Below are 57,671 nucleotides of genomic sequence, written 5' to 3' on the forward strand. Positions count from 1 at the left end.
AATTTATAAGCCTGTGCTTGTTTGCTTGCTTCTGATTTTCCTTCGGAAAATCGCCGCACACAAACTCCGCACTATCATTATACGAGACCGTTGTAAACCATTTGACAAAACATCACGGAATGAACAATATTGAATATATCAAAGAAGCACGAAAAGGTATCATTGCTAAATATCATTTGAATAAACTAGCAAACTTGAATAACGAAATTAAGTTTGGCGGACTCGATTTAGAATTAGACCAACTTCTAGCTTTAGCATCTGAATTATTGGACGAAAAAAAACAAGAAGAAAAGGACGAGTTAAACGAAATTAAAAAAGCAAAAAATGCGATTAACTTATGATTTTGGAATTTAATGAAAGTATTTATTCGAAAATATCTCAAATAACTGGATTGAATTTCAAAGCACAAATTAAAGGTTGCGGAATTGAACTTCAAAAAATTTACGTGATAAGGGATTTAGAAACAGATATTGAAAAGTATTTATTAATTGCTGATAATGAATTAATATATTTTAAAAATACATCTGATTTTATTGAACAATTTTCAATCTTCATTAAGGCAAGTATAGCTTCTTTAGAAAATGAATTTGAAACTATCCAGAATTTTAATGGACATAAAAATCCCAATTCGGACTTTGAAAATTATGATAGAATAGGTCATAATAAATACAAACAAAGTAAGCTATTGGATAAAATTAATACGTTTAGGAAATAAAAAACGGTTGGCAACAATGTATAACCGCAATTACGGCGGATTCGACTACGTCCGAATCCACTCGGAATTGCTAAAGCCTGTGTCAAACCGAAAATAATCGCTAACTTAACCCGTAACTGACGTTTATACGAGACCGTTACCCAACATTTACCAAAAATGCTACAACAGATTAACATTCAATTTATTGACAAAATAAAAAAGCCCATAGAAGGCAACCGAATTTTGAATGGGATAATGAATGTTTTAGTAATTATTCTTTTTCCAGTAATTTTGATTGTTGGAATTATAATAATGGTGTTTGTTGGAATATTTGCTTTTTTTCAAAGACTCTTTTCTAAACCCGAAACTGAATTGGAATTAGAAACCCTATCACCTGATATTGAGCGATGGAATATTTTGACAAACTTTAGCGGAATAAATATCTATCAAAAATATGTTAGTGAAATCCGATTTGGACCAGCATATCTGAATTTGAAAAGTGAACCTAAAATTAAATTTTTAGAGAACAAGTTGTTTGGAGATTGGTTCTTTACTTATTCTAATGGAATTTTACTTCAACAATGGAATTCGACTGAAAAGCCAAATACAAATCTGATTTTTATCGGAATTGACAATCGTGAAGTACAAGTTTTGGAAAAAAATATTCCTTCTGTAAACTGGAAAATTGTAGAAACAAAAGATAAAACCTTGGAATTGAATTGTGATACTGGAAAAGAGGTTTTGACTTATAAAATAGAAATAAAAAACGTTGGGTAACAACGTGCATAAAAAAATGCTAAATTAGTGCTTAAATAAAGTCAGTTGCTTTTTTGTAACGTCTGATTTTCCTGCGGAAAATCCTCGCATACAAAAACGCAACTTTTCATACACAAACACGTTGCCATTCATTGTGACCCGTCCTGAATAAAGACTACATAATTTTAAACATTATATACAAAAACAACAAAGTAATTAGACGGTATTCAGAACCTTTTAAACTAAAAATTCTTGATGAACTTAGTAAAGGTAAACACACAAAGAGCGAACTTTGTAAACTCTACTCTATTGCGTCTACAACGGTTAATGAGTGGACTAAAAAATATAATCGTAAAGACTTAATGAACACCAGAATAAAAGTGGAAACAATAGACGAAATACCACGTGTATTTAAGTTTAAGCAGTTCAAAAGAAAATTAAGCAGCCAAAACAACTCCTAATTAAAAAGGATTTAGGTGCTTTAGTGTTAGACTCCTACCTAGAAGTAGTTACAGAACAATTTGGTTATAAATCTGTAACCATATTTTCAGGACTAGACACTTATATAAAACATAGCTAGCAACTGCCAAACCAAAAGTTCGTTTGTTTTACAAACATTGCAAAATCTGTAATTTGATATTTTAAAAGAAAAAAATGTAAATTTATCTCTAATAACCATTTAAAATAATTGTTTTTAACAAACAGAAAAGCAAGAAAAGGTCAACCAATTTCAATACAACACAATTTTTATTAGTCTGTATTTTATTTATTAAATTCATTGCTTAAAGCAAGTAAAAAAACATATACAAAACTCTGTGTAATCTTTATAAACATTAACAATTATGAAAAAATATTTGGAGGCAAGCCCCGAATCTGGAAAAAAATTTTATCTGGATTACCTCAATAAAGGAAAAATTGTAATGTTAAACTTATTAAAATTTAACGATATAGCAGATTATACAAATATAGAAGAACTAAAACCTAAATCGGAAATTTCGGGAGAAGAAGCCTATAACTTGTATATAGAAAATACACTACCCGAATTGAAAAATATTGGGTGTAAAATAATTTATTATGGTAAAAGCACAAATTTTTTAATAGGACCAGATTTTGAAAAATGGGATGCAGTTTTATTATTGGAACACCAGTCAATTGAAAAGTTCATGACGTTTTCACAAAGTAAAGCTTATTTAAATAATGTAGGGCATAGAATGGCAGGATTAGCAGATTCCAGACTTTTACCCACAACAGAAACACAAAAACAATTAAAAAAGTTATAAGATTAAATGCTGGAATATTAACTACAAAACTCTCAGAAACAAAGTCGTTTTATAAGGAAAACTTAAGGTGTAAAATCAAATTCGAAAACGAATTTTATATTTTACTAAAAACACCTAACCAAAAAGATATATTAAGTTTTCTTTTACCAAATCATCCATCGCAACATCCTTTTTTTCATAAACCTTTTCAAGGAGAAGGAATATACCTAACTATTAAAGTTGACAATGTCGATAAATTATATAAAGAAATAAAAAATAAGGGAGTTGAAATAAAGGTGGATAAAAGAGATGAACCTTGGGGGGGGAAGACATTTTGCTATTGCAAACCCAAATGGAGTTGGAATTGATATTGTAAATTATACTCAACCACTAAGGAACTAGAAAAAATACTTATAGTACTAGCTGTAAGTGAATAATTATTTTCACCTACTTTTGTACATATTTTTAGTATACTGTTCACTTGTTAATTTAAGTACCAAACCACCCAAACACCCGTAACAGATAGCATTGCGAGTCAATACGAAATGAGAGTAAATAAAGAAGAAATTATAAATCGAATTAGTGAAACATATTCAAAATTAACTTTTGAATGTCAACAAAAACTAGCAAACAAATCTAAAGTTTTAGTTCTACCAAAAGGAGAAACACTTGTACGTCAAGGACAATATTCTGATAAAACATTTTTTATTTTTAATGGCTGTGCAAGGGCTTACTATTTGAAAGATGGAAAAGATATTTCAGACTGGTTTGCTTTTGAAAATGATTTTATTAGCTCTATAAATAGCTTTTTTCTCAATATTCCAAGTCCACATTTTATAGAATTACTAGAAAACACGGTACTTTTGGAGATATCAAGAAAAGATATAGAAAAATTATCTGATGATTTTCATGATTTTGAACGTTTAAGTAAAATAGTAGTTACAAAAACAATGCTACAACAACATGAAAGAATTTCGTCCATGCAATTCCATAAAGCAGAACAGAAATACGCCAATATATTATCCATTCGACCAGATATTACTCAAAGAGTACCACTAACACATATCGCTTCTTATATTGGAATTACCCTCGAAACACTAAGCAGAATAAGGAATTTAAAAAACCGAACTTGATATAAATCAAATGACAACTTAGTTATTAAGTTGATTTTTGTAAAAAAAAAAAAATGAAACGAATACATTATTACGCTGCAATTATAACTTCAATTTTTGTTGGATTACACTTATTTAATCATTTTTACAGCCTTTTTGGTTCAAATGCTCATATTGAATTAATGCATATCCTAAGAATTATTTATAGAAATGTAATTGCCGAAATTATATTACTTTTCGCGATTGTAATTCAAATTATTTCGGGAATAAAATTATTTATACAAAAAAGGAAAACTTTATCAGGTTTTTTTGAAAGATTACAGATTTGGACTGGACTTTACCTTGCATTTTTCTTCTTAATTCATTTAGGAGCAGTTTTATCTGGCAGATTAATTCTTAATCTAGATACTAACTTTTATTTTGGTGTTGCAGGACTAAATGTATTTCCATTAAATTTGTTTTTTATTCCATATTACAGTCTTGCAATAATTTCTTTTTTCGGACATATATCGGCTGTTCATTCAAAAAAAATAAAAAGTAGAGTACTTGGAATAGAACCCATTAAGCAATCTTATGGCATTCTAATAATAGGAATAATATCTACTCTTATTATACTATACGGATTGACAAATAGATTTGATGGAGTAGAAATACCAAAAGAATACGATATAATGATAGGGCAATAAAAAACAAACACCCAGTAAAGGCTATAAATAATTGCTTATTCTGGACTACTTTTCTATAAATCCTAAATATTTTTTGGTTAAATGAGTAATTAATTGTTAAGTTAAAACTAAACAACATCATTTCCATTATACAAATTCCGTTAGCAAACATTTTGCCCCTCCCGACTAAAAGCTACATAATTTATAAGGGAACACTATAGTCATGTTTTATAACCCCCATAACAAATGTACTATGCGCACTACCAACGTTTTTAATTGAACCTAACTCATTAAGAACAAAATCTTGATAATGTTTCATATCTCTAACCATCACTTTTAATCTAAAATCATAATCTCCCGAAATATTATAGCATTCACATACATATTTAGAAAACATAATCTCTTGCACAAATTGATGACCTATTTCTTTAGTATGCTCCTTTAGCGTAATGTCACAAAAAACAATAAGTCCCTTTCCTACTTTTTCAGCTTCCACCAATGCTACATATTTTTTGATTACTCCAGTCTTTTCCAAACGTTTGATTCTTTCATAAACAGGAGTTGAAGACAGATTCACCTTTATTGCAATTTCTTTTGTGGTTAATTTTCCGTTTTGCTGAAGTAGCTCTAGTAACCTTAAATCAATTGGATCTAAATTCTGCATAGTCAAATTTTCTTTTTACTAATTAAATAAGCACAAATAAAAGACATTTTATCTACAAATACCTAGCATAAAGATAATTACTCTTATTTTATAACAAAAAATAATTAATACATCTATTATTGTAATATTTGCAAGTAATAAAATCCAAATAAAAAAATAAAAACAGTCATCTAAAAACCTTCAAAATAATAGAAAAGAACGATATGAAAAACACTCAAGCCTCCATCATGAACAATATAAAATTCAAAATAAAAAGCACGTATTTCGATGAGCAATACATACCGTCAACAAGCACACGTATCACAACCAACTTTGCCAACTTAGCAAGAGGAAAAGGTCGTCAAGAAAACGTACGTAATACAATTAACATGATAAATAATCGATTCAACACATTAGCAAATTGGGATAATCCCAACAACACTAGATATTCGGTTAAATTAGAAATTATTTCCGTGGACTTAGAAGTCGATGGTAGTGGTACAACATTTCCGTTAATAGAAGTTTTAAAAACGCATATTATAGACCATGAAGCAGATAAACAAATTGAAGGCATTGTTGGAAATAATTTTTCCTCATACGTACGAGATTATGATTTTAACGTGCTGCTTTTAGAACATAACAAAGGGAAAGACAACTTTAGCACTCCAGGTAATTTTGGTGATTTACATGGTACACTTTTTAAATCTTTTGTAAGCTCGAATATTTACAAAAAACACTTCAACAAACCTCCTGTTATATGCTTAAGCATATCCCACAACAAGACGTATTATCGTACAGGAAACTATCACACGATATTGGGCTTTGAATACCAACCCAACAAATCCTCTTTAACAGTGCAATACTTTAAAAAAATGGGGTTACAGGTTCGTTATTTTATGCCACTAAATAGTGTTGCTCCATTAGCATTTTATTTCTTTGGCGATTTACTAACCGATTATACAAATCTTGAATTAATTAGTACCATTAGTACAATGGAAACATTCCAAAAAATTTATAGACCAGAAATTTATAATGCCAATTCCATAGCTGGACAATATTACAAACCTAGTTTAAAAAATCAGGACCATTCAATAACCAAAATAATATACGACAGAGAAGAACGAACCCAACTGGGAATAGAACAAGGTAAATTTGCAGAAAAACATTTTATTAAACCTTACAAAAGTACCTTACAACAATGGTGTACTAATTTCACTCTTTAATAAAAACTACAAATTAAAATTATCTTGACATGAAAAAATTACTACCAATCTCGACTGTTGGAAGTTTACCAAAACCCACTTGGCTTTCCACACCTCAAAAATTATGGTCTCCTTGGAAATTAGAAGGTGATCAACTTATTGAAGGAAAACAAGATGCCTTGCGCCTTTGTTTACACGAACAACAATTGGCTGGGGTTGATATAATAAGTGATGGCGAGCAAACACGGCAACACTTTGTTACAACTTTTATCGAACATTTAAATGGTGTAGACTTTAAAAACCGTAAAACGGTAAGAATTCGTAACCGATATGATGCAAGTGTCCCAATGGTGATAGGCGAAATTACGCGCCAAAAATCAATTTTTGTTGATGACGCCAAATTTTTACGCAAACAAACCAATAAACCTATAAAATGGGCATTACCAGGACCAATGACGATGGTCGACACTTTATACGATAACTATTATAAAAGTCGAGAAAAACTAGCATGGGAATTTGCCAAAGTTCTCAACGAAGAAGCAAAAGCACTTCAAGATGCAGGGGTAGACATTATCCAATTTGATGAACCAGCTTTTAACGTTTTTTTTAACGAGGTAAACGATTGGGGTATGGCAACATTAGAAAGAGCTATAGATGGTTTAAACTGTGAAACTGCGATACATATTTGCTACGGTTATGGAATAAAAGCAAATAATGATTGGAAAAAAACACTAGGATCAGAGTGGCGCCAATATGAAGAAATTTTTCCAAAAATTCAAAACTCTAATATAAATATGGTGTCATTAGAGTGCCATAACTCGCGTGTACCTTTTAATTTAATGGAACTAATTCGCGGTAAAAAAATAATGGTAGGAGCAATTGATGTCGCAAATAACAGAATCGAAACTCCTGATGAAGTAGCAAACACCCTTCGTAAAGCTCTTGAATTTGTAGAAATCCAAAACCTTTATCCTAGTACAAATTGTGGTATGGCTCCTTTACCACGAAACTTAGCAAGAGGTAAGTTAAGCGCTTTAAGCGCTGGGGCAAACATTATACGCAAAGAACTTGGAGTTTAGTTATTACCCATGCATTATCAAATCAGTTTTTATATTTAAAACTTAAGATAGCATATTAATAACTCTGTAAGTCACAAAAAACTTGAGGCAAGCCTCAAGTTTTTTACTTTTAAAATAGCACTTGTTAATAAAAAATAAAGTTTATTAAATTTTAACTATTATAAACACTTTTACAGGTAATTTAAAACTAGAGTCTTAAAAATGCGACTAGTACCACTAGTAAAAAAGCATAAATACATTTTAGGCGGCCTAACATAGTATATCTAGCAAACCACAACTATTCATTTACCCTTATTCTTATTTCTAAACGAAAGTATTATGGAGTGACTGGTATTAAAAACTACTCTTTTACTAACCTATTAAAGCAAATTTTACGTCTTACAACTTTATACCAATAAATAACAAAACTGCCCTCTAACACTATTCTAGCTTCTAGATAACCTTAGTCTACATTAAAAAAAAATCGGCCTCTTTTAAAGGTATTGCCTTAAAAAATAAAACTCCAAGTCAATACTCTAAAACCTATATCCCCCTATTTTAAAAGTAAAATTAGTTCTTTGAACCCTTTTTCTTGAGCATAATCTAAAGCTGATTTTCCTTGAAAATCCTTAATCGTTTTATCTGCCTGATGCTCTAACAGTAATTTTACGCTTTCAATTTTATTGTATTGCGTCGCAAACGACAACGCTGTAGTTCCGTTAATATTTACTTCATTTACATCCGCGCCATGTTCAATTAAATAATTAGCAAATCCTATATTGCCTTTAAAACTTACTCCAATTAAAGCCGTATTACCCGAGGCGTCTTTGGCATTTATGGGTGCATTATGCGCTATTAATAATTTGGTTGCCGCTTCGTTATCAAAGTAAGTTGCCAGAATTAATGGTGTAAACCCACGTTCGTCCTTGGCTTCTGCTAATTTAGGGTTAGTATCCAACAAGGCCTTTAAAACGCTGGTTTGTCTGTTTTTTATACTCTCAAAAAGACTATCTATGTTTTCCATGTTTTTAATTGTATTATACCTGTTTTTCTATTTATGTTAATTAGTTACGCTGTGTCAGTTCGAGTGGTTTTTTTATTAAAAAATTGTATCGAGAACCAGTAAAACTCGTATTTAAGTTATAGCGCCTACTCGTTTTTTAAAGCATAACATTAAAATGCAAAACGGGATTATTTTTATTTCAATGCAATAAAAAAGGAATGAATTTTTAAATCCATTCCTCTTTTCTGTTATGTAAGTTATTGTTATTTAATATCGAAACGATCTGCATTCATCACTTTAGTCCAAGCGGCTACAAAATCTTTAACAAACCGTTCTTTGTTATCATCTTGCGCATATACTTCGGCATAAGCTCGTAAAATGGCATTAGAACCAAATACTAAATCTAGGCGTGTTGCTGTATATTTTACAGCACCTGTATTACGGTTTTTAATTTCGTAAATACCATTATCCAATGGCTTCCACTCATAAATCATATCGGTAAGGTTCACAAAGAAATCATTTGTTAATGCGCCTACTTGCTCTGTAAACACACCGTGTTTTGTACCACCATAATTGGCTCCCATAACACGCATACCTCCAACTAAAACAGTCATTTCGGCAGCCGTTAAACCTAATAGTTGTGTACGATCTAACATAATTTCTTCTGGACTAACTGTATATTGTTTTTGTTGGTAATTTCTGTAACCATCTACCAACGGTTCCATAGATTCAAAAGAATCTACATCGGTCATCTCTTGCGTAGCATCTCCTCTACCTGGAGCAAAAGGCACAGTCATGCTCATGCCTGCATTTCTAATGGCACGCTCAACACCTACATTACCGGCTAGAACAATAGTATCGGCAACACTAATTCCAAATTCGGCTGCAATAGGTTCTAAAACAGCTAATACCTTTTGTAGTTTTGCTGGCTCATTACCTTCCCAGTTTTTTTGAGGCTCTAAACGGATACGCGCTCCATTGGCACCACCTCTTAAATCACTGCCTCTAAATGTTCTTGCACTATCCCAAGCCGCAGTAACTAATTCTGAAATGCTTAAATCTGTTGCTGCAATTTTAGCTTTTACGGCCTCAACATCATACTTATAATTACCTTTTGGAATTGGATCTTGCCAAATTAATTCTTCTTGAGGTACATCTGGACCAAACCAACGGTCTCTAGGTCCCATATCACGATGTGTTAATTTAAACCAAGCACGAGCAAAAGTATCTGAAAAGTACTCAAAATCATTCATAAACTTTAATGAAATTTCTCTGTAAATAGGGTCCATTTTCATGGCCATATCTGCATCGGTCATCATTGGGTTTAATCTTGTGGTTAAATCTTCAACATCTACCGGTTTATCTTCTTCTTTAATACTAACTGGCTCCCATTGATCGGCTCCCGCAGGACTTTTTCTAGATTCCCACTCGTGGTTAAATAACATTTCGAAAAAGCCATTATCCCATTTTGTTGGATGCGTTGTCCAAGCACCTTCTAAACCACTTGTTACAGTATATCTGCCTTTACCTGTTTTGGTTGGATTTGCCCATCCTAAACCTTGTGCTTCAACACCTGCAGCTTCTGGCTCCGGACCTAAAATACTAGCATCGCCATTACCGTGTGTTTTACCTACGGTATGTCCACCGGCTGTTAAGGCAACAGTTTCTTCATCGTTCATGGCCATACGCTTAAAGGTTTCTCGTATCTGTAAAGCCGTTTTTAATGGGTCTTGCTTACCATTTACGCCTTCTGGGTTTACATAAATTAGTCCCATTTGTACGGCTGCTAGAGGATTTTCCATGGTATCTGGAGCATCTACATTGGTATAACGCTCATCACTAGGCGCTAACCACTCTTTTTCTGCACCCCAATACACATCTTTTTCTGGGCTCCAAATATCTTCACGACCAAAAGCAAAGCCGTAGGTTTTTAAGCCCATACTCTCGTAAGCAATAGTTCCTGCTAGGATAATTAAATCTGCCCAACTTACACTATTGCCGTATTTCTTTTTAATTGGCCAAAGCAAACGTTTGGCTTTATCTAAACTTACGTTATCTGGCCAAGAGTTAAGCGGTGCAAAACGAATGTTACCTGTGCCTCCGCCACCACGCCCGTCGGCTAATCTGTATGACCCTGCAGAATGCCACGCCATTCTAATCATTAAGCCTCCATAATGTCCCCAATCTGCTGGCCACCAATCTTGACTATCGGTCATAAAATCATGAAGATCTTTTTTAAGCCCTTCAACATCTAAGCTTTTTAAGGCTTCTTGATAATTAAAATCTTTTCCTAAGATATTTGTTTTAGTATCGTGCTGATGTAGAATATCTAAATTCAAACTATTTGGCCACCAATCTGTTACCGTTTTTTCGGTTGTAGTAATCGCTCCTTGCATAAAAGGACATTTATCAATATCTCCTGTATTATTATGATCCATATTTATATTTATATTAATTTATACTACAATGTTAACTATTAAATCCTTTAAAAAATCATAAATAAAATTGATTGTTTTTATTTTAACATAACAAATATTTATGGTTTTAAGATTTAATTACCCCCTAAATTTAGGTAAACTTAATGTAGAGAACAAAAAAAACTGCTTCAAAAAACGAAGCAGTTTTTACACAATCTTAATAAATCCCTTATAAATTAAGATTTTGGTAATAATACCGAATCAATAACATGAATAACACCATTAGATTGATTAACATTTGCTATAGTAACCATAGCAGAATTGCCGTTTTCATCGGTTATATAAACATCTTTGTTTTTTAACCAAGCCGTAATGGTACCGCCACTTACAGTTTTAATTACTGCTTTACCATTTCCTTTTTTAATTAGTTCTAAAACAGCTTTAGCATTCCATTTTCCGGCAACAACATGGTAAGTTAATATACCTTGTAACATGGCTTTATTTTCTGGTTTTACTAAAGTTTCAACAGTGCCTTCTGGTAATTTTGCAAAAGCTGCATTTGTTGGAGCAAATACGGTAAACGGCCCTTCGCTAGATAAGGTTTCTACTAAATCGGCTGCCTTTACTGCTGCAACCAAAGTAGTATGGTCTTTAGAGTTAACTGCATTTTCTATTATATTTTTACTCGGATACATTTCTGCACCACCAACCATTACGGTTTGTTCTTTCATCATTTTATCTTTCTTCATCATTTTTTCTTGAGCGAATCCTGATATTGAAGTAAAAATAACTACGGCTAATACTGTAGATTTAAATAATTTTGAGGTTTTCATAATATTACTTTTGTTTTAAAATTTGATTATTATTTATTTACAGTTACACTAACGAGGTTTAGTACTATGCGGTTTTTAAATAGTAATGATTTTAACAGTACCTTAACGATTGCATTTCGTTAAAAACCGATTTAAAAGCAAGAAACACGCACATTTTTAGAGGATTAAAAAATTATAAAACAAATAGTTTAAACATCTATTTATTCTTAATTTTACGACACTAATAAAAAAACAAATAATCATGGCAACAGTAACCTTAAAAGGAAACCCAATAAACACATCAAGTAATTTACCAGAAGTTGGAGCAAAAGCACCCGATTTTTTACTAACTACAACCGATTTAGCCGTACATAGTTTAACAAATTATAAAGGCAGCAAATTGGTTTTAAACATTTTTCCTAGTATTGATACAGGTACTTGTGCACAATCGGTTAGAACATTTAACAAGGAAGCAAGCGAACTAGAAAACACTAAAGTATTATGTATTTCTCGCGATTTACCTTTTGCTCAAGGTCGTTTTTGTGGTGCCGAAGGTTTAGATAATGTTATAAACTTATCTGACTTTAAAGATGGCAGCTTTGGTAAAGCCTACGGTTTAAATATTGTTGATGGCCCTTTAGAAGGTTTACATTCGCGCTGCGTCGTTGTACTTGATGAAAACGGTACTGTAAAATACACGGAGCAGGTTGGAGAAATTGTAGACGAACCAAATTACAAAGCTGCCCTAGAAGCGCTACAAGATGCCTAAAAAAGAATCATTTTTAGTAAACCGATTAAAAAGCGTAGGCTATGCATTTAAAGGTGCTATCCTACTTTTAAAAACCGAGGCGAGTATAAAAATCCAGTTCGTAATTGCTATAATAGTTACTATTTTTGGATTTTATTACAACATTTCATCAACAGAATGGATTGTTCAAGTATTAGCCATAGGTTTGGTTATGAGTGTTGAAGGTGTAAATACTGCTATTGAAGAAATTGCAAATTTTATTCATCCAGAACGACATAACAAAATTGGTTTAATAAAAGATATTGCTGCAGGGGCTGTTTTTATAGCCTCTGTTTTTTCTAGCATTATTGGACTTATTATATACATTCCTAAAATATTTTAAGGGCAATTTAAAAGTGCTCTTTGTCTTCTTAACGCACGTTTAAAAAAAATTACAGGCCTTGCTTAGCAATTTTTAAAAATAAAGTTTCGTTAACGTTAGTAATTTGTATTTTTGTTCAGTTATAAAATGCAATCCAAATTTTTGAAATCGCACACCATTAATGGCTAAAAGCAAACCAAAGACAAAAAAAGAACCTAGAAAAAAATTAAAAGCACCTAGTTTTAAATTGTCTAGTCAACAAAAGTTGGTTTTAGGGAGTTTTCTTGTAATTGTAGGGCTATTGCTTTTTATAGCTTTTGTATCCTTTTTATTTACAGGAGAAATAGACCAAAGTGCACTATCCGATTTTACCTCTAGAGAAGTAAAAACACAAAACTGGTTAAGTAAATCTGGTGCTTGGTTAAGCGACTTTTTTATACAACGCGGTTTTGGAGTAGCGTCGTTTATATTTTCTGGATTAATATTTTTATCGGGTGTTTATGTTTTAATGAATATTGCAACTACCAAACTAAGAAGACACTGGTTTTGGGGTATGCTTATAATTATTTGGTTGTCTATTCTTTTTGGATTCTTTGGTAATAAAAACGATATTTTAGGTGGTGTAGTTGGTTTTGAAATTAATAGCTTCCTACAAGACTATATTGGTAAAATTGGTACTGCACTACTACTTTTATTTGGGTTAATTACCTATTTAGCCATTCGATTTAAAGTAACTTTCGAGAGTATTACAAATCTATTTAAATCGGCCAAAAAAGATATTAAAGATGAGCTTCAAGACATGAAAGACGATGTTGTTGTGCCGTTTGACAATAGTTTATCTGATGAAGCCGAAGCTATAAAAACAGCGCACGAATTAGCTTTAGAAACCAAAAAACAAGAACCTAAACCTTTAGTTACCGAACCTAAACCTGTGGTTACTAAACCAAAAATAGAAACGGCGCCTTTAGAAGTAAAACTACCAGAACCCGAAATTGAAGAAGAACCGGAAGCCCTAGAAATTAAGGTTGAAGAGGTTGTTGAAGAAGGTTCTGAAAATGATAATTTAGCTAACAAGCTTGTTGAAGACTTTGGGCAGTTCGACCCAACTTTAGAGTTATCAAAATACCAATACCCACCGCTAGATTTATTAAAAAAGTACGATACCGAAGGGATTACCATTAATCAAGAAGAGCTTGAGGAAAACAAAAACAAAATTGTTGATACGCTAAACAATTATAAAATTGGTATTTCTAGTATTAAAGCAACCATAGGACCAACAGTTACATTATATGAAATTGTACCCGAAGCGGGAATTCGTATTTCTAAAATTAAAAATTTAGAAGATGATATTGCCCTGTCCCTTTCGGCATTAGGAATTCGTATTATTGCTCCAATTCCTGGAAAAGGGACTATTGGTATTGAGGTGCCAAACAAAAATTCGACTATCGTTTCTATGCGTTCTGTTATTGCTTCAAAGAAATTTCAAGCCTCAGAAATGCACTTACCAATTGCTTTAGGTAAAACCATTAGTAACGAAACTTTTGTAGTCGATTTAGCTAAAATGCCTCACTTGCTTATGGCTGGTGCTACGGGTCAAGGTAAATCGGTAGGTTTAAATGCCGTTTTAACCTCGTTACTTTATAAAAAACATCCTGCCGAAGTTAAGTTTGTTTTAGTCGACCCTAAAAAAGTAGAGCTTACACTCTTTAATAAAATTGAACGTCATTATTTAGCAAAACTTCCAGACGAAGCCGATGCTATTATTACAGATAATACTAAAGTTATCCATACGCTAAACTCCTTATGTATAGAGATGGATAACCGTTACGAAATGCTAAAAAACGCACTTTGTAGAAACATAGCAGAGTACAATGCTAAGTTTAAAGCAAGAAAACTAAACCCTAACGATGGGCACCAATACCTACCATACATTGTATTGGTGGTTGATGAGTTTGCCGATTTAATTATGACCGCTGGTAAAGAAGTAGAAACACCAGTTGCCCGTTTAGCCCAATTAGCGCGTGCCATTGGTATTCACTTAATTATAGCAACACAACGTCCTTCGGTTAATGTAATTACGGGTATTATTAAAGCGAATTTCCCTGCGCGTATTGCCTTTAGAGTATCTAGTAAAATCGATTCGCGAACTATTTTGGATGCTGGAGGAGCCGACCAACTTATTGGTCGTGGAGATATGCTTTATACACAAGGAAACGACATGATAAGGATACAATGTGCCTTTGTGGACACCCCAGAAGTTGAAAAAATAGTAGACTTTATTGGTGCGCAAAAAGCCTATCCAGATGCTTATTTACTGCCAGAGTATGTTGGCGAAGAAAGTGGCACAAGTCTTGATATAGATATATCAGACAGAGACAAACTATTTAAAGATGCTGCTGTAGTTATTGTAACCGCACAACAAGGTTCGGCCTCGTTATTACAACGTAAATTAAAATTAGGTTACAATAGAGCAGGTAGAATTATAGACCAGTTAGAAGCAGCAGGAATAGTAGGTCCTTTTGAGGGTAGTAAGGCAAGACAGGTATTAATAACCGATTTAATTGCATTAGACCAACATTTAGAAAACGAAATATAATTAAGTTCCTTTTCGCATACGCGGAATTAAAAAATTAAAATTTTCAATGAAGAAATTATTAACTGTATTATTTATTACACTTTCATTAAACACCTTTGCTCAAAACAAGGCTAAAACATTATTAAATGAAGTTTCAGAAAAAGTAAAAAGCTATGATAATATTGCTTTAGATTTTAAATACACCTTAGAAAATATTTCAGAAAACATAAAACAAGAAACCAAAGGCGATGTAATTATGCAAGGTGAAAAATACCGATTAAACATACTGGGTATTACAAGACTGTTTGATGGTAAAAGCATGTATAGCATTAGTACTGAAGATGAAGAAGTAACCATAACATCAAACATCGATGAGGAAAATGATGCTATTACACCAAGCAAGATGCTATCTTTTTATGAAGATGGTTATACGTATACTTTAGATATCGTTCAAAATATAAACGGCAGAAAAATACAATACGTTAAGCTTTTACCAATCGACTCTAACTCCGAAATTAAGAGCATTCTTTTAGGTATTGATGCACAAACAAAACACATCTATAACCTCATACAAATTGGCGATAACGGAACAAAAACAACACTTACTGTTAATTCTTTTAAAACTAATGAGCCATTATCAAAAACCTTATTTACCTTTGATGCTAATAAATATCAAGATTATTACATTAATAAATTAGATTAGGCCAAACGAGTGAAAATTCTAGATCGCTACATAATAACCACATATCTTAAAACTTTTTTCAGCGTGTTTATCATACTCATGCTGATTTTTGTTTTGCAAACCATTTGGCTTTACATAAAAGAGCTAGCCGGTAAAGATTTAGATATTATAATCATTTTTAAGTTTTTGGCTTATTTTATGCCAAAACTTATCCCTTTAGTTTTACCGCTTACCATCCTTTTAGCGTCCATTATGGTGTTTGGTAATTTTGCAGAAAACTACGAGTTTGCAGCTATGAAATCTACAGGAATTTCACTCCAACGAGCCATGTCTGGATTAAGTATATTTATTGTAGGCTTGGGTATTGTAACCTTTTTCTTTTCAAATAACGTTATTCCTTGGGCAGAGCTTAACTCTTACAACCTAAGAAAAAACATTGCCAAACTTAAACCTTCTATGGCTATTGCAGAAGGTCAATTTAATACCATAGAGTCTACACCGTATAACATAAAAGTAGAAAAGAAAAGTGGCGATAGAAATCAATATTTAGAAGATGTCACCATACATCTTAAAGGAAATGATGGCAGATCGAATACAACTGTAATTACAGCAAAAACAGGTGAACTTGCCAGTAAAGAAGACTCTAATGTTTTAAAACTTATTTTAAAAGACGGTTATTTGTACCAAGATGTAACTCCAAAAAAGAGAGTCGATAAAAATAAAAAACCATTTATTAAAAGTAAGTTTGAGACCAAAATTATAAATATCGATTTATCTAATATGAATGATGTCGATTTTAATGAACAATCGCAAACCGACAAATACAACATGTTAAATGTTAACGGTTTAAATAAAACCATAGATTCTTTAGTAACAAAATATAAAGAGGAATACGAAGCATTTTCAAAAAACCTGATAATAAAAACAGGGATTACTCATAAAATGCCAACTAGAAAATTGAGCAAGGATTCTACAAACTATATTGGTCCAGTACTAGATTTATTTGACACAGAACAAAAAATACAATTGGTAGATGTGGCATCTAGATACCTAATTAGCTCCAAACAATTTATTAACACTAGAGATGCCTCAATGAAAGTATCTAAAGCATGGCTTAACAGACACGTTATTTCGCTTCACGAAAAATTTGCTTTAGGTTTTGCCTGCGTTATTTTATTTTTTGTCGGAGCTCCTTTAGGTGCTCTAATTAGAAAAGGAGGTATTGGCTTACCTTTAGTTATTGCTATACTGCTATTTTTAACCTATCATTTTATAGGAATTTTCGCTATTAACAGTGCTAAATCTGGAGACTTTAATCCCATTTTAGCACCTTGGTTTTCCACTTTACTTATGTTCCCTCTAGGTGTTTATTTAACTAAAAGAGCAACGGCCGACAAAAGTTTAGTTGATTTTGGAAGTATTAGCGAACCCCTAAAAAAACTACTTAAAATTAAAGAGAAAGATGCTGTAGATTTTAAATTCTTGCAAAACTACAATAATGACCAGCTCGTTAGCACCATTACTAGTTCTAATAATTTAAATCAGGATGAAACTGTAAAACTTAAAGCCCTAGACTTGTTAAACTCTAGAGGTTTAAACACTGCAGATTTAAGAGCCAATAATCTAGCTATCGATGAAAGTTACGACACTACCGAAGCTACAAGCACAAATTATAAAGAACATTCTAAATTCGCTTTAGTGCTTTACATTATTGGAGTTGCCTTACTAATCCTGTTCTTTGTATTTAAAAACAATAAATTAATGCCATTGGCAACAGCTTCTATACAACTTAGTATTATTTCGTTGGCATTGTTTGTGGTATATTATATTAAATCGATAATTAATAGCTATCAATTTTATAATAGAATTCACAAAAAAGAAAATAAACCTAGTATCCTTCTCTTAATACTTTGTTTGCCTTTATACTTAATAATACATGTATTATTAAGAGAAAAAATGAAAACCGACTTAAAGACTAATTTATTAGAGTCTTTAAAATAAGCCATATCTTTGCATTATGAGGGTTACTACTATGACACAAAAAGTAAAAAAAGAGTTTAAGCTAAATACTATACACGAAGCTATAGACGACATAAGAAACGGCAAAGTTATTATTGTTGTCGATGATGAAAATCGTGAAAATGAAGGTGATTTTTTGGCTGCTGCCGATAAGGTAACGCCAGAAATGATAAACTTTATGGCCACTCATGGTAGAGGTCTTATTTGTGCGCCTTTAACCGAAAACAGGTGTAAAGAGCTGGAATTAGGTATGATGGTTCGTAACAATACCGACCCTATGGAAACGGCTTTTACAGTATCGGTAGATTTAAGAGGACATGGTGTTACCACAGGTATTTCGGCTAGCGATCGTGCAAAAACTGTACAGGCCTTAACTAACGAAGACACTAAGCCTTTCGAGTTGGCTAGACCAGGACATATTTTCCCTTTAGTAGCTAAAGAAGGTGGTGTATTAAGACGTACAGGACATACCGAAGCAGCAATAGATTTTGCTAGATTAGCGGGTTTAAATCCTGCAGGTGTAATTGTTGAAATTATGAATGAAGATGGTTCTATGGCTCGTTTACCAGAACTGTTTAAAGTTGCTAAAAAACTAGATTTAAAAATTGTTTCTATTGAAGATTTAGTAGCCTATAGAATGCAACATGATTCTTTAATTGATAAAAAAGAAGATTTTCAAATTGAAACTCGCTTTGGAAGTTTTAGATTAAGAGCATACAAGCAGACCACAAATAGTCAAGTTCACATAGCTTTAACAAAAGGCCAATGGAAGGATAATGAAGAGGTGCTTACTAGAATTAACTCTACCTTATTTAATAATGATATTTTAGGAACCTTAACCAATAATGCCGACCAGCAGTTGGATGACATGTTTAAGGTTATTAATGATGCTGGTAAAGGCGCTATACTGTTTATTAATCAAGAAATTCAATCGATGAATATATTGAGTCGATTATCTTTTTTAAAGGAACATCAAACACCAAATGAAGTAGCTAGAGCTCCAAAAATTAATATGGACAATAGAGATTTTGGTATTGGTGCCCAAATACTGCACGACTTAAACATACATAAACTTAAATTAATCTCGAACACCAAACAAACAAAACGTGTTGGTTTAATAGGTTATGGTTTGGAGATTGTGGATTATGTTAATTACTAGACCCTATAAGGTTTTAAGTTAGACTTAAAATAAAAAGGAGCATAAAGTTAAATACTTTGTGCTCCTTTTACTTTTTTTCAACTTATTGTAAATCATAAACAAATCTAATACCTTCGTAATATTCAATAGAAGCTCCGGAGTCATCTGTAAAGACGGGTATTTCAGAATTAAAAATTAGTTGAGAACCTGAAATAGTTCCCTGAATACTTTCTCCATTTATTACATATGTTCTAGTACTTTCTGTTTCTGACCATATGAGATCTGCATTAAAACTTTCTATTTGAAAGCAAGCAGCTTCAACCGTATTTCCATCTGCTCCAAGATAAATTGCTAAAGTGTTTGCCGCTGAAAAAAGCCCAGTATTATCACTTTCAAATGTCAGGGTTTGATTAAATGTACAATCCAATTCCGAAAACAAATCATTCGACTCTGTTCCGTCTTTGTTAAAATCATAAACATTTTCTGTAGATATAGAAGTTACTTTCCAAACCTCAACGGTAGTTACTTTCTCATCTTCATCATCACTGCAATTAAACGCTAGTAATGCGAGAAAAATTATAGTTAAACTTCTTAATTTGATGTTGATTGTTTTTGTTTTCATACTACTGATTATTTTAAATTTATTTAAGACTACTTTTAATTTTTATTCTATTTTACATTCAGATTTATACTACTTTATAATAATTTTTTCTGTTATCATCGAACTGTTATAATGTATATTTATCAAATAGATACCTACAGGTAAACCATTTACCACTACCCTATTTGTATTATTAACAGAGAGCACTTTTTTTCCAAGTAAATTATATATATACACAGTATCGATTGGGTGCGAGGATTTTATATTGATAATATCTGATGCAGGGTTAGGGTATATTTTAAAATCCGATTCAAACTCTAAATTATTTGAAGATAAAGCAATTTGCTCCATATCACCATTAATAAAACCTTCGGAAAGAAGCATACTATTAACACGCAATTCTTGCACATTAACTTCACCAATTGTGTAAACCATTTGGATGCCATCAGCACTTGCTAATCCTCCTCCAGAATCTATACTAAATTTGTCTATGGCTTGAGAATTTCCCAAATAGGAAATTAATAGACTTAATATTATAACTTTTGTTTTCATGATTTTTATTTTTTTAGTCTGTTTTTAATTATTAATACGTGTATACAATTTTTACACCTTTAATTTTCTTTGCCCCAAAAGCGTCCCAATTTCTACAATATACTCGAACAAAATACCCGCCATTATTGTTATCTACAACATGATTGAGTGCTGTCGTTTCTTCGATAATATCAGTCGAATTTCCAGTCGTTTCAATAATATCTGAAACTAAAGCAAAACCAGGTTCAAAACTTTCTTTAATTAATTGTATTGCAAGTTGAGCCTCCGAATTATCAATGTAATACACAGTAAAAGCATCTATATGTGCGCCATGAGGTAATTGTACTGGAGCCTGTAATACGCATACTGATGTAGCCCCATTGGTATTAGTTATTTCTGCTCCACCCGGACCTATTGAATTAAAAAAAGAACACACCTCATTATTGGGGTAAAACACTGCTGCTGGAACACTTAGTACATGCTGCTTTTTAGCAACATTTAAAGCATAAGGCACAGCCTTAAACTCAGTGGTTCCCATATCAACTAAACCATCTCCTTTATCAATTAAAACATTTAGAAAATGAGTATCTATGCCCCACTCTATACTTGTAAAATCTGGGCTTCCAGTATTTAATGTTCCTTCTCCAATATTGATAACTATAATGCCTTTATCATCGGTAGTTGGTTCGTGAATTTCAGAATACACATTGGTTTGCGCAGCACTTTTTAATATATTAAACTGCACCTCTATTTGTGTGTTGGCTATTAAATTACCACTTCCGTCTGTTATAATAGCCTTATAATTAATACCTTTTTGAGCAAAAGTCATGGTTGTTAAAAACATGATGAGTAACGTCATTTTTGTTTTCATAATTAAATCGTTTGAAATTATTTAGTTTGAAATAGTTTTTCTGCATCTGAGTAACCTACACCACTAAAACTAATTGGTGTAAAGGACAGTGTTCCCATGGCTTCATCTGCTAATTTATCTTCTTCAAAACGAATTTTCATGTGTGATACCTCCGCAGTTCCTGAAGCATTTAGGTTCGATAAATCTAAGGTGCCGCTAATTTTACTTTCTGAAACACGCTTGCCTCCTTTTACTTTAAGTTGATACATGGCGCTCATAGTTCCGCCACCTTTTTTTGGTGTTTTAAGAATGGCTGTAGCTTCTTCTAATAAATTGGTATCGCCATCATAAAAAAGCTGCACACTTTCCTTACCTTTTTCTAATTGTTTTGTAAACGTAATAATAGCTGTGCGCTTTTGCGTTTTTTTATGCCGGCTTACAATACCCGAGGCTTTGGTATAACTCCAAGCTTCACCGTTTATGTTACAGAGAAATGTCCCTTGCTGTTTTTTAATGGTTTCACGCGGCGTTTCTTTTTTAACGACCTCTGCCTCTGGCGTTTTATTTTCAACCGTTGTTTTTGTTTCATTTTTACAAGACAAAACAAGTATGGAGAGTAGTAAAATGACTTTGTATACTTTCATGGGTTTAGATTAAAGTTTTTATACCATTAAATTTATAACTAACTTAAATTAAGATTTTCGCAGTAATATCTATATAAATTCAAAACCGAAATTATTTATATGTACCACACATACATGGATAATTAAAATTTGGACCAATCCCATTAAACACTTTTAAATACGTTTTAAAAGGATTACTCCCGTTTTCTATAAAAGTTGAATCTTCGATACGTATTTCTCCTATTGTTCCTCGACCACTATCTCCAGCGTTAATATTGAGCCCTTGAGCATTATTTTCATGAGCACTTGGAAAATAGGTATTATTTACATTGTAGGTAATTGGTGTAATTGCCCAAAATCGTACTTGATCAATACTACTTAAATTAGCTTCATCATAGTTTCCTAAAACTATGGCTTGGGTTATTTGCTCTAAAGTAAAAGCACGTACATTAGGATCTCCAGGATAGGTTGCTTCACACATTTTTTGTGCAGCCTGCCATCCATGTTTTCCATTATATTGAAATCTTGCATTAGAGCTTATTGAACTTCTTCCTAAAATATAAGGTTCAGGAAGTGTAATAATTCTTTCTGCAATTTGAGCATGTTTAGCATAAGGCACTGCCATAAACTCGGTGGCATCAAAATTAATAGTGCCACCGCTATAAGTAATGCTTGTTTGTAAAAAGTGAGGGTATTTACCCCATTCAATAGTGCTAAAGTCTCCTATACTTGGAGTGGTGTCTGTACCTATGTTTAGTATTACTAGTCCGTTAGCATCGGTGGTGTAATTATGGTCTTCTTGATATACCACAGCACCCGATGTTGTGTTTTGATGAATGCTAAATTGTACCGTCATGTAAGTATTGCTTAGCACATTGTCATTAGCATCTTTTAAAATGGCTTTATAGTTAAAGCCTTGTTGGGCACTTACTAATTGAGTAATTGCTACAAAACATAGCATGATTAATCCTTTTACAATGGTTTTGATTTTTAGCTTAATCGTAAACATAATTTTTTCTATTTTTTAATTAATAATTACCTTTTTTATAATTGTTTTACTACCATATTCTATTTTAGCCAAATACAAACCTGACTCTAATTGGCTTACATCAATTTTTGTTTGGTTTTTGCTTAAAAACAGTCGTTTTCCTTGAAGATTAAAAAACGTTACATAATTTACTGGCGAAGTACTATTAATAGTTATAAAATTTGAAGCTGGATTTGGATATACTGATATAGTAGGCTCGGTTTCTTTGGGTTTATTGGTAGTAAGTGTAATATCAAAAGCTCTAGATGCGCTCCAAAAAGTATCTATACGTGTGAAACCTTGCCAGGAATCGGTTTCGCTTTTCCAAGATTGGTATATTAATGATTTTTCATTATTATTAGCATCGAAAGTGCGTAATATTCTAGATGCATTTTTCCATATGCTATTAGTATTATCCCATTCTTGCCTTATGAATTCTGTTTGGTTTCCTAAGTCGTAAACGAAAAGATATCGTTCTTGATTTCTATAACTTTCATTTATATGAATTTGATAAACTTGATTTTCCAATTGTTGTAAAGCATTGTAGTTAAAAATTGTTTGCAACGTTGCAAAATCATTGAAAGCACCGTCTTGTTGATTGAAACCAATGTTCTCTATCTTTTCAATTTCATTAAAGTCTGTGTAGGTATACTTTATTTTCCCTACACTTTGCCAAACATCAACATCGGGATAATAGATTTGTTCTATCTCCTCTTGAAGGGTGTAAAAAGTAAGTCCGTAATCGTATAAGAATCTTTTTTCTGGCACCAAATCATTACCACCATTTCTATTCTCAAAGGTTTTAGAGCTTAGTGTATTGCCGTTGTAAGTGCTAATTTCTCTTCTAAAAACAGTCCATATTCCATCAATTTTTATGGTATACTGGAAACGAATTTCATTGCCCATACCATCGTAAACATAGGTATCTCTTGATGCATCGACCCAAGCTCCAGCTCTCCAATTTTGTTGTATACTTTCTGTAATATTATTTGATGCATCATAATTCTTATTACGCTGATAATAATTAACCCAATTATTGCCACTGGCATGTAACCGCAATAGATTTGTTTCTTTATTACCCTCGTAGTCATACGCATAAAGTTCTCGGGTTTGGTGCAGCCAATCGCCATTAAACCATGAGTAAATATGCGTTGAGTCTTTTCTAAATTCGGTTTGCGCATTACTGTTTAGAGAACCCAATATAAATGCCAATACAAAAAATGTGTAATGATGTTTCATAGCGTTATTTTATAGCTGTTAATTTTAATTGTAAATACCTTTTCTAAATGTTTAGTATTTGGAAAACTATTTGCTTTGGGAGAGAATGGTTATTACCTAGTAAAGTCTAAATTTTATTTAGCACTTTTAATTTAGGCAAAGTGTTACGCTATTAATTTTTTCAAATGTAAACCTAACTGGAATTAAGGAATATCACATATGTAACAATTGATACCACAAATGTAACAGGCTATTGATAACAAGAAACTCAAGAGGTTTTTATTTAGTTAAACAAATAACCCAAGACCATTTTTAAAATTTTTTGAATTTGCATTTAAGGGAAATAATGTGATGTATTAAAATGCTAATTGGATACAGTTTATTTTAATCTAGTTAATTGGCTTGTATTTTTTATTAAGTATTTAACACACTTACAAGCATAAAAAAATCCTATTAAAAACTTTAGTGATTAAAGTTTTAATAGGATTTTTACAAGTTTTAAGGCTTAAAGTATTTATAGATAACTTTATTTTAAAACTAATTTATAAAGCACTAAATATTTTCTTTTATTGCTTTTACCATTTTAGAAGCACGCTCCTTAACCTCTACCTCGGTCCATGACAATTTTATTAAACAAGATATGTTTCTGCCAATATAATGATCTGATTTTGCGAAGGTTTTTGTTTTAAGGTAGCTTAAACCTTGTTTAACCTCTTTAGAGATTGGAAATAGCGATTTTAAGTCTTTTAAATGGTTCCATTCGCGAATGTAATGCCAGTTATTGTCGTAATAATTCCAACATACATCGACACCTTCTGTCTTAAAAGCTTGAATAACTTTTCTGGTGGTTTCTAGATCTGGTAAGAAAAAGCTTAAGAAGGCACAACTTTCTACGCCGCCTTCTGGTACGGTTCTAAAAGTAACTTCTGGAATTTGAGATAAAGCATCTCTTAATATATTGAAATTCTTTTTTTGAAGTTCTAAAAATTCTGGTAAACGTTTTACTTGGGCTAATCCTACTGCTGCATGAAGCTCTGAAATACGAAAGTTATAGCCTAAAAAAGGGTGTGTTTCGGCTCCTCTATCGTTTCCTACATGATCGTGACCATGATCGCTGTAATGGTCGGCATTTAAGTAATAGTCCTTGTTGTTGGTTATTACGGCTCCGCCTTCGCCACAGGTTATGGTTTTTACAAAATCGAATGAGAAACAGCCTAAATCGCCAATACTTCCTAGTGGCTTGCCTTTATAGGTGCCGCCAATGGCTTGACATGCATCTTCGATTAATAATATATTATGTTTTTTTGCAATGGCTTGCAATGCATCCATATTTGCCATACTACCACACATTTGTACCACCATGATGGCTTTTGTATTTGGTGTTATGGCTTGCTCTACGGCTTCTGGGTTTAATCCTAAGGTATCGTCTATATCGACCAAAACAGGTATTGCTCCAAGCATCATTATAGCCTCGAAACTGGCTACAAAGGTAAAGGTTGGCATGATTACCTCGTGTCCCGCTCCTACTCCTGCCGATGCTAAGGCTACCGATACGGCAGCTGTACCCGATGATACTAATTGTACGTGTTTGGACTGAAATGTGTTTTGAAGTTGGGTTTCTAGCTCTTTTGCTTTCCAGTGGCCATTACGCATACCATCGAAACCGTAGCGCATAAGTACGCCGTTATCTAATACATCGTTTACTTGTTTTCTTTCTAAATCTCCAAATAATTCAAATCCTGGCATATTCTATTTTATTTTATGTTGATTGGGACCTTGCCTTTGCGTTAGGGATTGTAGCGGCATCCTTTTTTTGCTGCCATATATGGCAAAAAAAGATATAGCGTAAAGCCCGACCCTTGTGGTAACGCCCAAATTATTTATATGTTTATTACGGCTTCTTTGATTGGTTTTCTAACTTTTTTTAGGGTTGAAAACATGTCGTCTTCTGCCCGATACCCGATGGGTAAAAGTAATACGGATTTTAGTCCTTTTTGGTTTAATTTAAGGGTTTGGTCGTATTTGGCTGGTATAAAGCCTTCCATGGGGCAGGAATCTATTTCTTCCATGGCGCAAACGGTGAGCAAGTTTCCTAGCGCAATGTATGCTTGGTTTTTGGACCACTCTTGACGTTCTTGCTGCGATTTACCTTGCATCATGCTTGCTAAACCTTCGCGGTAGGGTTTTAATATGTTTTCGGGCGTGTTACGAATGTTTTTTATGTTTTGGTAATAGTTGGAAACATCGATTTCCTCTATATTATCTTGGATGCAAATGACCAATAAATGCGAGGCATCTAGCACTTGTTTTTGATTGTATGTGTGCGCTACTAGCGGCTCTCTGACTGTTTTACTCTCGATTACAACTAGTTTTATGGTTTGTAGACCAAATGATGTTGCGGTTAAATTGAAGGCTTCTGTTATGATATTTAATTTGGCCTTGGTGAGTTTTTTAGTGGCGTCGAATTTTTTTGTTGCATAGCGCCACTTTAGCTGTTGTATGGTATCCATTAATGTGTAATCTATTTTTGCAAAAATAGGGTTTGCTTTTCTATTTATTATAATAATAGCATGCAAAATATACACATTTTGAAGCACTTAAAATTTATTATAAAAAAAGTTTAGATTTTATTTGAATACAAGTAAAAAGGCTCTTATATTTGCACCCGCATTCAGGGAATACCTGATGAGGCACTCAAGGAGAATTGGCAGAGTGGTCGAATGCGGCAGTCTTGAAAACTGTTGAGGGTCACACCTCCGGGGGTTCGAATCCCTCATTCTCCGCAATGTCAATTGACAATCAGTTAGTTGTGAGTTTGACACCCAATATTACACCCAATTCTATTAGAATTGGGTGTTTTTTTTGATGTAAATAATTATCTCGTTTCTTTCAATTTGGATGTAACTCTAGTTAAGATAAAAGTTTCTCCAGCTTTTCTTTTGAATCTTTCCAATTAGGTAGTTTTTTATCTAAAAGATTATAGAATTTATTACTATGGTTATGATGTGCTAAATGACATATCTCGTGTACGATTACATAATCTATACATTCTTTTGGAGACTTAATTAAATCTAAATTTAAACTAATTGTTCCATCTTTAAAGCAACTTCCCCATCGGTTATTAAACCATTTATAGTTTAATGAAGTATCTTTTTCTGATAGTTCTTTAGCTAATTCTAATCTATTTTCAAAAAGATTTTGAAAATGTATAATAGCTTTAGATTTGTACCACTCTTTCAGTTCTTTTTCAATAGCTTTTTTATTATTTTTATCTTTTGTGTTAATTAAGATATAGCCTCCTTTTAGCTTGACTGAATTAGTATTTGATTCATTTATTTTTAATCTATAATTTTTACCTAGATACAAATGGCTTTCTCCACTTTCATATAGCTTTTCTTTTGCTCTAGGTTCAAATAACATAAAGAATTCTTTTTGCTTATCTATCCATTGAGCTTTAGACTTTACTTTTTCAGTTACTTTTTCATAAGGCGTTTCTATTGGTGCTGTGACAACCGTTGAACCATCTGGATACACCTTAATACCTAGCGTCTTCCTTTCATTTCGCTTTAAGCAAAAATCAATTCTAGAATTACCGTATGGAATACTTTTTAACTCCATGACTTATTTATACTTTTCAATGGCTATTTTTATACATTCTTCAATAAGGTAATCTATCTTACCCCAATCTGTATCTAAATCGAATTTTTGATGTAAATCATAAATAGCATCACCTAACTCTATATTGATTTTCCCTGTAATATCTTCGTTTTTATGCCAGTCAATTATCTTTTTTTCATTTAGATAAATATGTTCTTTCACTATATTATCAATAGCTAAACTTATTTCAATATGGAATGGTGTTTTTAATAATTCAACATCTTCAAAAACCGAGCAGCTATAATTATAAAAAGCTATAGCCACCGTGTTATCTGCTAATTCTTCTGGAGCATCTTTAGAGCGACCATTAAAAAATTCATCTTGGTATTCTTTAGTTTTTTTTAAGTATTCAGCTTCGTCTATACGTCTTTGATGGTAGGCTGCAATAGTTTCTTTAATAAGGTCTGCCAGTTTTCTATAATAAATAGGGTCTTCCTGCATCTTTATATTGATAGCCTTAACTGTTCTACTAGCAATATGATCTGCTTGAGCAGCTTTCCCTTTAATATTTTCTACCTGTGCATCACGTTCTTCTTTGTTAAATATATCAACCAGCTCTGTGATTTTCATCACTTCGCCATCAGTTGTAATATGCTTATTAATAAGTTTCTGAATTTGTGGTTCAAACTCTTTATATGCAATATCATCATTGTAACGTCTAGTAACATCTACACGTAATTTCAAAAAGAACTTTGCATCTCGCTTGTAGTTGTCTATCTTCTTTTTATCTGTATTGGTAACAAAATCTACTGAAGAAAGTGCTAGTTTTAAAAGTCTTGCGAACTGAGACACTTTAGTATAAAACTTGTTTCTTACGTCTTCAGGCGACAAGTGTTCTTCATATGCAGTTGTTTCTAAATGTTTTCCTTTTAAAGTTTTAAAAATATCCCACAATTCTGAGTGTGCCTGCGGTAGTTTGGCAATCTCATCTTTAATATTGGTTAGTGTGCCTTCTAAGTCTTCTTCTTCAAATCCATCTAAATTTGAATAGGTACTTAAAGCAGTATCCAAATTTTCAAGATTACCATAATAATCTACAATATAACCATAATCTTTACCAGGATAAACACGATTTACACGTGCTATGGCTTGTAGTAATGTGTGTTCTTTAAGCGAACGGCATAAATATAAAACGGTATTGTTTGGTGCATCAAAACCAGTTAAAAGCTTTGCAACAACTATTAGTATTTCTGGTTTATCACGTTTTTTAAACTGATTGATGATACTTTTTTCGTATTTCTTTAGATCACCATACTTATCTATCATCGCATTGAGATAGGTGTCTTCTCTTCTTTTGTCTTCGTTTTCATTAAAATAACCATCTTCTGTTCCTTCTCTTTGGTCAGATTGCGTTACTACAACCTCAGAATCCACCATTCCGATTTCATCTAAAAATTCTTTGTATTTTAAAGCTGCTTTTATGGTTGGTGCTACTAATTGTGCTTTTGGTTTATAATTGTCATTATGTGTTTGAAAAAATGCTGTATAATGCTCGCTAATGTCTAATGCTCTGCACATAATAACTTCATCTGCTTTATTCAATTCATTTACAGTATTGAATTTTTGTTTCAACTTTGCACGCCCACGTTCTGAAAGATTATTACGCTCTACTAGTTTTTCAAAGTAGGTATTTAAAGGAGCTTCATTTAACATTATATGTGTATGTCTTCCTTCATATAATAATGGTACTACAGCACCATCTTCAACAGCATTTTTTACGGTATATGCTTTGCCTATATAGCCTCCAAATTTATTAGCAGTACTTTTTTCTTTTTTCATTAAGGGTGTACCTGTAAAAGCTAGAAAACAAGCATTAGGAAATACACGTTGCATACTTACGTTAAACGTACCGTATTGCGTTCTGTGTCCTTCATCAATTAACACAAAAATATCTGATGAAGTAAACGGTTTCTTGTTGTTTTTTACCGCTGCTTCAAACTTGTTGATAATGGTTGTTATAATTGCGTCATTACTATCTTCTAATAACTCCGTAAGGTGTGCACCTGTCTTAGCTTGACGTACTTCTTTTTTACATTTTTTAAAAGTATCTGAAATCTGATCATCAAGGTCAACTCGGTCTGTAACTAAAATTATTTTAGGGTTTGAAATATGAGGATTTGACGCTAACATTTGCGCAAGCATTACCATAGTCAATGATTTTCCACTTCCTTGCGTATGCCAAATAACGCCTCCTTGACGTTTACCAGTTTTATCAAATTTAGTGACACGATTAATAGTGTTGTTAACGGCAAAATATTGTTGATATCGTGCTACTTTTTTAGTACCATCATCATAGAGTGTGAAGTTTAAAATTAAGTCTAGTAAACGTTCTGGACGACATAAATTATAGAGTAATTTATCTTGTTCTGTAAACAAACGTTCTTCTGTGTCTATGCTATCAAAAGTTTTTCGTATATATTCAGTACGTTCTTCAAAAACCATATTCTTTTGGTCTTCATCTAAAGATTTGTTTTTAAGTTTTTTTAACTTAGACCAATATGCTTTTTCGGCTTCTCCAGATGTAAATTGTTCTGTCCATTTTGCCCAAAATTCTTTACTTGTATCTGTAGTTGCATATTTACCTTGGTTGGTTGCGACACTTAATAACAAACTAGAATACACGTATAAAGACCGAATACCTTTACTGCCAAAATTTCTAATATGCTGTTCTATTGCTAAGTCTACTGGAGGTTTTGTGCCACCTAAAGAAGGGCTTTTACATTCTATAATAACAGAAGGAATTCCATTAATAAACAACACTAAATCTGGTCTGTAGGTATCTGTTCTAGCGGTTCTTAATACAGGAAACTCTTCGGTTACGTGATACACGTTGTTCTCAGGTTTTTTCCAGTCTATAAAATTTATATTATGGCTTTTTTTATCGCCATCAATACTTTGCTCAAAAGCTTTACCTAAAGTAATTAAATCGTAAAAGGCTTTGTTTGCGTTGATAAAACCATCTTGTATAGGTAGATCTTTTACTGCTAAAACAGCTGAGTTAATGTTAGCATCTGAAAAGGCATATTGCTTACCACGACGATTAATTTTATTGATCTTCTGTAATTGTTTGCGTAACACTTCTGTAAATAAAACTTGTGCCTTTCCGCCCCTCCATTGTTCTGCTTGCTTTGGAGATACATAGTTATACCCCATATTAATGAGTAGTTGCAATGCTGGTATTTGAGAAACATTATCTTCTATATATGATGGTGTACTCATAGTATATTTTTTACATTATTGTTAATAACTTTGTTTGTATTACAAATTTTTGTAATTTTGCAATGTCATTACCCAAAGGGTAAAGGACTTGGCTTAGCACTTGTTGCATCAGTCGTATTGCCTTAAGATACGTACCTCGCTTACGAAGTGAGGTTTTTTTTTGTCTTTAATTTTTGTAATCATTATACCAATTATTAAATCTTGGTTTTTCTAATTCATCTACTTTAAACGCTGTAACTAGCTGTAAATTAGTGGTTATTTCTCTAATAATTACCACATAATCTTTTTCGTGTAACCAATAGTATTGTTGGTTTTTACCATTAGCATGTACACGCTCAAAATAACGAACTCTAGCATCTTCTTTAAAATGAATTACTGGCTTTATCCAGTGAATTTTATTCGTTCTTTCAGGGTCAAAATATCGTTTTTTAGAATGCTTACTTTCTCTAGTGCAAATATGCTCAAAACCAACAGGTTTTCCTTTAAACAAAGGATGTCTTGACTTCCTTTTATCATAAGCTACTTGTATCTTGTTGATAAAAATAGGTTCGTCTATCATATCTTTTTTAAACACACCATAGAGTTTATACATTTGTTCCTTATCTGGTCCATCTAGGTCTAAATATTCAAATAAATCTTCTACAAGGTCTAACTCGTGTTCTTCCTCAAAATAATTCATTACTGTTTGTTTTGAGTTTGAATTTGAAAATCGAAAATATTAAACTTCTCTTCAAACGGAGCTGTACCATCGTCTAACTGATAACCAGATTTTTGTTCTAAATACGCTACAATATCTTTTTTTACCTGTGATGATGTTGCTAGTAAATGCAAGCCTCTTGCTTTATAGGTTATGGCACCAATAAAAAAATCGGCTAATTGCAAAAATTCATTTTCGTCTGAGCGGATGTGCTGAAAAAAATTAAAAGGAGAATCTCTATTGTATTTTTGCCTGTATTCTTCATTTAAACGCTTGTCTAACTTGGTTAAGCGTTCTTTACCTCTGGTATCTTTAATGTCTAAAACTACCTTATGTGGATTTTCTAAATAGTTTACCCAAGGGTTTCTCAGTAACAAAAAAACAAGTGTGTAGTAAAACGAGTTGTGGTCGCCTCTATTGAATTTAGAATGGTCTAGTTGTGCTTTGTTTTTTACCAAAATGGCTCTAAATTCTATATTATTTTCAAAAAAGAAATCTATAATCGCTTTATAAAATGGTAAACGATTGTTAGAGAGTTTATTCCATTTAATTTCTGTAGGCGCTTTATATTTTAATTTAATTTTTTTAAGCTCATTTTTATACAAAACATAATCTTTAGATGCTATTTTGGTATAACCAATACACATTAATGGGTGTATGTCATTTTCTAAATGACAGCTTTCATCTATATAAATGTTATGTTGGTATGCTGTTGTCATATTAATCTATTTTACTCGCTTTTTACCCGTTAATAATTGCTGCATTAAACCTTTTTTCTGTTCTTTCAATTTCAATAAATAGGCTTTCTTTTCTTCAATTTCTACATCAGCTAAACCAATAATTTTTGAAATTTCTTTTTGTTCTTCTATAGATGAAGGAGCATTGAATCTCACAATTTTAAAATCTTTGAATTTACACATCCAAGTATCACTAACCATTCCTTGTGAATTTCTGTAAAACTTATGTATCATATCATCTAATTTAAATAGATGACTAAAAAAGACTGAATCACAATTTTCTTTAGGTTTTAATATAGTATAAGCAGGACTTACAATACCTTCAAGTTGTGATAATGCACTTCTACCTTGCCACATACGCATCGTATTGTATCCAATATCTCCATTACAAATTCGCTTATATTTAGATTTATTAGAATTTGAAGTATCTTTTTTATTAGAATCATCTTGAGGATAAACACCTTCTTTACCAACTGATAGCAATGGTAAATTATCTAAACCTGTTTCTTTTCGTTCCGTAAAATAACTTCCTAATTTATCTTCCTTCCACTCCTCACTAAACCCAGACAATCTTTTTTTACCAGACAACAACGCTTGCATTAACCCTTTTTTACGCAATTGTAATTTTTCAATAAGGTTTTGGGTAGTTTCTATGGCTTCATCCCATTGCGAGAGGATTTCTGCTATTTTTTTTTGTTCTTTTAGAGGGGGGAGAGGTATTTTATAAGTAAATAGTTCTTTCAAAGTTATGCTAACTTGATTAGCATTACCTCTGACTATAGTTTCAATAAAATTGAGATATTTTTTTAATTTAAAATTATGATAAATGTAGTTTTGATTAACTTTCTCTTTTATTCCCCTTAGAATTACTGCATTTTGATTGAGAAGTGCACCTTGATGTTTTTTTTGAACTTTTATTACTTTACCAACCATCGAGTCATACATTGGTGGTTTGGAGCCAACAGTAGTAAAAACCAAATCACCCTCCATTAATTCCCATTTTTTATATTCTCCACTTTCATTACTAACATAAATAGGGTTATCGTCCTTTATAGTATGCGCATTGGTATCTGAAATCCTTATTACTCTGGAGCCTTTATTAGTGTAATTAATTGATTTAAATGCATAGCCTTTTGTATAAGATGTAATATCCCCTAGATTTACAAGTTTCCATGTATTCGGTATTGAAGTCTTAGTTTTTGTTGCTCTCATTCTAATATCCCATTTCTTTCAAATAAACCTCCATCTGTGATTCTACCTCGCTTAATTTCGCTTTCAAGGCAACTATTTCTTTTTGAGTCTCGACAATATCGACAGGCTCTTCTTCTACAAACGTATCAACATATCTAGGGATATTAAGATTGTAGTCGTTCTCTTGTATTTCTTCTAATGTAGCAATATGGCTGTATTTATCTACTGTTTTCCATTCGGCAAAGGTGTTGTAGATTTTATCTACATCTTCCTCGCGTAATCTGTTTTGGTTTTTACCGTTTTCAAATTCGTTACTGGCATCTATAAATAAGATATCTGTATTGTTTCCTTTATTTTTGTCAAAAATTAAAATAGAAGCAGGAATACCTGTACCAAAAAATAAATTTGCAGGTAAACTAACCACTGCTTTTAAAAGGTTTTCATCAATCAATTGCTTACGTATTTTACCCTCACTACTTCCTCTAAATAACACGCCGTGTGGTAAAATAACACCTGCTTTTCCGTGTTCGTTTAAGGTTTCTATCATATGGGTAATAAATGCATAATCACCTTTGCTTTTAGGTGGTACACCTCTATGAAAACGGCTGTATCTATCAGAAGAAGCATCTTCTGCCCCCCATTTATCTAAAGAAAACGGTGGATTTGCTACTACAATATCAAATTTCATTAAAGCATCATTCTCAACCAATTTTGGAGAGTTCAAGGTGTCTCCCCATTCTATAGTGGCATTATCCATTTCGTGCAAGAACATATTCATACGTGCCAATGCATAAGTAGAACCATTTACTTCTTGCCCATTAAGCGAAACATTAGTACTGCCAACCTCTTTTGCTACTTTAAGTAACAGCGAACCAGAACCACAAGTTGGGTCGCAAATACGGTCTCCAGCTTTTGGTTCTACCAATTTTGCTAATAATTGAGATACTTGTGATGCTGTATAAAATTCTCCTGCTTTTTTACCTGCGCCAGCAGCAAAGTTTCCAATCAAATACTCATAAGCGTCTCCAATAACATCATTACCAACAAGGTTAGATGGTCTTAGGTCTAATGCTTTGAAATCATTTAGTAAATGCTGTAAACGTCTGTTTCTATCCGTTGTTTCTCCCAGATTTGCTTCACTATTATAATCGATGTTTCTAAACACCTTTTCTAATTTGCTTCTATTGGCTTCTTCTAAGGCTTCTAGTCCAATATTAATAATGTCTCCTAAATTGCTTTCGTTACGTTTTTCATATAGATAATCAAAAGACGATTTTTCAGGCAACGAAAAACGCTCGTGTTTTAAAGCACGTTCTATTCGCATTTTATCTCCATTATACTTTTTCTCGTATTCTTCTTTTTTCTCTTTGTTTACATCACTTATGTATTTAATAAAGAGCATTGTAAGTATGTAGTCTTTGTATTGCCCTGCATCTACTGTACCTCTAAAGGTATCGCAGGCTTTCCATACTTTATTGTTAATGTCACTTTGTGTTAGTTTACTCATTTTTTATTTTTTTAAAGGAGCGATAGCTTCCTATCGCTCCTTATTAGTTTTATTTTATCTTGATTTTTTCAAATTATAATTACCAGTCGCTTTACTTTTATCATATGCATTTTCAATATAATATGAAGGATTTTGCAAAAATCCTTCTTCATCTATTAAAGCAATGTAAGAGCCATTCAATTGGTCAAAAGATTGACAGGTTGGACAAGAATATTTATCATCTGTATCTAAATTATACCTATTACTATTAATGATGCTATAGAGTTTTGAATCGTCTATATATCTAGTTGAACAACCATCAGCGTTCTGATTACTACTAACGAGCCAATCGTAACTGCCATTGTGTTTCATAATTACACCAACAAGTCCATTAGTTCTAGAGGTTGTAGATTGTCTTTTGTATTCTTTAAGAGAATACTCAATTTCCCAATCAATCCAATTACTGTCTTTTATGTTTGGAGATATAATTACTATCGTAACTGATGTGCCAAAGATTTTATCTTTCAAGCTGTTCTTAATTCTATCAACGGTTTCACCAGACATATCAGGAGATTCTGCAGTCTCTCCCGAATAATACCTTGCATCATCACCTAATTTTTCAATGATGGCATCCCTTAAATCTTGAGCTTCGCTATGCTTGTATGAAATAAATGTTTCTCTAGCCATAATTATTTTTTTAAGGTTTTTAATAATTCCTTTAAAATCTTGACGGCTCTTGCGAAAGTGGTTTTCTCATCCGCTAACTCTTTAAGTATTGGCATTACGACATCTGGATTATCGTAATACTCCTTTGGAGCTTTTGAAATAACATCATAAATACTTTTGGAAGCTGAACCTGTTAATCCTATTGGAATACACATACATCCATTTTGATGCGCAATTTCAAATTCATCCATCATACCGCTAGCTTCAACAATCTCTTCATCTACTAGCTTATTTCCAAAAACAAAAATTGATATTCCACATTGTGAAATCATCTTTTGCCTATAGTCCGACCACAACTCTTTTAGGTTTTTAGAACCAGTTTCAAATTGTGGAAATGGCTTTAAGATTAGTTGACTTTCGGAGTATTTATTAGGTTTGCTTTGTATGGTTTCTAACGCACCATTAATTACGGAACTTCCAATACCCCAACCAAAACCATTAACTATCTTATAGTTATTCTCAATTACTGCTTTAGATAAATTATGCACAAAACCGATAGCATCATGCTTATTATGAGGTTCGTATGTTTCTGCACTTCCTGATATGAAAATTGTTCTTTTCTTATATCTAGCTTCTATTTCTTCTAGAATACCTGTTATATCACTATAACTATCTACAAGTAAAGTTTTAATTCCGTACCTTTTTAAATCGTTAATTGTAAGTGATTGCCTTCTGTTATTGTAATCTAAAGCTGCTTGGTCAGAATTAAGAGAATCCCCTAATTCGTGTCTTTTTACAAAACAGTAATGTGTTCTTTTATTTTTACTAAATCTAAAATTCAAACGACTTAAAACATAATCAAGATTTGGGTCAGTAAAACTGAAACCAATGAATAAAAATGTTTTTGTAATTAATTCACCACTTAAAGCATTTAAAAATGGCTCGTGGGTTTGGTAATATTGTTCGTATTGCTCTTTAGTTAAAATTGCTTCATCTGGATGATTAACATCACCGTGCATTTTATATACTACTAAGTCTCTTTTGGGTTTTGTGGTAAGTAACTGATTATTCATGTACTTAACATCTACTACCTTATTCTCTTTTAAATAGGATTTCTCAATCAACTTATCATAGTTGGTCGTCCAAATAGATGAAACTGGAAGTCTCGAAATAACTCTGTGATTTTCCGTTTCATCAGTGTCTTCTGTAAATTCATCTAATATTTTTTGATTTAGCTTAGATCTATTTTGATTTTCGTTGACGTGATACTGAGCTATAGAAACTAAATCTTTTTCTTGATTAATATCTAAACCTAAATCCTGAGCAATTTCACTCATTAATTCAGGCCAATTTACGTAACCAGCAGGTATTGATAGTCCTGCTCCAGCAAAGATGGATGCAACACCTTCATTAAGTTTTTTTACATAATCATTTATAAACACCTCAATTTCAGGTGAAAATTGTTTTTTTACTTTGTCTTTTCCAGACGTGTTTTTTGCATTGTTTTTATGCATTTTCTAATAATTTAAAATACACTCAATATCTCGGAGTAGAGCGTGTGAATCCGAGTCTATACATATCGCAATTTGGATATGTCATAAGATTGGTATACTTTTGTTTTTCCAAGAACATTGTTTTTATCAGTTCGGTTGACAAACCACTGAGAGCAAACAATACCAATCTAAAGTCTTCAAGGCGACTAGCTTTAAAGGCTTTTTTTTGTCTTACAGTTTAATTTTATTTGTTATTAATTCGTTTAAAATTCCCTTTTTCAGCGCTTTTTTCTTTTCTAATAGTTGATTTGTTAATGCTATTTCTTCTTCAAGAAGATCTAGTACATCAATAACTTTTTGTTGTTCTTCTAAACTCGGTAATGGTATTTCAAAATCTAAAACATCGTTTTTGGCAATAGATGTTATAGAAGATCCCACACCAAGTAATTCTAACTCGTATCTTTTTCGTTCAGAATTAAGTACAGCAGCCAAATAGCGACTGTCAATCAATGTTGCATCTGCTCTAATAATGTAAAATAATGAGCTAGGAACAACTTTGCCAAATGACTCATTGTAACTCCAGGCAAAAATTCGTTGTCCTTTTCCAGTAAGAATCACATCATTAGGTTGTAGTAAAAATTTTGTATCTTTACCTGTAATTTTGATGAAACTATCATCAAATAGCGTTGGATTTAAGAAATTATCAAAATGGCCAGTAGTAAGATATTTGGTATCTCCATTCTTGCTTTTTTTCTTATAAAGTCCAAATTGAACTTCTGCTATTTGATTAATGTTTGTCATAAAATTTCTTTGTAATCGTTTTCTAATTTGACACAAAGGTAGTGATATTTATAATTAAAAAACAAGTATTTTTCTTTGTAATTGATTTCTAATTTATGAAAAAAATATAATTTACTGATTTTAAGTAGGTTGTGTTGTGTTTTTTTTCAGTGTAATTCAATAATAAAATATTTATCTTTTAAATACATCTAGAGAATTAGTTTTTCCGTTTTAAAAATCAGTTGATTTTTATTTAATTTAACTAGCAAAAATCAACTGATTTTTAAAATGAGCCTAAGCGGCAGGCGTCACGTACTGTTTATCTTTTTATATAAAAGTGCATTTATATAAAAAAGAAAGTTCTAAGTATATAAAACTACAAAAGTATAAAGCTATAAATATCTATTTATAGCTTTATACTTTGTTCTATGTTTTAATCAAAAATTCACATTTTAAAACCCCTGTTTTTTTTATTCATTCGTTTTTCTTGTTGTTCGTAAGATAAAAGTTTCTCAATACCTCTTAAAGATAGTTTTCTATCTATTTCAGAGCCTTTTTTTCTTACTCCTTTAGCATCAATAAAAGAAATACCACGACCTATTTTAGTTTGTATATTTTTATTTTTAAGGATAAAAACAACATCTTCAATACTATCTGAAATATCTATTGCAGAAAAAATAGCTTCCTTAAGGTCTGTAGTATGTTTGTTATTAGGAATAAACTCTTGATTCATTTTTAATGCTTCAAGCTTTCTACCAACTTTTCGTAAGTTATATTCTTTTTCGATTACTCTAGAAAAATCTTGACTTTTATAATGTGTATAGCTATTTGAGATCGCTAAATTATTATCCCCAATCCTTGTACTCACTATATGAATATGTTCTTTATCTGTGTTTTTTTCATGTAGATAAACTGCAAACAGATTGTCTTGAAAACCTATTTTTAAAGCATATCTATTGGCAATATCAATCCAATCTTGATTGTTTAGCTTGCCTTTATCTTCTGGAGCTGCTCTAATTTTTATATGAAACGTTTTATTAGTACATCTATCATTCTGTGTTTCTTTTTCTTTCATTTGATTATAAATATCATTTGCATTACCAAAACATTTATTGGTAGTTAAAACTTCTCCACCTTTTTCACAGTACAATAAAGCGTTTTTGGTAAAAGAAATACTTTGTAGCTTTGTTATCATCTTCCTTTTTCTAAGTCCTCTAATTGTTTTTCTAAAGCTTCTTTTTTTAGTTGAGTATTGTATTGTTTACTTAGTTTATGCATATACCGTAATAATACCGTGTCTTTTTGCTGAATATCATTTAGTATTGAAGCAATGTTTTTAGATGTTTTATTATTTTTAGAATAAGCATCTAAAAAAAAATACTCGTAGAACAACTTATATTCGTCTCTTTCGGTTTTAAGTTCACTGTTTTCATTTAGATAACTTGGTATGTACTTAAACCCAGAAAAAGCTATTAAAATAAAAGTGATAATTGAAAGCAAAAGTTTAGATGTAAACGGAGTGTCTTTACCAAACAGATAATATTCTTTTTTTTGATTAATTATGTTTGGTTCATTACTTAATGATTTTATAGATTCTTCTATTTTTATGATACTAAGAAATGCACTTGTTTGATTTATATTTAACTTATGTTGCTTCATAAGTATTTGTTTTTGTGATTCTATGAATTCTCCAAAAATTTTGTTGTCAATTTTATCTTCTCTTATAGTGTTAATATTACTTTCTAGAGTATCTAATTTGTCACATACGTTTTGCATTAAATACAATACTTTTTTATTTTCTTCCATGTTAGTTAAGTTTAGATTTTATATCAATAATGTGTTTTTTTAACTCTTCAATATCACTTATTATTAAATCTTCATCTGTTAATTTTAACTTGATTCCAGAATTTAATTTACGAGAGATTTGATTTAAATTATTACCTATTTTAAAAAGTTGTAATATGTAATTTTTGGTTTCTAATTGTTTTTGTTTTACTTCTAAAATTGGTTTCCCTAGTTTCTCAAGTACACATTGTCGGATGTAGAAAGAGGCTTTCACTTGTAATAATTCACATTGATTATTTAGTAGAATTTTATCGTTAAAATCTAAATAGAATACCATTCTAGTCTTATTTTGATTATTCATTATTTTATATTTTTTTAGTTTGTTTTTTTTCTATGAGCATTTTTATGCGAATAGCAAGGTTTGGTTAATGTGCACTTTTCGTGAACATTAGCCACACCTTGCAAATAACTGACCGCATTAATTTCGATTCACTAAATAGTGATTTAAGTCATTGTAATTTTTATAATGGATTCTGCTGTCTATAATTTTACCATTTGCATTTTCTATTAAAAAATCGGTAGCTATATTTCCTGCTTCATCGTTATCCATAAATAATTTTATTACAGAATATTCATTTAATAAACCCATTGTTTTCTTTACTAAAGAAGTAGAGTTAAGTATGATAAAGTTTTCTTTCGGAATTTCATTTTTTATAGAAAAATATGAGAGCAGATCAGACCAAGATTCAAATATTGAAACAACGTTAGAATTATTATTTATGGTTGTAATTTCTTTTTTACCTAAGCAACCTTTAAAAAATTCATTTCTAATTTCTAATCCACCAACATTATTCATAAATCCAATTCCGTAGTTTTCTTTTCCATTAGAAAAAGAGTAATGAACTTGAAAACAAAATTGTTTTGCAAATTGTAAATTGATTTTCCTGCTGCTTAAATAATCCAATAAATTTTGATTCGTTAATTCGGTTACTTTTTTAATAGAGTAGGTTGGTTCTGGTTCAATGATAACTTGTTTTTTTTGCTGGTGAAAAGAAAAAGAACCTTCGGATAAAATAACTAAGGCTTCTCTGATTGAACAATTATTGTAATTTGTTACAAAATCAATGATGGTTCCTCCAATACCAGAACTATGGTCAAAGAATACGTTCTTAGTAGTATTAACTTTAAAAGATGGTGTTTTCTCTTCTTTAAAAGGAGAATAAAACCAAACATCTTTTGTATTGGTTTTGCCTGTTCTAAATCCTTGTTTTTTTAGGTAAGAAGCTAGGTCTATTTGTTTTGCTTTTTTACAATTCATTTTTGTTTGTATTATGCGTATGAAGAATATCTAAAAGTTGATGATTTGATGACGATACTCTTGAATCTCTTTACAGTAAAGGGAAAGTTGCGTCATCAACTTGTCATCAGGTCATCAGATTTTTTTAAACATGTCATCATTTTTTTTATTGATGACGCTTTGATGACGGTTTTGATGACGGCTTAGGCCCTTATTATTATTGATCTAAGAGTATATATAGGCTAGTCCGTCATCAAATCATCAAAGTTTTTACCTAAAAAACTTTTTTTGATGGTGAAATACCTTCCTTTTGTGTCTACAAGTATGATTTCTCCATCACTAAGAATAACAAATTTTTGATAGTTAAAAGAGTTGTTTTTTCGCTCAATTTTCCACTCTTTTTTTAATAACGCACGAAGTTGTGTTAAATCCGTTTTAACTCTTGTTTTTGTAAGCGCATTTAATAAATCCATCAAACTAAAGTGTACTTCTTCTAACTCAAATTTCTCCATAACACTTAAAAGAAGGTGTGCTATTTCTTTTTCCACTCTATTTCTATTATTGTTTACTAGTTTTTTAAGCGCAGGAGTATAAATTTGTTGTGCAGTAAACCACATTCTAGTTTTTCTTTCACTAGCAAATTTTCTATTTTTAATAAAATGTAGAAAGGCTGGAATTTCATCAATTAACTTATCTAGAAAATTAACATCTTCTTGTTTGATTACAGGAACTTTAATTACCCAAAATCTAATCTCATCAGAATCAATTTTAATGAATGAATTTTCTTTGTTGCTACACATAATAAACTTACCAAAAAAGTCTACTTCAAATCGTTCTTTACCCTTAGCCTCAATCTTATTTTTATTTGATGTGGAGAGATATTTTATTTTTTCCGTTATTTCCTCTTTTTGAAGAAAAGCTTCGTCTAAACCAAGTATTAGTTTGTTTCCCCAATCCAAGTTGAAATTGCTGTTTAAGGAGTGACTATCCAAGTAGCTCATATTCTGTCCAAATACTTCTTTTAAATATTTTAAAAATGAACTTTTACCTGTAGAACGTTCTTTACTAACCAAACATAGAACAGGGAGTATTTGTGTTGGAACCTCATATAAAAGCTTAAAATAATCTAGCCCAAGTTCAAACTGTGAACCAAAAATGTGATTAAAAAACTTAATAGTGTTTTTAACACCACCTTCTTTTGGTGTATGGTTTAACGGAGAATAGGTATTGTAAAACCCATAAAATTCTTTAGAAAAATCAAAATGATCCGGGAAACATATTTTACCATGATATTTAGGAATATCATCTAAATACTTCCTGCCATGGTCTTGTATAATGGTAGAAACATCCCATTTTATTAAAGCTTCGTTAAATTGATTGTTTATTGTTGGAACTTGTACTATTTTATAATAGGATGTACCAATCCTTAAATATGGTATATCTGACATATTTATTGAGATTATCCGTATATTTGTTCTATACGGTGGTTAATACTGTGTTTTGAAAATATTCTAAAGCATTGAGCGGACACTCTATGCTTTTTTTATTTAGACGCCTTCATAAGTTCTAAGGCTAGTTCAGAATCAACAATAATTTTACGACCATCTTGAATGATTGCTTCATCTATTTTTCCTGATTTCTTAAGTCGGTTTGCAGAAGAAATACTGCAATCAAAAAGTTTTGCAATTCCTCTCATACCATAAACATACTTTTTACCTTTTTCTGGCTCTAAAGTTTTTATAGGCACTTCGCTGTTTAATCTATTCTGTAGGAATATAAACTCTTCCCCTGTCATTTGGAAGAGTGGTTTGTCTCTTAATGTTTCTAAATTCATTTTTTAATAATTTTAATTATACAAATTTGGCTAACTATTTAACCTTGTTTGACAACAAATTTAGAGTCACTATGCTGTGGATAAAGTGTGGAAATATCAAAAAAAAAAGCGCTTTAATAAAGCGCTTTTTTGTGTTACAGGAATTGATATATGGTTTTTATGTGGATTTTGAGTTTAAAAAAACCTTTATGATGTTAATGGTACTAATATAGTTTTAAATAAAGTATCAAGTGAGTCCGCAAACTCCTTCTGTTTTTCAGAACGATCTTCCCAGACTACAGCTTTGTATTGGCTATTATAGTATTTTTTTGTTGTATTTATTTCATTTAAAATTCCATCTAACCATTGTTCACTAACTTCTGTATTTAATAAATCATTTTGCATTTTGTAGAAAAGGTAGAATATCATTCGTTTATCCTTAATTTTTAGATAAGATATTGTGTTTTTAAGGTTTAACGTATTGTACAGTTCTATTTCAGTTATTTTTTCAAAAATAATTCCATTGTATTCTTTATGTATGTGGTGAACTACCCCCATATTAAAGAAGCTTTGTTTATGAATTTTTAAATAGTTAGAATCATAAGGTTTGTAACCTTTAAAATTCGCCTCAATAAGATTTTTAATCCATACACTAATATGGTACATATCTTCATGATAATTATTAATTAAGAAACCAACAGTATTATAAAAACTTGTTCTGAAAAACTTTTCTCGATCTGTCAGTTCTATTATTTGATCAAGTCTAGCTTGAACCTCTTGTTCAGTGTAATTGTTTTCTGGTAATTTTTGTTTGTTAAATTCATCAAGTCTTAGTTTTTCTCTAGGGAGTTCTTCAAAAAAATCACTGTATTTTATGTATAGTTTAATGTTTTTTTCAGTTGCAATTTTTAAATCTTTCAGCAGTACTTTTCTTTCTTCTTTATCCGTTTCTGGAGATATTTTTTCAACAATTTCAAATCTTAATAGAATCTGTTCTAAAACATGTCGATAAATATCTTGAGAATCATAATCAAAACTATCACCGTTTGAATTTATTTCTTTTTTCCAATGTAAGTTATTTAGATCATTATAAATACAAGTAAGCATGACTATACTGCCATCTATGTTGTTTACATTTACTGTTTCATTTTCTTCCTCCATGTTTTTCATAACTCATTAAATTTTTCCATTGCATTTTTCTTTGTTTTATCTGCAACATCAATATAGGGTTTCATTGCTTTGTAATCTGAATGTCCTGTCCATTTCATAACAACTTGAACAGGTATCCCTATAGATAATGCGCTACATATAAATGTTCTACGACCAACATGCGTACCTAATAAATCGTATTTTGGTATTGTTTCATCTTTTCTTTTATTTCCAACATAATATGTTATTCTTACGGGCGTATCAATTTCAGCTAATTCTGCTAAATCTTTGATGTAATCATTCATTTTTTGATTAGATATTACAGGTAGTGCCTTGTTATTTTCATAAGGAATATCTTTATATTTTTCAAGGATAGCTCTACTGTGTCTGTTTAATTCTATAATTAAGCTATCAGAAGTTTTTACAGTAGTAACTTCTATATGATCTTTTTTAATATCACTTCTTTTTAGATTATATGCGTCTGAATATCGTAATCCAGTATAGCAAGTGAAGAAGAGAATATCACGAACTCTTTCTAAGTGTTTTTTAGTGCTAGGGATTTCATATTTAAGCAGTTTTGATTTCTCTTCTTCTGTTAGAAATATTACTGTTTTATTAGCGTCTTTAATTTTTGGTCTAAAACTTTGATAAGCATCATTATTATGATGTTTTTTTTCGAAACTCCATCTAAGAAACCATTTTATAAAACCAAGCTGTTTTTTTATGGTGCTATTTCGCATTTTCTTTTCTTTCCTAAGATGGATAAGATAATCTGTAAGTCCACTTTCATCAAAGTCTTCAAATTTAGAATCTGGGTTAAAGCTTGTAATATGTTTTTTTACTGCTTTAAATTTTGTAAGTGTTGCATCGCTCCAATTATTTAAACGACTATTTTCTTTTACAAATAAATCAAATACATCAAAAAGGGAAGTTTCTGATTTTTTTTCAATTTCAACTTTTCCTTTTTCTTTAAGGCTTTTGGCTATTGCCCTAATCTCGTCTTTATTGGGGATATTATCTTGACTTTCACATTCTTGAAAAAAATCTTGAATAGCAACTTTCAATTCTAAAATACGAGAATTAATAGCAGAGGAACTTTGTTCTAATTTATTGTATGCGCCATTTTTAACCTGTTCTTTGTCTTGATTCCATTTTGCAATATCTATACGATACCCTGTTTGGATATCTAGACGAGTGCCTTCGTAATTTACCCTTAAACGTATTGGTACATTTTCAGTAATTAATTGACCTGCTTTTTTTCTCTTTTCGAGTGAGAAAATTAAATTTCGTTTTATTTGAATCATACCTATAAAAAAGTTACACCCAAATTTACACCCAATTTTTAAGAAATCAAATGATATTCTATGATGTTTTAAAAAACTTAAAAAAATAAAACCTTATATTTAAAGGGATTTTGAAGCTTTATGGTTTTTTACGAACAACTAGGTGATAGAGCCTCATTCTCCGCAAGGAATTGCTTTAATTCCATAAAAGCCCATAAACATAAAGTTTATGGGCTTTTTATATTTTGCTTAAGACAGAAATTAAAGTTATGTTATATTGTATATAGGAAATAACACAGATGCGTACACATTTTTAAATAATAGGGCTATCAAGTTTTGAAATATTTGATCAAAATTTAAAAATTTGAAATGGATTCCTTTTTCTTTTATCTATTAAAAAATAGAAGTACAAAAACATTAGCTTACCACTATATCATTGATAACTATTTGTTTTAAAGCTTCGGACAACAATTACCAATAAAACAAATAGCCAGTTAATTTTAGTCTAAACTTATAATTTCTTGATTAGTTATTTGGCGCGAAGATGTTCCGACAGATATTATATACTTTCCTTCCTCAATTTTCCAATTATGAGTTTGTACATCCCAAAAAGAAAAGGCTTCTTTAGTTAAATTAAATGAAAACGTTTTGGTTTCATTAGGTGCTAATTTAATTTTATTGAAAGCCTTTAACTCTTTAGTAGGTCTCACAACAGAACTTTGAAGAGCTCCCACATAAACCTGAACTACCTCACTTCCTGCTACAGAACTGGTGTTTGTAATTAAACCTTTAATGTTAATTTGTGGCGTGCTTTTATTGGAATTAGTAACTTCAATTTTTATATCTGATATTTTAAAAGTTGAATAGCTTAGTCCAAAGCCAAATTCATAGGCCGGTTTAATACCTTTGGTATCAAACCATCTGTAACCTAATAGGACGCCTTCTTTGTAGTCCATATCATAACCATGAATAGCAAATCGTTCTTCGGCTATAAACGAAGCCTTACGTGGCGCAGGATCTACTACAGCATGAGGAGGCCAAGTCTCTAAAGCATGTGGTCCATAATCTTCAAGTTTTTTAGCCATTGTAAAACTTAGTTTTCCTCCTGGGTTTTCTTGTCCACTTAAAACACTAGCTATGGCATTACCTGTAGATTGACCAGCATACCAAGTGCATAAAACAGCGTCTGTTTCGCTTTCCCAAGAGCTTGTTTCGAAAGCGCTAGCAGACTGTACTACTACAGCGGTTTTAAATTTTTTATTCCACTTGTTAATGGACTCACTTTGGCTGTTAGGTAGAGTTATGTTATCCATATCGTGACCTTCACTTCCTTGTTGACCCTCGGCAAAGTATAAAACTGGATAATTTAAACTTGAATATTCTTTGATTTTTTGTTCACTAACATCATCGATATTTTTAATTTCAATCAATCTTTCTTTACCATAAACTCTAATTAAGCCGGCTAAAGGTGTTGAAGAAAACTCAGACTTAACTTTGCTAGACCCCTTTCCAAAAGCAACATGAGATACAGCTGGCCCTGTTACTATTATTTTGTTAACATTATTTACTTCTAGTGGTAATAAATTACTGTTGTTTTTTAATAAAACCATACCTTCTGTTGCTGTTTCTAAAGCTACTTTTTTATGTTCGGGTGTATTTACTTTAAATATTTTTTTACCCTTCTTCTTATCTAGAAGCCCAGTACGTTGGTAAAGCCTTAAAATACGATACACGCGCTCATTCAAATCTTTTTCATGTATTTCGCCATTTTTTATTAGCTTTAATAAATCTCCATTTCCATATACATAAGCACAAAACCCCATACTCATATCTAATCCTCCTTTAAAACTTGATAAAGGCGTATAAGCTGCACGCCAATCGCTAACAACAACGCCATCATATTTTAAATTATCTCTTAAAATAGTACTAAGTATTGTCTCGTTCTCGGCAACATGAACCCCATTTACAAGGTTATTTCCAGCCATAATTGTCCAAACGTTTGCTTCCTTTACAACTTTTTCAAAAGGAAAAAGATGTAGCTCTCTTAGCGTTCTTTCATCTAACTTAGAACTAATGAAGTGTCGTAACCCGTCAATATCATTGGCTACTATATGTTTTGCACATCCTGCAATATTATGCTTTTGTAACTCTTCGATATAAATATTTGCAAGAGTTGCTGTTAAAAAGGGATCTTCTCCCATATATTCAAAATTTCTGCCGCCTAAGGGCGATCTCATTAAATTTATACCTGGACCAAATAAAACTTGTTTATCGAGAGAAACCATTTCATTAGCCAATACATTCGCGTATTTACGAACAGCTATTGAATCCCATGTACAAGATAAAGAAAGTGTAGAGGGCAGAGCTGTAGTTGGTTGGCTGTCGTCAAAATCGCGTAAACCAACTGGACCATCTAACATTTTTATAGGTGGTATATTTAATCTAGGAATACCTCCACTCTCAAAACGATCGGGTATATAATCTGAAATAAATCCATGAAGAAGGCTTACTTTTTCTTGAACAGTTAATTTATTGATTATAAGATTTATAGGGTCGTCTGTATTTTTTGAAGACTGCCCCCGGCTTAAAGTTGTAAATAGTGCTATTAATAGCGTTACTATAATTTTATTAAATGTCATATTGTAATTTTTATTTTGAAGAATGTTTATAATTTAATTTATATGTAATAATTAGCTTTTTAATTTGAAATCCATACTGGTGCAAGCCAAGACACGGGCACTGCAGCCTCATTATTACTTTTGGTATTATCCCAAACCTGAACAAATAAATATGAATCTATATACTTACTATCTACAGAAATATTCCAATAATTTTGGTGCTTTATCATTTTGGGTTTTAAAGACTTAATGATTTTACCATGACTAGTTACAATATCTATTTTGGATATCTTATCGGTATAATCATTTATATCTGGATCATTTACATAAATTTTTAAATTATAGCTGTTAGATTTTGAAATTACACTTCCCATAACAGAGTCATTTACAGAATAACGGCACTCTAAATTTTTGTCGAAAGAGGCATACGTTCTTCGTTTACGCATAGCCCTTAAAATATCTTTAGCTGTATTATTTTTGGCTAAAACAAAGGTTCTTGACTCTGCCTCAGATATATCAGTATAATTATGATTATCAATACCTGCTACAGGAGAAACCATCCATCCCTTGTCTAAGGCAGCTATAAAGCCATCAAACTTAGATTTACGATTGTTAATAATTTCTAGTAAGGTTATTATTTCTGTAATTTCATCATCCCGATAGGCCCAATTATTAAATTGGTCTTTTTTAGGGTGATTAAAGATTACAACTACAGGATTATTTGTTTCTTTATTTATAGGGTTTTCCTTTAGCCAATTATAAAAATATGGTATATCAACACCAGGAGTAATGGCATTAATATAATTAGAAGCCCCAAGAACATTGAAATGACCTCTACCGTTATTGCTATCATTTTCTGAATGTTCTACCCCCATAAAAGCTGTAAAATTTTGGTTAGACGCTTGTTCTGCTTGTTTTTTTCCAATAGCCCATGCCGTATTATTTTTACCACTAGGATAAAAGGCTTCTTCTTGTGAGTGATCTGTTACACAATAAAAATCATACTTCGCTTTTTTAGCCTCTAAAAAATGTTTTTCTGGTAAGCCTTGAAAAGCATCCCAATTGTCTTTTAATTCTTTATTTTTTGGCCTACTTATAAAAAGTGAATCTATAAATAAAACCTTATCGCCTTTAACAAAACCTGCGCTACGTTTTAAATGACTACCATGCGAATAAGAAAAAATAGTGTGAGCATGAGTATTTCCATTATAAATTTTTAAATTACTAAAAGGTATTTGATTGTTTTGAGCCGTTAAAGACCAGCAAAACACATATAAAAAAACACATATAAAAACTTTATTTTTCACCATAATTAACACGCTTTAAGTTTTTAAATAAAATTTATTTAAGCGACAGAATAAAAAAAACTATAGACGGCATAAACGTTTTACCGCCTATAATTTATTTATAAAGAACATTTAATCGTTAGAAGAAATTATCATGCCTTTGCCATTACTAATTAAAACTATATAATCATCTGACACCGCTAAATCTGTAACTGTTGGAGCCACCCTTCTTAAGTTGTTATCTGCAATATCGCTCCATGCATTTTGATTTGTATTAGGATAAACATTTCTATATAGTGCACATTCCGAGTTACCTGCATTTAATGGTTGTGCAAAAACAACCAAACGACCTGTAGGATCTAACCCCATTGCTCCAGGGTTATTTGTTGGGAAAGATAAATTATATACGGTACTTGAGCTCGAAGCATTATCCATTCGAAGGACTTCAGTTGGAGTAGAAATGTATAGTATATCATTAACACTATCATAAGCTAAATAGCCTTGGTCTTTGCCCGCTGCCGTTGTTAATACCTGAGTCCAATTTACACCATAGTCCGTGGTTCTCCATACGCCAGACTTTCTATCGTATACAAATGAAACTGCAGCTCCATTAGACACTACCGAACATCTAAGACCGTTATTAGTTTGAGCTCCCATAAAACTTGTAGTTCTAGTTGTCCAAGTATTCCATGTATTACCGGGTTTATCTATTGTTCTAATACCGCCGCCATCAACTGCAGCAATAATACGCTCCGTTCCACCAGGAAAAGCAACCCAAGAACAACCTATAATTCGCTTTGGAGATGCTGTATTTGAAACTTCATTAATAGTTGGTGAAGATGTATTTAGAGCACTCACTATTCCAAACTTACCTAACGTAGTATTATTATCTCTCTCATTATTAGCAAGAGCCAATTCAGATCCATCAGGAGAAAAAGTTAGTCCATGACCGGTTGTAACACCTCCAAGTCCAACTGAATTCCAATTACCCCCCCCATTATTAGATACCAATAAGTCATGATCTATATTTCCTACCGCTATAACTCCAGAATCATTAATATCTACATCTCGATAGGTTAAAATTTGAAAACCATTAGCTGGCCTCCATGTAACTCCAGAATCCTCGGTTGTCCAAATTGCCGAAGTAGAACACACAACCCACTTATTGGCATCGTGCGGAGATACTTGAATGGCAGCTATATCACATTTTGCCCCTCCTAAAGCCCAATTTCCGTGGGTATCGAATACAAGTAAATTTTCATTACTTCCCCAAGGGTTTTTAGATACACCGGAGGCTGTGGTATTAGTCCAAGACGTTCCGCTATCATCAGATAACCAAATATCTCCATTTCCGTCGGCTGTTCCAACCACAATTCTATCTGTATTCCATGTATTTGCATCTCCGTGAATAGCTGTAGACATAACTGCAGTACCTATACTTCCTGTAATATCAGATAAATTACCATTAGATGGCACATATCTTCTTACTCCAAAACGACCACAGGCTAGATAAAGTCGGTTACCTAAAACAACCATAGATTCTACTACATCTGGTATATTTGAAATTTTCGTACCAGAAGGCGTTCCATTCAAGTTACTAATAAGCCACAGCCCTTTATTGGGAATAGATGAATGGTCTCCCCATAACCCAACATAAACTGCATTAGAATCTGTAGGATGTTTGGCCATAGCACGTACATGCACAGCTCCTGTACCAAATATATTATTTAATTTAGTCCAATTTGAACGATTATCCGTAGAAATCCAAACACCATCTTTATAAGTGCCAGCTACCCAAGTAGCCCCACTTACCCATTGAATTAAACTTGGATCTGTAGATCTTGGTCTACCCGAAGGTAAAGGCGCATTACTATTTTGGGCCGAAAATGAAATATCGGCAGAATCGACATTCCAAGAATCGCCACCATTACTAGACGAAATTACTTCTCCACCTATACCCTTAAAACCTGTTCCTCCCACAATTACCGTACTTCCGTTAACATTAACCGCATTTAGTGCAGCAATTTTTTGATGAGAATCTTGGTAACCCAAACCTTTACATGAGGTTATAAAACTTTTACCATAATCAGTTGAAACACCGGTGCCTCCAATATCCGACCCAAAATAAATTTTACCAGGCACATTAGGATCCCACGTTACCACATTTGGGTATCCTCCTCCAACAGGTCCCGATTGCTCAAAGGCTATGGTACCAGATACTAAGTTAGACGATGTACTACTTTTTAAATTTGATTCTGTAAAAATATCTTTCCATTGACATCCAAAACAAAAGGAAGATGCTATTAAAACTATAGAAAAAGCTATTAAAGAGTTTTTCAATTTTCTTTTGTTATTTTTCATACTTAATATATTTAGTTAGTTAGTTATTTAAAGTTTAATGTTAATCTTTGCCTGTAATGATTTTGTAGACTTCAATCATCTCGTTAAGTTTAGTGCTATTAGACTGCGCTAAATTAAACTGCTCGCTTGCATCTTCGCTAAGATTATATAACTGGTATTCTTTTGAGTTTCCTGTTTCAATATTTTGGTTCTTAAGAACTTTTGGCCCTTTATATGGTGGAATCATGACCCAATCCCCTTTTCTTAAAGCTGTTCTAGACATAGCTTCGATAATAATTTCTTCTCTACCAACATTACTTTTACCTAGAAAGGTATTTAGTAAGTTTTCACTATCTGTTTCAGGAATTTTTTGTTGAACCAAACTGGATAAGGACGCCATTAGGTCTAGTTGCGAAACTAAAGCATTTGAGGTTCCTGGTTTTATCTTACCTTTCCAATACGTTACAAATGGTACATGGGTGCCTGCTTGAAACAAACTGTATTTACCACCTCTAAAAGGGCCCCAAGGGCTATGATGTCCATTTTTTTCGACTGCTTCGTCGTAATAACCATCGTTTAAAACTGGTCCGTTATCACTAGAAAATATAATTAGAGTATTTTCTAATAACTTTTCATTCTTTAAAGTTTTCATTAATTGACCAATAGTCCAATCTGCCTCAACAATAACATCACCTCTTGGGCCCATTCCTGATTTTCCAACAAATTTTGGGTGAGGCGTTCTAGGTACGTGCGGTTGTTGTAAGGCATAATACATAAAGAATGGTTTATCCTTATTTTCCTTAACAAAATTCTGCGCTTTATTCAAAAACGTTTTAGACATTGTTGAGTCTACCCATTTTGCTCTATTTCCCCCTTTCATAAATCCAATTCGCGGTATACCATTTACAATACTGTTGTTATGAGTGTGATGCCACTTCATTTTGAGCATTTCTGGGTGATCTAAAGCTGTTGGTTCTCCTGTAAAATTCTCTTTATAACTCACTTCTATTGGATCATTTTTATCTAAATTCTCTACATAACCATTTTCAATATAAACCGTAGGAACTCTGTCTTGGGTTGCGGCCATAATATATGAGGTTTCAAAACCTAATTCGTTAGGTCCTGGCGTTATTTGCTCATTCCAGTTAATACTGCCATTTCCTAGCCCTAAATGCCACTTACCTATAATACCTGTAACATATCCGGCGTTATGCATTATTTTGGGTAAAGTTTGTTGGTCTACATCTATTAAAAGAGGTGCCGAACCTGGTAGTATTTTTGCTTCTTTTTTACGCCATGGGTATAAACCTGTAAGTAATGCATACCTACTAGGTGTGCATGTAGCTGAACTTGAGTAGCCATTTTTAAAAACCAATCCTCCTTTTGCTAAACCATCCATATTTGGCGTAGGAATTTTACCTCCATTAAACCCAACATCTCCATAACCAAGATCGTCCATATACACTATTATAACATTTGGTTTTTTGCTTACAGCTTGTTTTTTATTTTGAGACTTGCTACAAGATATACTAAACAAAAGGAGTAATACTAAGGACACTATATTTAGGGAATATTGTGAGTACGTTTTCATATTTATTTTTTTATAATTATTGTATACTTATGTTAAACATCGTGCATAGCATATATAGTTTATATTTTATGGCGCCTCTATTTTTTAGTAAAATAAGTCTACCATGATTTAAATATAAACTTTAGTCTATACAACAAATAAGGTTCTGTTTTAGTTGCAAAAAAAAACGCAACTAAGATTAAAATGTTACTATTTTTAAGGCGTTACGTTTATAACGGTTGGTATTATAAAGGTGTCATTACTTTCTCTTAAAGTCTCTGTACGAATTCGTCTAGCTAATAGCTCTATTTTATAATCGCCAACCTGATTAAACGTAATGGTATCGATAATTTTTTTCTCGAAGTCACCCGCCCTATTTAGGGTATTGCTTAAAATTGTAACGCGGTCGTCTTCATCTTCTTCATTGGTTACTACACGCCAGGTAGTTGTATTTGGTCTGGCATTATTATCAACAACAAAATTGCTTAGATCTTCAAAAATTATTTGTTCTCCTACATTTAATGTAATTGCAGTGGTATTCTCGTAATCGATAATAGTTTCATTTAAATATCTAATTTCTGGTTTTGCAACTACGGTATCATATACATCAATGGAGAATTCATGTTCTGCAACCCATTTACCGTTTATATTAACAGTTGCAATTGTATCTTCCATTGACTGGTTTAAGTCTAAATCATAAATATTGTAGATGTAAGATGTAGAATCTGCAAATTCACCATAATACTCTATTCTAGTATCGGAGTTTCCTTTCTTGAACATAATACTAACTGTTTTATCGTTGGAAACATTAGTAATTGGTTCTTTAATATAGTTATCATGATTGGGTAAATTATTTGGTATTGGCCCTTCTAAAAAAAAAGAATTTTCGGGAATGGTCCATCTTGTAACTAAAGCACCTGCCGATACATCACTAAAAGAGAAAAATTGATTTACTTCGGAATCTCTTATTTCATTATTTCCAGAACTCATGGTAATAAAAAGATCTGTAAAAGCTGGAGGGGTTTCATAATCGTCACTATTGCAACTAGTTATAAATATTGAGACTATTAAAAACAAAAATTTTAATACGTTTTTCATAATTTTAATTAATTTGAGTTTAGGTTGGAGTTAATCTCGTCTTGCGGAATAGGGAAATAGGCGTGTAAATTTTCTATAAAATTTTGCGAGCCTAATAAATGGTCTTTTAAATGCGCCTCTTTAGTTCTTCTATTAGCGTTAGTTTCAATTTTATCTGGATTTCTAAGAATGTCTAGAGGTGGCACTTCGCCAGTAGGCATTATTAAATTTCTAAATCTTATTGGGTTAGCTCCATTTATATTTTGCCTATAGCTATAGGCATCGTATTCCGGTATTGCAATGGCTTGCAATTGCTGCTTCCAAACTCCCCAACGCCTTAAATCTATATACCTTACACCTTCTAATGCTAACTCTAATGGTTTTTCGGTAAATCTTAAGTGTTCTCTTAAATTATCAATATTTACAGTTTGTTTGCCATTCTGAGCATCCATATCAATATCATCCATATAAGTAGAGTTTCCCGTAAATTCTCCAATACCAGGATTACCTAATAGAATAAGATGAGACCTTTTTCTAATTCTATTAATATATCTAAGAGCTTCTGTTAAATCTCCTTTTTCAATCATACATTCGGCATACAATAAATAAATTTCTGCTAACCGAATTACAGGAATATTTATACCTGACCTGCCATCTATACTTGGGTCTTGATCTTCTCCGCTACCTCCATTATTAGTATTCCATCCTGTAAATTTTTTCCAAATGTTAGGTGATGCCTTAGAGTGCGATCTGGCATTTGGATGTTGACCATACTCTGCTGTTGTTACACCGTACATTGGAGAGTCTAAATCGTCAACAGAAGATATAGAGTTTCCCATACGAAAACTATAATTACGCAAAACATTTTCATCTACTCCAATAAGGTCTCCGTTGCTTCTATCATAAAGGTTTCTATCTACATAATTCGCAGGGTCTAACGGGTCTGGTTTTTCTGCTCGATATTTTAAAGTTATCCATGATGAAGGTTGTATTACACGATTAATATTAAGTACCGATGAAATTCTTTGAGATACATTTTTTTCATCCACTCCTAACTCTACTCCAATTTGTTTGTAATTAATTTCAAAAATGGACTCATTATTAAACTCATCAATACCTGTAAAACATTTTTCTAGATTATCTGCTAGAGTATAGTTATAATTATTAATAACATTTAATAAAATTGGTTCTGCATTAGTAAAATCATTTTCATTCATATAACTTTTAGCCAAAAGAGCCTCACAAAATCCGGCTGTTACACGCCCTAAATTTCCTGAGCCAACATTACCCCAGTCATTATATGTTTTTGGTAAGTTTTCCAACCCATATTGTAAATCCTCTCTATAGAAATCTTTAATATCTTGAGAAGAAGAGAAGGATTTTTGAAAATCAATAAAAGTTGCAGGAACTGTTTCGAATAAAGGCAGTGATCCATTGTTATAAGAATTATGTAACACATAGTAAAAATAACCTCTAAGCGCTCTTGCTTGAGCCAAAATTCTTATACCAGCATCAATAGCGCTTTCATCAACAAAACTAGATTCTAAATTTTTATAAGCATCTATAACTTGGTTAGCTCTAAATACACCTTTAAAACAAGCATCCCATTTATCTTGTACTTCATCTGTAGTTAAATCGAAGGTTTGATCGTATATTGGGTTTCCTGAAATAAAGTTTCTTTGTGTTCCTGGTACGGCAACATCGGTTCGATATGGTTCAAAAAGAGTGCCTAAAACATTTTCATCTCTTAATGCGGCATATACTGCATTTAGTCCGGCATTTAAATCATTCGTATTTGCCCAAAAACTTTCGTTTGTAAGTGCATTTGGATTTACTTGCTCTAATTCTGCTGTACAGGATTGTAACACAAATACCAAGAATAATAAAGGAATTCCCCCTATTTTTAATGTCTTTTTCATATTTAAAAATATTTTGTCTGTTTTTATATATACTTTTTCCATCTTCCTTTTATTTAGAATTAAAACTGAAGTTGGACGCCAGCCCTATATTGCGAAGAAAGTGGATACCTACCCTGATCAATACCACGAGTACTTAATCCGTTACCTCCAACTTCTGGATCGAATCCAGAATAATCTGTAATAGTAATTAGGTTTTGTCCTTGAACGTAAAACCTACATTTGCTTAAACCTAAAGTATTAAGCACTTTTTTAGGTAAACTATAACCTAAAGATATATTTCTTAGTCTTACAAAATCTCCATCTTCTAAAAAATACCCAGAGGCTCCTCTATAAGACGATGATTGTGCACCATCGAACCATGGAATATTTGATGTTGGATTCCTTTCTGTCCAAGAATAAAATAGATCTTTATGGGTACCTACTTGATAAGCATACGCTTTACCTCCATTCATAACTTCTGCTCCAAAAGCACCATACCATTGCATTGTAAAATCGAATCCTTTGTAACTTGCAGAAATATTTAAACCGGCTTCCCAATCTGGGGTTCCACTACCGGAATATACTCGATCGTTATCATCAATTTTTCCATCTCCAGCGTCTGGTATTCCATCACCATCTGTATCTTCTGTTAATTGATCTACATATTTAAGTTCACCTATTTGGGCACCGGGATCTATGTTACGATATTCTTCCAGCTCTTCTTCTGTTTTTATTACGCCATCTGTTTCTCTAAGAAAAAATGCTGCTGCTTCATACCCTTCTGTTATAACACTAACCAATTCTCTGGTTCCAGCATCCGACACAAAACTTCTATCTAAATAAATTATAGGGTTATTTAAACTTGTTTTTGTTACTATATTACTATTACTAGTATATGTAGCCGCTACATTCCAATCGAAACCTGAATTTACACCTATGTGCTTATATTTTAAACCATACTCTACACCTGTATTTTTCATGTTACCCACATTAAAAATAGTGGTTCCATTATTGCCACTAACACCTGCAGATGGTGGATTAATCACTTGGTAAAGTAAATCTTCTTTTTCATTTCTATAAACATCTGTAGTTAGAGTTAGTTTATTTTTAAAAAAACCTATATCAAAGCCTAAATTTGTTTCTACGTTAGTTTCCCATTTTAAATCGGCGTTTGCATAGTCGAGTTGTGTTGTACCTAATACAACATTTCCAGAATCGGGATTATTTATATCTTCTGAAGCATTATCGCTTCCAAAAACGTAATCGCTTCCAACTTGAACAACAGTTTGATTACTATACGGTGTAAACCGGTCGTTTCCTGTGGTTCCATAGCCCAATCTCATTTTAATAGAGTTTACTGTTTTTTTAAGAGGTTCCCAAAATGGTTCGTCTGAAATATTCCAACCTACCGAAACGGAAGGAAAAAACCCCCATCTATTATCTTTTCCAAATTGCGAAGACCCATCGTATCTTCCACTAGCGCTTAATAAATACTTACCATCAAAATTATATTGTATTCTGGCTATATTTCCAATAAGAGTTCTTGTGTAATCTAGCCCACCAGACTCTACAGCTGCAATATCAGAATAATTATCTAACACCGTAATAGCTGGATTAATGTTAGATCTCTTTTCT

The 57,671-nt window shown here is 32.1% G+C and carries 52 protein-coding genes and 1 tRNA gene (1 of these 53 cut by a window edge); 17 read left to right on the plus strand and 36 right to left on the minus strand.

The annotated features are described in order from the left end of the window. Window positions 1-119: 119 nt before the first annotated feature. The 8 genes from BMY96_RS10970 to BMY96_RS11005 all read left to right on the plus strand — a co-directional run bounded on the left by BMY96_RS10970 (window position 120) and on the right by BMY96_RS11005 (window position 4,507). On the plus strand, window positions 120-341 hold the full coding sequence (locus BMY96_RS10970) for a hypothetical protein (RefSeq protein ID WP_092852100.1): 222 nt from the start codon (window positions 120-122) through the stop codon (window positions 339-341). A 2-nt stretch (window positions 342-343) separates the two neighbouring features. After that, window positions 344-715, plus strand: coding sequence for a hypothetical protein (locus BMY96_RS10975; RefSeq protein ID WP_139205246.1), 372 nt, complete (start codon window positions 344-346; stop codon window positions 713-715). Window positions 716-871: 156 nt separating this feature from the next. Beyond that, the gene (locus BMY96_RS10980; protein WP_092852104.1) at window positions 872-1,471 is read left to right on the plus strand and encodes a hypothetical protein; all 600 of its coding nucleotides are present in this window, start codon (window positions 872-874) and stop codon (window positions 1,469-1,471) included. A gap of 227 nt (window positions 1,472-1,698) precedes the next feature. After that, window positions 1,699-1,911: a hypothetical protein gene (locus BMY96_RS16245; protein WP_489884285.1), complete on the plus strand. Its 213-nt coding sequence runs from the start codon at window positions 1,699-1,701 to the stop codon at window positions 1,909-1,911. Window positions 1,912-2,292: 381 nt separating this feature from the next. After that, the gene (locus BMY96_RS10990) at window positions 2,293-2,730 is read left to right on the plus strand and encodes a DUF1330 domain-containing protein (protein ID WP_092852106.1); all 438 of its coding nucleotides are present in this window, start codon (window positions 2,293-2,295) and stop codon (window positions 2,728-2,730) included. Between the two features lie 74 nt (window positions 2,731-2,804). Then, a complete protein-coding gene (locus BMY96_RS10995; RefSeq protein ID WP_432416259.1) occupies window positions 2,805-3,077 on the plus strand; it encodes a VOC family protein in 273 nt (90 codons plus the stop codon). Between the two features lie 177 nt (window positions 3,078-3,254). Then, window positions 3,255-3,842: a Crp/Fnr family transcriptional regulator gene (locus BMY96_RS11000; RefSeq protein WP_092852108.1), complete on the plus strand. Its 588-nt coding sequence runs from the start codon at window positions 3,255-3,257 to the stop codon at window positions 3,840-3,842. Between the two features lie 53 nt (window positions 3,843-3,895). Further along, window positions 3,896-4,507, plus strand: a complete 612-nt coding sequence (locus BMY96_RS11005) for a succinate dehydrogenase/fumarate reductase transmembrane subunit (RefSeq protein WP_092852110.1) — start codon at window positions 3,896-3,898, stop codon at window positions 4,505-4,507. Between the two features lie 181 nt (window positions 4,508-4,688). Here the strand turns inward: BMY96_RS11005 and BMY96_RS11010 are convergent, their stop codons facing one another. Continuing rightward, window positions 4,689-5,150, minus strand: coding sequence for an Lrp/AsnC family transcriptional regulator (locus tag BMY96_RS11010; protein ID WP_092852112.1), 462 nt, complete (start codon window positions 5,148-5,150; stop codon window positions 4,689-4,691). Window positions 5,151-5,353: 203 nt separating this feature from the next. Here BMY96_RS11010 and BMY96_RS11015 point away from each other — a divergent pair, with 203 nt between their 5' ends. Then, entirely contained in the window at window positions 5,354-6,352 is a 999-nt protein-coding gene (locus BMY96_RS11015) for a DUF1852 domain-containing protein (protein ID WP_217639595.1), read from the plus strand. Window positions 6,353-6,381: 29 nt separating this feature from the next. Next, the gene (locus BMY96_RS11020; RefSeq protein ID WP_092852116.1) at window positions 6,382-7,410 is read left to right on the plus strand and encodes a methionine synthase; all 1,029 of its coding nucleotides are present in this window, start codon (window positions 6,382-6,384) and stop codon (window positions 7,408-7,410) included. A gap of 532 nt (window positions 7,411-7,942) precedes the next feature. Here BMY96_RS11020 and BMY96_RS11025 read toward each other — a convergent pair. From BMY96_RS11025 to BMY96_RS11035, 3 genes are all read right to left on the minus strand, one after another. Beyond that, window positions 7,943-8,413, minus strand: a complete 471-nt coding sequence (locus tag BMY96_RS11025) for an ankyrin repeat domain-containing protein (RefSeq protein ID WP_092852118.1) — start codon at window positions 8,411-8,413, stop codon at window positions 7,943-7,945. Window positions 8,414-8,655: 242 nt separating this feature from the next. Beyond that, window positions 8,656-10,830, minus strand: coding sequence for a catalase/peroxidase HPI (katG, locus tag BMY96_RS11030; protein ID WP_092852120.1), 2,175 nt, complete (start codon window positions 10,828-10,830; stop codon window positions 8,656-8,658). 215 nt (window positions 10,831-11,045) lie between these two features. Continuing rightward, window positions 11,046-11,642, minus strand: coding sequence for a fasciclin domain-containing protein (locus BMY96_RS11035; protein WP_092852122.1), 597 nt, complete (start codon window positions 11,640-11,642; stop codon window positions 11,046-11,048). A gap of 241 nt (window positions 11,643-11,883) precedes the next feature. Here BMY96_RS11035 and tpx point away from each other — a divergent pair, with 241 nt between their 5' ends. The 6 genes from tpx to ribB all read left to right on the plus strand — a co-directional run bounded on the left by tpx (window position 11,884) and on the right by ribB (window position 19,165). Beyond that, window positions 11,884-12,390, plus strand: a complete 507-nt coding sequence (gene tpx, locus BMY96_RS11040) for a thiol peroxidase (protein WP_092852124.1) — start codon at window positions 11,884-11,886, stop codon at window positions 12,388-12,390. Beyond that, entirely contained in the window at window positions 12,383-12,751 is a 369-nt protein-coding gene (locus tag BMY96_RS11045; protein ID WP_092852126.1) for a diacylglycerol kinase, read from the plus strand. The genes tpx and BMY96_RS11045 overlap by 8 nt, the downstream gene beginning before the upstream one ends. A gap of 160 nt (window positions 12,752-12,911) precedes the next feature. Next, window positions 12,912-15,326, plus strand: a complete 2,415-nt coding sequence (locus BMY96_RS11050; protein ID WP_092852128.1) for a DNA translocase FtsK — start codon at window positions 12,912-12,914, stop codon at window positions 15,324-15,326. A gap of 46 nt (window positions 15,327-15,372) precedes the next feature. Further along, entirely contained in the window at window positions 15,373-16,008 is a 636-nt protein-coding gene (lolA1, locus tag BMY96_RS11055) for an outer membrane lipoprotein periplasmic chaperone LolA1 (RefSeq protein WP_092852130.1), read from the plus strand. 78 nt (window positions 16,009-16,086) lie between these two features. Further along, on the plus strand, window positions 16,087-17,988 hold the full coding sequence (locus BMY96_RS11060) for an LptF/LptG family permease (protein ID WP_432416257.1): 1,902 nt from the start codon (window positions 16,087-16,089) through the stop codon (window positions 17,986-17,988). 31 nt (window positions 17,989-18,019) lie between these two features. Then, entirely contained in the window at window positions 18,020-19,165 is a 1,146-nt protein-coding gene (gene ribB, locus BMY96_RS11065; protein WP_245750615.1) for a 3,4-dihydroxy-2-butanone-4-phosphate synthase, read from the plus strand. An 82-nt stretch (window positions 19,166-19,247) separates the two neighbouring features. On the opposite strand, the gene BMY96_RS11070 is transcribed toward ribB, so the two are convergent. From BMY96_RS11070 to BMY96_RS11105, 8 genes are all read right to left on the minus strand, one after another. After that, entirely contained in the window at window positions 19,248-19,766 is a 519-nt protein-coding gene (locus tag BMY96_RS11070) for a hypothetical protein (protein WP_092852136.1), read from the minus strand. A gap of 69 nt (window positions 19,767-19,835) precedes the next feature. Beyond that, window positions 19,836-20,297 (minus strand): T9SS type A sorting domain-containing protein, encoded by a 462-nt coding sequence (locus tag BMY96_RS11075; protein WP_092852138.1) that lies wholly within the window; start codon window positions 20,295-20,297, stop codon window positions 19,836-19,838. A 31-nt stretch (window positions 20,298-20,328) separates the two neighbouring features. Further along, window positions 20,329-21,147 carry a hypothetical protein gene (locus BMY96_RS11080; RefSeq protein WP_139205247.1) on the minus strand — a complete coding sequence of 273 codons (819 nt, stop codon included), beginning with the start codon at window positions 21,145-21,147 and terminating at the stop codon, window positions 20,329-20,331. A 17-nt stretch (window positions 21,148-21,164) separates the two neighbouring features. Then, window positions 21,165-21,770, minus strand: a complete 606-nt coding sequence (locus tag BMY96_RS11085; RefSeq protein ID WP_139205248.1) for a hypothetical protein — start codon at window positions 21,768-21,770, stop codon at window positions 21,165-21,167. A 91-nt stretch (window positions 21,771-21,861) separates the two neighbouring features. After that, a complete protein-coding gene (locus BMY96_RS11090; RefSeq protein ID WP_092852144.1) occupies window positions 21,862-22,758 on the minus strand; it encodes a DUF8740 domain-containing protein in 897 nt (298 codons plus the stop codon). Window positions 22,759-22,773: 15 nt separating this feature from the next. Continuing rightward, on the minus strand, window positions 22,774-24,015 hold the full coding sequence (locus BMY96_RS11095; RefSeq protein ID WP_092852146.1) for a T9SS type A sorting domain-containing protein: 1,242 nt from the start codon (window positions 24,013-24,015) through the stop codon (window positions 22,774-22,776). 531 nt (window positions 24,016-24,546) lie between these two features. Further along, complete coding sequence (locus BMY96_RS11100) at window positions 24,547-25,740, minus strand: DegT/DnrJ/EryC1/StrS family aminotransferase (RefSeq protein ID WP_092852148.1); 1,194 nt, start codon at window positions 25,738-25,740, stop codon at window positions 24,547-24,549. Between the two features lie 134 nt (window positions 25,741-25,874). Beyond that, entirely contained in the window at window positions 25,875-26,570 is a 696-nt protein-coding gene (locus tag BMY96_RS11105; protein WP_349267211.1) for an NAD(P)H-dependent oxidoreductase, read from the minus strand. 122 nt (window positions 26,571-26,692) lie between these two features. Here BMY96_RS11105 and BMY96_RS11110 point away from each other — a divergent pair. Next, a tRNA-Ser gene (locus BMY96_RS11110) sits at window positions 26,693-26,777 on the plus strand. A 127-nt stretch (window positions 26,778-26,904) separates the two neighbouring features. Here the strand turns inward: BMY96_RS11110 and BMY96_RS11115 are convergent. From BMY96_RS11115 to BMY96_RS11235, 24 genes are all read right to left on the minus strand, one after another. Beyond that, window positions 26,905-27,612, minus strand: a complete 708-nt coding sequence (locus BMY96_RS11115; protein ID WP_092852150.1) for a M48 family metallopeptidase — start codon at window positions 27,610-27,612, stop codon at window positions 26,905-26,907. 3 nt (window positions 27,613-27,615) lie between these two features. After that, a complete protein-coding gene (locus tag BMY96_RS11120) occupies window positions 27,616-30,870 on the minus strand; it encodes a type I restriction endonuclease subunit R (RefSeq protein ID WP_092852152.1) in 3,255 nt (1,084 codons plus the stop codon). A gap of 166 nt (window positions 30,871-31,036) precedes the next feature. Next, window positions 31,037-31,549, minus strand: a complete 513-nt coding sequence (locus tag BMY96_RS11125; RefSeq protein WP_092852154.1) for a hypothetical protein — start codon at window positions 31,547-31,549, stop codon at window positions 31,037-31,039. Next, the gene (locus BMY96_RS11130; RefSeq protein WP_092852156.1) at window positions 31,549-32,286 is read right to left on the minus strand and encodes a DUF3800 domain-containing protein; all 738 of its coding nucleotides are present in this window, start codon (window positions 32,284-32,286) and stop codon (window positions 31,549-31,551) included. Before BMY96_RS11130 ends, BMY96_RS11125 begins: the two co-directional genes overlap by 1 nt. Before the next feature lie 6 nt (window positions 32,287-32,292). Beyond that, window positions 32,293-33,516 (minus strand): restriction endonuclease subunit S, encoded by a 1,224-nt coding sequence (locus tag BMY96_RS11135; protein WP_092852158.1) that lies wholly within the window; start codon window positions 33,514-33,516, stop codon window positions 32,293-32,295. Between the two features lies 1 nt (window position 33,517). Further along, window positions 33,518-35,002 (minus strand): type I restriction-modification system subunit M, encoded by a 1,485-nt coding sequence (locus tag BMY96_RS11140; protein ID WP_092852160.1) that lies wholly within the window; start codon window positions 35,000-35,002, stop codon window positions 33,518-33,520. 54 nt (window positions 35,003-35,056) lie between these two features. Beyond that, window positions 35,057-35,668, minus strand: coding sequence for a TIR domain-containing protein (locus BMY96_RS11145; protein WP_092852162.1), 612 nt, complete (start codon window positions 35,666-35,668; stop codon window positions 35,057-35,059). A gap of 2 nt (window positions 35,669-35,670) precedes the next feature. Beyond that, window positions 35,671-37,161, minus strand: a complete 1,491-nt coding sequence (locus BMY96_RS11150) for an SIR2 family protein (RefSeq protein WP_092852164.1) — start codon at window positions 37,159-37,161, stop codon at window positions 35,671-35,673. A 210-nt stretch (window positions 37,162-37,371) separates the two neighbouring features. Further along, complete coding sequence (locus BMY96_RS11155; RefSeq protein WP_092852166.1) at window positions 37,372-37,941, minus strand: restriction endonuclease subunit S; 570 nt, start codon at window positions 37,939-37,941, stop codon at window positions 37,372-37,374. A 424-nt stretch (window positions 37,942-38,365) separates the two neighbouring features. Next, on the minus strand, window positions 38,366-39,115 hold the full coding sequence (locus BMY96_RS11160; protein WP_092852168.1) for a relaxase/mobilization nuclease domain-containing protein: 750 nt from the start codon (window positions 39,113-39,115) through the stop codon (window positions 38,366-38,368). Continuing rightward, on the minus strand, window positions 39,112-39,726 hold the full coding sequence (locus tag BMY96_RS11165; protein ID WP_092852170.1) for a hypothetical protein: 615 nt from the start codon (window positions 39,724-39,726) through the stop codon (window positions 39,112-39,114). The genes BMY96_RS11160 and BMY96_RS11165 overlap by 4 nt, the downstream gene beginning before the upstream one ends. Before the next feature lies 1 nt (window position 39,727). Continuing rightward, window positions 39,728-40,066, minus strand: coding sequence for a plasmid mobilization relaxosome protein MobC (gene mobC, locus BMY96_RS11170; RefSeq protein WP_092852172.1), 339 nt, complete (start codon window positions 40,064-40,066; stop codon window positions 39,728-39,730). Window positions 40,067-40,183: 117 nt separating this feature from the next. Further along, window positions 40,184-41,023 (minus strand): DUF8464 domain-containing protein, encoded by an 840-nt coding sequence (locus tag BMY96_RS11175; RefSeq protein ID WP_092852174.1) that lies wholly within the window; start codon window positions 41,021-41,023, stop codon window positions 40,184-40,186. A 221-nt stretch (window positions 41,024-41,244) separates the two neighbouring features. Continuing rightward, entirely contained in the window at window positions 41,245-42,450 is a 1,206-nt protein-coding gene (locus BMY96_RS11180) for a primase-helicase family protein (protein ID WP_092852176.1), read from the minus strand. A 95-nt stretch (window positions 42,451-42,545) separates the two neighbouring features. Next, window positions 42,546-42,836, minus strand: a complete 291-nt coding sequence (locus tag BMY96_RS11185) for a DUF3853 family protein (protein WP_092852178.1) — start codon at window positions 42,834-42,836, stop codon at window positions 42,546-42,548. Window positions 42,837-43,022: 186 nt separating this feature from the next. Then, window positions 43,023-43,985 carry a hypothetical protein gene (locus BMY96_RS11195; RefSeq protein ID WP_092852182.1) on the minus strand — a complete coding sequence of 321 codons (963 nt, stop codon included), beginning with the start codon at window positions 43,983-43,985 and terminating at the stop codon, window positions 43,023-43,025. After that, a complete protein-coding gene (locus BMY96_RS11200) occupies window positions 43,982-45,268 on the minus strand; it encodes a site-specific integrase (RefSeq protein ID WP_432416258.1) in 1,287 nt (428 codons plus the stop codon). The genes BMY96_RS11195 and BMY96_RS11200 overlap by 4 nt, the downstream gene beginning before the upstream one ends. 479 nt (window positions 45,269-45,747) lie before the next feature. After that, entirely contained in the window at window positions 45,748-47,886 is a 2,139-nt protein-coding gene (locus tag BMY96_RS11205) for a beta-glucosidase (protein WP_092852184.1), read from the minus strand. Window positions 47,887-47,945: 59 nt separating this feature from the next. Continuing rightward, window positions 47,946-49,175, minus strand: a complete 1,230-nt coding sequence (locus BMY96_RS11210) for a CehA/McbA family metallohydrolase domain-containing protein (RefSeq protein ID WP_092852186.1) — start codon at window positions 49,173-49,175, stop codon at window positions 47,946-47,948. 108 nt (window positions 49,176-49,283) lie between these two features. Further along, window positions 49,284-51,512, minus strand: a complete 2,229-nt coding sequence (locus tag BMY96_RS11215; RefSeq protein WP_092852188.1) for a WD40/YVTN/BNR-like repeat-containing protein — start codon at window positions 51,510-51,512, stop codon at window positions 49,284-49,286. A gap of 40 nt (window positions 51,513-51,552) precedes the next feature. Next, entirely contained in the window at window positions 51,553-53,082 is a 1,530-nt protein-coding gene (locus BMY96_RS11220; RefSeq protein ID WP_092852190.1) for a sulfatase family protein, read from the minus strand. Between the two features lie 195 nt (window positions 53,083-53,277). Next, complete coding sequence (locus tag BMY96_RS11225; RefSeq protein ID WP_092852193.1) at window positions 53,278-54,159, minus strand: hypothetical protein; 882 nt, start codon at window positions 54,157-54,159, stop codon at window positions 53,278-53,280. An 8-nt stretch (window positions 54,160-54,167) separates the two neighbouring features. Beyond that, the gene (locus tag BMY96_RS11230; RefSeq protein ID WP_175473560.1) at window positions 54,168-56,057 is read right to left on the minus strand and encodes a RagB/SusD family nutrient uptake outer membrane protein; all 1,890 of its coding nucleotides are present in this window, start codon (window positions 56,055-56,057) and stop codon (window positions 54,168-54,170) included. Between the two features lie 59 nt (window positions 56,058-56,116). After that, on the minus strand, window positions 56,117-57,671 hold the 3' portion of the coding sequence (locus BMY96_RS11235; protein WP_092852197.1) for a SusC/RagA family TonB-linked outer membrane protein. 1,646 nt of this gene lie beyond the right edge of the window; 1,555 of the gene's 3,201 nt are visible here — the last part of the coding sequence; its start codon lies off the right edge, out of view; the stop codon is at window positions 56,117-56,119.

Origin of the sequence: Algibacter pectinivorans, assembly GCF_900112595.1 — a bacterium.
Taxonomy (GTDB): domain Bacteria; phylum Bacteroidota; class Bacteroidia; order Flavobacteriales; family Flavobacteriaceae; genus Algibacter_B; species Algibacter_B pectinivorans.

Coding starts and splice junctions, on each gene's coding strand:
- BMY96_RS10970 (WP_092852100.1), top strand. CDS start 120: ATGAACAATATTGAATATATCAAAGAAGCACGAAAAGGTATCATTGCT.
- BMY96_RS10980 (WP_092852104.1), top strand. CDS start 872: ATGCTACAACAGATTAACATTCAATTTATTGACAAAATAAAAAAGCCC.
- BMY96_RS10990 (WP_092852106.1), top strand. CDS start 2,293: ATGAAAAAATATTTGGAGGCAAGCCCCGAATCTGGAAAAAAATTTTAT.
- BMY96_RS11000 (WP_092852108.1), top strand. CDS start 3,255: ATGAGAGTAAATAAAGAAGAAATTATAAATCGAATTAGTGAAACATAT.
- BMY96_RS11005 (WP_092852110.1), top strand. CDS start 3,896: ATGAAACGAATACATTATTACGCTGCAATTATAACTTCAATTTTTGTT.
- BMY96_RS11010 (WP_092852112.1), bottom strand. CDS start 5,150: ATGCAGAATTTAGATCCAATTGATTTAAGGTTACTAGAGCTACTTCAG.
- BMY96_RS11015 (WP_217639595.1), top strand. CDS start 5,354: ATGAAAAACACTCAAGCCTCCATCATGAACAATATAAAATTCAAAATA.
- BMY96_RS11020 (WP_092852116.1), top strand. CDS start 6,382: ATGAAAAAATTACTACCAATCTCGACTGTTGGAAGTTTACCAAAACCC.
- BMY96_RS11025 (WP_092852118.1), bottom strand. CDS start 8,413: ATGGAAAACATAGATAGTCTTTTTGAGAGTATAAAAAACAGACAAACC.
- katG (WP_092852120.1), bottom strand. CDS start 10,830: ATGGATCATAATAATACAGGAGATATTGATAAATGTCCTTTTATGCAA.
- BMY96_RS11035 (WP_092852122.1), bottom strand. CDS start 11,642: ATGAAAACCTCAAAATTATTTAAATCTACAGTATTAGCCGTAGTTATT.
- tpx (WP_092852124.1), top strand. CDS start 11,884: ATGGCAACAGTAACCTTAAAAGGAAACCCAATAAACACATCAAGTAAT.
- BMY96_RS11045 (WP_092852126.1), top strand. CDS start 12,383: ATGCCTAAAAAAGAATCATTTTTAGTAAACCGATTAAAAAGCGTAGGC.
- BMY96_RS11050 (WP_092852128.1), top strand. CDS start 12,912: ATGGCTAAAAGCAAACCAAAGACAAAAAAAGAACCTAGAAAAAAATTA.
- lolA1 (WP_092852130.1), top strand. CDS start 15,373: ATGAAGAAATTATTAACTGTATTATTTATTACACTTTCATTAAACACC.
- BMY96_RS11060 (WP_432416257.1), top strand. CDS start 16,087: ATGCTGATTTTTGTTTTGCAAACCATTTGGCTTTACATAAAAGAGCTA.
- ribB (WP_245750615.1), top strand. CDS start 18,020: ATGACACAAAAAGTAAAAAAAGAGTTTAAGCTAAATACTATACACGAA.
- BMY96_RS11070 (WP_092852136.1), bottom strand. CDS start 19,766: ATGAAAACAAAAACAATCAACATCAAATTAAGAAGTTTAACTATAATT.
- BMY96_RS11075 (WP_092852138.1), bottom strand. CDS start 20,297: ATGAAAACAAAAGTTATAATATTAAGTCTATTAATTTCCTATTTGGGA.
- BMY96_RS11080 (WP_139205247.1), bottom strand. CDS start 21,147: ATGAAAACAAAAATGACGTTACTCATCATGTTTTTAACAACCATGACT.
- BMY96_RS11085 (WP_139205248.1), bottom strand. CDS start 21,770: ATGAAAGTATACAAAGTCATTTTACTACTCTCCATACTTGTTTTGTCT.
- BMY96_RS11090 (WP_092852144.1), bottom strand. CDS start 22,758: ATGTTTACGATTAAGCTAAAAATCAAAACCATTGTAAAAGGATTAATC.
- BMY96_RS11095 (WP_092852146.1), bottom strand. CDS start 24,015: ATGAAACATCATTACACATTTTTTGTATTGGCATTTATATTGGGTTCT.
- BMY96_RS11100 (WP_092852148.1), bottom strand. CDS start 25,740: ATGCCAGGATTTGAATTATTTGGAGATTTAGAAAGAAAACAAGTAAAC.
- BMY96_RS11115 (WP_092852150.1), bottom strand. CDS start 27,612: ATGGAGTTAAAAAGTATTCCATACGGTAATTCTAGAATTGATTTTTGC.
- BMY96_RS11120 (WP_092852152.1), bottom strand. CDS start 30,870: ATGAGTACACCATCATATATAGAAGATAATGTTTCTCAAATACCAGCA.
- BMY96_RS11125 (WP_092852154.1), bottom strand. CDS start 31,549: ATGAATTATTTTGAGGAAGAACACGAGTTAGACCTTGTAGAAGATTTA.
- BMY96_RS11130 (WP_092852156.1), bottom strand. CDS start 32,286: ATGACAACAGCATACCAACATAACATTTATATAGATGAAAGCTGTCAT.
- BMY96_RS11135 (WP_092852158.1), bottom strand. CDS start 33,516: ATGAGAGCAACAAAAACTAAGACTTCAATACCGAATACATGGAAACTT.
- BMY96_RS11140 (WP_092852160.1), bottom strand. CDS start 35,002: ATGAGTAAACTAACACAAAGTGACATTAACAATAAAGTATGGAAAGCC.
- BMY96_RS11145 (WP_092852162.1), bottom strand. CDS start 35,668: ATGGCTAGAGAAACATTTATTTCATACAAGCATAGCGAAGCTCAAGAT.
- BMY96_RS11150 (WP_092852164.1), bottom strand. CDS start 37,161: ATGCATAAAAACAATGCAAAAAACACGTCTGGAAAAGACAAAGTAAAA.
- BMY96_RS11155 (WP_092852166.1), bottom strand. CDS start 37,941: ATGACAAACATTAATCAAATAGCAGAAGTTCAATTTGGACTTTATAAG.
- BMY96_RS11160 (WP_092852168.1), bottom strand. CDS start 39,115: ATGATAACAAAGCTACAAAGTATTTCTTTTACCAAAAACGCTTTATTG.
- BMY96_RS11165 (WP_092852170.1), bottom strand. CDS start 39,726: ATGGAAGAAAATAAAAAAGTATTGTATTTAATGCAAAACGTATGTGAC.
- mobC (WP_092852172.1), bottom strand. CDS start 40,066: ATGAATAATCAAAATAAGACTAGAATGGTATTCTATTTAGATTTTAAC.
- BMY96_RS11175 (WP_092852174.1), bottom strand. CDS start 41,023: ATGAATTGTAAAAAAGCAAAACAAATAGACCTAGCTTCTTACCTAAAA.
- BMY96_RS11180 (WP_092852176.1), bottom strand. CDS start 42,450: ATGTCAGATATACCATATTTAAGGATTGGTACATCCTATTATAAAATA.
- BMY96_RS11185 (WP_092852178.1), bottom strand. CDS start 42,836: ATGAATTTAGAAACATTAAGAGACAAACCACTCTTCCAAATGACAGGG.
- BMY96_RS11195 (WP_092852182.1), bottom strand. CDS start 43,985: ATGAAAAACATGGAGGAAGAAAATGAAACAGTAAATGTAAACAACATA.
- BMY96_RS11200 (WP_432416258.1), bottom strand. CDS start 45,268: ATGATTCAAATAAAACGAAATTTAATTTTCTCACTCGAAAAGAGAAAA.
- BMY96_RS11205 (WP_092852184.1), bottom strand. CDS start 47,886: ATGACATTTAATAAAATTATAGTAACGCTATTAATAGCACTATTTACA.
- BMY96_RS11210 (WP_092852186.1), bottom strand. CDS start 49,175: ATGGTGAAAAATAAAGTTTTTATATGTGTTTTTTTATATGTGTTTTGC.
- BMY96_RS11215 (WP_092852188.1), bottom strand. CDS start 51,512: ATGAAAAATAACAAAAGAAAATTGAAAAACTCTTTAATAGCTTTTTCT.
- BMY96_RS11220 (WP_092852190.1), bottom strand. CDS start 53,082: ATGAAAACGTACTCACAATATTCCCTAAATATAGTGTCCTTAGTATTA.
- BMY96_RS11225 (WP_092852193.1), bottom strand. CDS start 54,159: ATGAAAAACGTATTAAAATTTTTGTTTTTAATAGTCTCAATATTTATA.
- BMY96_RS11230 (WP_175473560.1), bottom strand. CDS start 56,057: ATGAAAAAGACATTAAAAATAGGGGGAATTCCTTTATTATTCTTGGTA.